This window comes from Ruegeria sp. AM4 (assembly GCF_056540665.1).
The window spans coordinates 55,222-112,140 of record NZ_JBQFXD010000009.1 but is presented as its reverse complement, the minus strand read 5'-3'; the positions used below and the strand labels follow the sequence as shown (position 1 = coordinate 112,140).

The window sequence follows — 56,919 nt, the reverse complement described above, 5'->3', positions numbered from 1 at the left end:
TACGCGATTTTCCTGATTTCGCTGGAAGACGACACCGGCACAGTGGCTACAACCCATATCCCCGACCTGAAGAACTTTGAACGGGTGGCGCTGCAATGGCAGGGCGACACCGAACTGCAATTGCACGCGTTGGAATTTGGCGCCAGCTATGGCGAGGACGGGCATGTCTGGGCCAGCCCCCAAGCGTCCGGAGCCGGTTCGGTCATACATCTGGGTGCGCAACACGCGCGTCAGGTGCAGATATATTCGGTCCCGAACCGCGCCGATGCGCAAACAGGCGACATCGCGTTGAGCGTCGAGGCCGAAGTGACCGCCGCCAATTGCGGCGCGGACCTGAGCGTGCAGGCGCTGGAAATCCGTGGCGACCGGCGTTTGCGTTCGCGTGATCTGACGGTGACATTACCGGGCTGCGACGCGGCCGAAGATTTTCTGGTGTTGAATAATCTGCTCGAAGACCTGACAATCGCCGCACGGTAAGAGCAGTCAAATCAACGGTCCCCAATGGCATTTCTTCGTGCGGCGATGGCTGCGCTGATCGGCGTGGTTGCCCCATTTGGCGCATACGCACAGGACATCACACTCACGTCACATGACGGCAGCGTCGAAGTTGTCGGGACCCTTCTGGGCTATGATGGCGAGTTTTACCGTCTGGACACGCAATTTGGCGAGCTGACAATTGACGGCTCGGGCGTGACCTGTGACGGGCCAGCCTGCCCCAACTTGATCGATTTCGTGGCCGAGATTCGGTTCTCGGGCTCATCGGTCATGGCCGACACGTTATTGCCCACGCTGATCCGCGGCTTTGCCCGGCACGAGGGGCTGATTGCCGCGCAAGAGGACGAAGCGGGCCCCGAAACCGTCTACTCGCTGTCCCAGCTGGACCGCTCGGCCCCACTTGCGCGTCTACGGCTGCACGGTACCGATACAAGCGCGGGCTTTGCCGATCTGATCTCGGACGCGACGGACATTGTTATGGCCCAGCGAGAGATTCGTCCGTCTGAACATGACGCCGCCCTAGCCGCGGGTCTGGGCAATCTGACGGATCCACGGCGTTCGCGCGTTCTGGCGCTGGACGCAATTGTGCCTTTTGTGTCCCCGGATAGCCCGATCAATCAGATTTCGCCCGCCGATCTGGTGCGGATTCTGGCAGGCGAAATGTCGAATTGGATGGAACTCGGCGGACCGGACGCGTCCATCGCGCTGCACCTGCCCGAAACCGGATCGGGTCTGGCCCAGGCGATCGAGGATCAGTTGCCGCACGCGACCGATGCCGCGCTGACCGGGCACATCACCCGGCACCAACGGGGCCACGACATGGTTTTGGCGGTCGCCCGCGACCCTTTTGCTTTGGGAATTGGCAGCCACGCGGGTCTGGGATCGGCGCAGGCCCTGCCGCTGGCCGGCGGATGCGGGCATGCCCTGACCGCCACTCGGCATTCGGTCAAGACCGAGGATTATCCGCTGACCGCGCCGATGTTTCTGTATCTGCCGCCGCACCGTCTGCCGCGGATTGCCCGTCAGTTTCTGGCCTATGCCCAAAGCCCGGACGCACAGATGGTGATCCGCGAGGCCGGGCTGGTCGATCAGGCCCTGGAAACGACGCGGATCGGGCTTCAGGGCGACCGGCTGGCCAATGCAATCTCCACCGGAGGGGTCGAGGTCGGGATCGAGGAACTGCAGCGAATGATCGAAACCTTGCGCCCGATGTCCCGCCTGTCGCTGTCCTTCAGGTTTCAGGCCGGGTCTTCGCGTCCCGATGCCCAGTCACGCGCGAATATCCTGCTGCTGGCGCAGGCGCTTGAGGGTGGTTCGTTCGACGCCCGCAAATTGGCTTTTGTGGGCTTCAGCGATGGCGAAGGTCCTGCCGCCGCGAATGCCCGCATTGCGAAACTACGCGCCAATACTGTGCGAAACGCAGTTCTGGCTGCGGTCGAAACCACGGTTCCGGACAGCGTGGAATTGACGGTCGAAGGGTTTGGCGAGGCTATGCCGATGGCCTGCGACGACTCGGAATGGGGTAAAAAGGTCAACCGCAGGGTCGAGGTTTGGGTTCAGTAAATCGGCATCAGCGCTACCCTTACAGATAGCCTTGCGCCCGAAAGCTAAGCTCGGTCGACTTTCCAATGATCAGATGATCATGCAGGGTCAGGCCCAGCGCCGTGCAGGCATCCTGAATTCGGTTGGTCATGTCGATATCCGATTGCGACGGGGTCGGATCACCCGAGGGGTGGTTGTGTACCAGTATCAGCGCCGAGGCATTCAGTTCGAGCGCCCGTTTGGCGACCTCACGCGGATAGACCGGAACGTGGTCAACGGTGCCCTTGGCCTGCTCTTCATCCGCGATCAGCACGTTCTTGCGGTCCAGAAAGAACACCCGAAATTGCTCTGTTTCACCATGCGCCATGGTGGTGTGGCAATAGTCCAGCAACGCGTCCCAGCCCGAAATCACATGCCGCTGCATCACCCGCGCCCGGGCCATGCGATGGGCACAGGCCTCAAGTATTTTCAGGTCGGTGATGACCGTATCGCCAACGCCTTTGATCTGGCGCAAGCGCTCCTCGGGCGCGGTCAGCACGCGATTGAAATCGCCGAACGTGTCCATCAGCGCCCGCGCCAGAGGTTTCACATCCTGCCGGGGGATGGATCGGAACAGCGCCAGTTCCAGCAATTCATAATCCGGCATTGCCGCCGACCCACCGGACATGAATCGTTCGCGCAGCCGCTTGCGGTGGTCCTTGATATAGGAGGGTAACCGACCACTCGGCAGCGGCTGCGCTGGGGCTTCGTCCGTTTCGAAAAGCATTGGGGCTTCGGCAAAGGCGTCCTGGGTCATACTGGCACACTGACGCAGAATCAGTTTCTGATTGGTTAACGCGTCTCGCCTGCCATGCGCGCCGTCGCCCGGCGAACGATCATGTGCAGCAGGATCGAGAACACCCCAAGTGTCAGCATCGCCGCAAACATCAGATCGGTCTTGGCACGCCCGTTTGCCAACAGCATCAGATAGCCCAGCCCCTGCGAGGATCCGACCCATTCGCCGATCACCGCTCCGATCGGCGCGTAGACAGCCGCCAGCCGCATCCCCGAGGCCAGCGACGGCAACGCGGCGGGGATCCGAATGTGCCACAACACCGCGCGCTTTCCAGCCTGCATCGTGCGGGCCAGATCCAGATACCCCGCCGGTGTCCGCATCAGCCCGTCGAAGAAGGATGAGGTGATGGGGAAATAGATAATCAGAACGGCCATCGCCACCTTGGACCAAAGACCATAGCCCAGCCATAGGGTTAACAGCGGGGCCAGCGCAAAGACCGGCAACGCCTGCGTGAACACCAGCATCGGCTGAACCAATACCCTTGCAGCGCGGGAGTTCGCCAGTTGCAAGGCGGTGATGACCCCCAGAACCGTGCCGCAGGCAAAACCGATGACGACCTCGACCGCTGTGATCCAGGTGTGCTCGGCGATCAGCCAGCGGTTCTTCCACCAGGTTTCGGCGACCAGAGCAGGGCCCGGCAGGATGAATTTGGGCAGGTCGGTCAGCGACACGATCCCTTGCCAGATCGCAACCGCGAACAGGGTAGCAGCCAGGGCTGAGAGGGCTTTCACACGGCCTCCTCTCGCAGCAGTCGCAACAATGCGCCCTGCGTTTCCAGCGTCTCAAGATCATCGACCCTGCGCGGTGCTGCGGCGTGGGGCGGTTGGCACGGGGTCAAGCCGTGCTGGGTCATCACGACAATCGATTGGCCAAGCCGGGCGGCTTCACCCGGATCATGCGTCACCAGCAGGACGGTCCGACCCTGCAACGCCTCGGCGGCCAGATCCTGCATGTCTGCCCGCGTTCGCGCATCAAGTGCCGAGAACGGTTCGTCCAGCAGGACAATCGGGCGATCCTCCATCAGCGTTCGGGCCAGAGCCACGCGCTGCCGTTGTCCACCCGATAATTCCGTCGGTTTCTTCCTCATGTGATCCTGCAGCCGCATCCGTTCGATCAGGCGGTCTCGACGCGCAAGATCAGGCTTTTCCCCCCGAAGCCGCGCACCCAGCGAGACGTTTTGGGCGACCGTAGCCCAGGGCAACAGCAAATCGTTCTGCGCCATATAGGCCACGCGTTCCGGTACTGCGGTGCCATCGCTCGCGGTGATGTCGCCGGTAAACTGCGCCCCGGTTTCAAGCCCGGCGATCAACCGCAGCACGGTGGTTTTTCCAACGCCCGATCCGCCCAGCAGACATGTCCACTGCCCCGCCCCAAGGGTCAAGGTAAGCGGCGCAAACAAGGTCGCACCGTCAATCGTGGCCGTTCCGCTGATGGTCAGATCGGGCGCTTGCGTCACGGGGTCAGCCCCATTTGCCAGAAATTGACCTCGAGCTCGGTGGCAGTGCGAAAGGTCTGGCACAGTCTCTCCCACCGGGGTGAGGCCTGAAGATCCGCCCCTATGCGCCGTGTTAGAGCCTGATCCAGCATTTCGCCCACTGCGACGCAGGCATCCTGATAATCCTGCCCCGCATAGGTGTCGATCCAGTCGCGATAGGTGTCCGAGGTCGCCTCGGGCGCCAGACGCGCGCCGATCTCGCCATAGCCCATCACGCAGGGAACAAGCGCCGCCAGAAGATCCAGCAGATCCCCGCTATACCCGGCCTCGAGGACAAAGCGGGTATAGGCGAGGTTCTCGTGCCGCTCGGGTGTTGCAAACAGCTCCTCCTGCGAAATCCCTGCGGCCTCGCAGACGCCGATATGCAGCTTCATCTCTTCGCTGATCAGCCCGTTCACGGTGCGCGACGCGGCCAGCATTTCCTCGTGCGTCTCTGACTTGACCACCGCCAGCGCCCAGGCACGGGCGAAATGGATCAGGAACACATAGTCCTGCCGCAGATAGTGCAGGAACGCCGCGCGCGGCAATGTCCCGTCCCTCAAACTTTCGACAAAGGCGTGGCGGGTGTATGCCCGCCACGGTCCCGGCGTTGCATCGCGCATCAATGCGAAGGCTTTGCCATACCCGCTCATTTCGCGGTCACATCGATGGCGATATCGCTGACAGGGTTGATGCTATCGATCATGCCGCTGTTTTTGAGGAATTCCTCGTAATGCGAGTACCGACCTGCATCAAAGGCCGCCGGGCGCAGCGCAAACCGGGGCAGGGTATCGACCCAGGCACGCGCATTCAGCTCATCCTGAAGCTCGGTCGAGGTGGCGGCAAAGATCTCCCAGCTCTTTTCGGGGTTGTTGACGATGTAATGGGTCGCCTTCTCGGTCGCGGCCAGGAATCGCGCAACTTTGTTGATGTCCATGGTTTCAGGGTTGGCAACATAGATCAGCTCATCGTAGGGGGGCACGCCCTCTTCCTCGATGTAGAAACAGGTGCCGGGTGCGCCTTCGATATCCATCTGGTTCAGTTCAAAGTTGCGATAGGCGCCAATGACTGCATCCACCTGCCCCGACATCAGCGACGGGGACAGCGAGAAGTTTACGTTGATCAGCTCGACCTCATCCAGTTTGACATCGTACTTGCCCAGAACAGTGCCCAGAACGGCCTCTTCCACACCTGCAACCGAAAAACCGATCTTCTTGCCCTTAAGGTCCGCAGGCGACTTGATCGGGCCATCCTTGAGAACCAGCAGACAGTTCAGCGGCGTTGCAACCAGCGTGCCGACACGTTTCAGCGGCAGCCCTTCGTGGATCTGCAAGTGCAGCTGAGGCTGATAGGACACCGCCAGATCGGCCTGACCGGCTGCGACCAGACGTGGTGGAGCAGACGGGTCCGCAGGCGGGACGATTTCGACCTCAAGGCCTTGCTCAGCAAAATATCCGTTTTCCTGCGCTACAATGATCGGGCCATGATCGGGGTTGATGAACCAGTCCAGCAGCACCGTCATCTTGTCTTCGGCCCAGGCTGGCGCGGCGGCCAGAAGCGCAATCGCTGTCATCAGCTTTTTCATGTCTCGCGGTTCCTTTTTTCACGAGGTTGCGGCCGCGACGAGGACAATCTCGCCGGACCAATCCGGTTGAATGCGTTCGGCTGCGCGCCAGGCCCGCAGTCCTGTTGCACAGCACAAGGCCAGTCTTTGCCCCAAGTTAGACTCTGTTTTCAGAGATTCCGGCGCGATTCGGCGCGCGCGGGGATGAATGGCTACAGGCGCTTCGTCGACGTCACGTAGCTCGACAATCATGTCGTCCGGCTTCAGCTGCGACGGCGCGATAAATCGGAAATGACCGTCGGGTTCCGGTGCATCGTCAAAGCGAAAGGTCGAACTGCGGCATGTCCGGCCGTCATATTGTGTCACCTGACCCAGTGGTGCTGGATCGAGCCCCAGAATCACGTTCAACGCCATCTGCGCCTGCATTGCGCCGACCACACCGACAACTGGCCCCAATACGCCTGCTGTCGCGCAGCTGGCCCCACTGTCCGGTGCATCCGGGAACACTGCGCGCAGCGAAGGTGCACCGCCGCAGAACCCGCCGACATACCCCGTCATCCCCAGCACCGAGGCGCTGATCAGCGGGGTGCCGGTGGCAAGACAGGTATCCGAAAGGGTGTAGCTGGCGGCATAGCTGTCCGCACAATCCAGAACCAGATCGAACTGTTCGACCATCTCCGGCGCATTTTCGGGAGTCAAAGCGCATTCGACCGCGTCGATACGCACATCGCTGTTCAATGCGCGGCACCTTTGCGCGGCAATTTCGGCCTTGGGCTGGCCGCAATCCTGTTCAGCAAACAGGGTTTGCCGATGCAAATTAGACAGCGAAACGGTATCACCATCCATGATCGCCAGCGCACCGACGCCAGCGCCCGCCAGCAAGGGAAGCGAAGGCGCAGCCAAGCCGCCCGATCCGACCACAAGAATGCGTGCGTCCGACAGGCGTGACTGACCGTGTGGCCCAACTTCGGGCAGGGTTATCTGGCGCGCGTAGCGACTCATCGTGTGGCCTCGACCCATTGGCGGACGCGCGTTTCGGGGTCGCTGTTCAGCGTAATGTCGGTGACCGCCGAGACGATGTCGGCCCCCGCTGCCAAAACGCCGGGCGCACGTTCGACGCTCATCCCGCCGATCCCGACCAATGGGATCGCGCCGACACGGCGTTTCCATTCGGTCACGCGCGGCAGACCCTGCTGGTGCCACTTCATCTTTTTCAGGATCGTCGGATAGACCGGACCAAGCGCCACATAGTCGGGATCCATCGCCAGAACCCGCTCCAGCTCATCATCGTCATGGGTCGAAACACCCAGCTTTAGACCCGCTTTTCGGATCGCTTTGAGGTCTGCATCGTCCAGATCTTCCTGTCCCAGATGAACCCAGTCGCAGCCTGCATCGATCGCCTGTTGCCAATAGTCATTGACCACCAGAACCGCACCATGTTCGCGGCACAGGTTGCGTGATTGAACGATCTGGTCTGCGACATCCTCAGCCGGTTGATCCTTGATGCGCAGCTGCACCAATTTCACGCCCAAAGGCAGCATTCGGCGCAGCCAGTCCGAGTGATCGAAAATGGGATAAAAGCGATCCAGAGTCATGACAGAAACGCCTTTCCGATCACCGGGGTCGAGGGCTCGGCCATGTCGCGCGGTTCAATCGGGTCGGCCTGGTTTGCCAGTTGCCCTGCCTCGATGGCCAACGCCATCGCGCGGGCCATCTCGACCGGGTCCCCGGCGCGTGCCACGGCGGTGTTCAGTAGCACTGCGTCGTAGCCAAGTTCCATTGCCTGCGCTGCATGGCTGGGGAGACCGATCCCGGCATCGACCACCAGCGGGATATCGGGAAACTCGGCCCGCATCGCCCGCAACGCATAGGTGTTCGACAGCCCGCGGCCAGACCCGATGGGGGCCCCCCAGGGCATCAGAACCTCGCATCCCGCGTCAAGCAACCGCTCGCCTACGATCAGGTCGTCGGTGGTGTAAGGGAACACCTGAAACCCGTCATCGGTTAGAATGCGCGCCGCCTCGACCAGTTGGAACACATCCGGTTGCAGGCTGTCGGTATGGCCGATGAGTTCCAGCTTGATCCATCGCGTGTCAAACACCTCGCGCGCCATATGCGCAGTTGTGACGGCCTCTTTGACCGTGTGGCACCCGGCGGTGTTGGGCAGGATCGTTACGCCCAAATCGCGGATCATTTGCCAAAAGGTCTGACCCGCGCCAGACTCGCGGCGCAGGGATACGGTTGCGACAGCGGCGCCGCTCTCCCGGAACGCCTGTTCCAGAATGGCCGGGCTGGGATATTGCGCGGTGCCCAGCATCAGCGGGTTGGGAAGCCGGAAGCCATAGAATTCATTCATCGTCAGCCCCCCTGCATTGGTGATAGAACCTCGATCCGGTCGCCGTCGTTCAATTGACAGGCTATGCGTAGGCTGGAGGGCACGAACTCCTCGTTCACAGCCGTAGCAACGCGGCCGGTAAGACCGCATTCGGCCAACAACTCGGCCAGCGTCGTCGCCTCAACCGTGCGCGGTTCGCCGTTAAGTATGATCTTCATCGACCAACTCCGAATGTTTGTTTTCAAGCGCCAGGTTGGCGACCCCCTGTGCAAGCGCAGGTGCCAGCAGATAACCGTGGCGATAGAGGCCATTTGCGTAAATCACCTGCCCGCGCCGCCGGATACGCGGCAGGTTGTCGGGAAAGGCCGGGCGCAGATCGACGCCAATCTCCAACACCTCGGCCTCACCAAAAGCGGGGTTCAGCGCATAGGCGGCACTGAGCATTTCCAGCATGGACCGGGCGGTGATCCGTGTCCGATCCTCGGATTCGATCATCGTCGCCCCCAGCATGTAGACGCCGTCACCCCGCGGTACGACATACAGAGGCATACGCGGATGCAGCAGCCGCACGGGGCGGGTCAGCGTCACATCGGGGCAGCGGATCACCAGCATCTCGCCCTTGACGCCGCGCAGGTCGGGCAACACGTCACGCGCAACCAGCCCGCGGCAATCGACGGTGTTGCCAAGACCGGTTGGCGCGGGCTGGCGGACGATTTCCACCCCGTGTTCACCCAGTCCTCGGCACAGATCATGCAGCGCCTTTCGCGGGTTCAGATGCGCCTCGTCCCGGAAATACAGCCCCTTGGCGAATCCGATTAGATCAGGCTCTAAATTGGCTATTTCCGCAGACTCTGTCTCGCAAAACCCCTCGGTTCTGCGGGCAAAGCGGCGCAGATCGGGGAGGTCGCGCTTGTTGGCGACAACCAACGTGCCATGATGCAAAACTTCGGTCTTGTCCGCCCACCAGGCAATGGCCTGCTGACCGAGGCGCAGAACCGGTTCTTCGGCATTCTCGAATTCGCACCACGGAGCCAACATGCCACCCGCCCACCAGGAACATCCGTGCGCGCCGGGTAAACCCTCGGTATCATACACGGTGACCGAGGCACCACGCTGAACCAGCTCGGTGGCCACAGCCAGACCGGCAACTCCGGCGCCTATGACGGTCCAGTCGCTCATGCGGACCAGACCTGATGGAAATGATGTACCGGGCCGTGTCCGCTGCCGATGTCAAGCTCATCCGCCCGTGTGATGGCCCCTTGCAGATACTCATGCGCCTGCGCGACTGCCGCCAACAGGTCCAATCCGCTGGCCAAGCCGGCCGCGATCGCCGAGGATAGCGTGCAACCTGTGCCATGGGTGTTCCTGGTGTCGCTGCGCGGCGCTTTGAAATCGCCAATTTCGCCAGAGGCGTCGATCAGCAGATCATGGCACACCGCGCCGCTTGCATGACCGCCCTTCATCAGAACAGCCTGGGCACCAAGCGCGCACAGCGCGCGCCCCTGTTCGGCCATTTCCGAAGCTGTACCCGCTGTTGGCCCACCAAGCAGGCAAGCCGCTTCGGGCAAGTTCGGGGTCAGAACCGTTGCGCGGGGCAATAGCACGTCGCGCAGGGTCTGGATGGCATCCTGTTGCAGCAGAGCGTCACCGGATTTTGCAACCATCACCGGATCAAGCACAACAGGGCCATCAAAGCCGTTCAGACTTTCCGCAACTGTCTGAATGATCTCTGGCGTCGCCAGCATACCGATCTTGATGGCGCCGACATTCAGATCCGTCAGAACCGCATCGATCTGCGCTGCAATCACCTCTGGCGGTATTCCATGTACCGCTGTCACTGCCCGCGTGTTCTGCGCGGTCACAGCCGTTATGACGCTGGCGCCAAAAACACCCAGCGCAGACATCGCCTTGAGATCGGCCTGAATACCGGCGCCGCCGCCGCTGTCGGATCCCGCAATCGTCAAGGCGATATGGGTCATCTGGTTGCTCCAACTGTTTTGAGCAACGCGGGACTGGAAAACGTTTGTGTGTCAAACACCGTTCCCTCCGCCGGAATTGCCCGGATCAGGTTCGATGGGTTAGCGCGTCCGCGCCTCTCAGCCCTTGATCTAGGCACCCCAACGGTTGCGGCGCACAATCTCAGAGGCAGCATCAGAAATCAAGAAAGAAACATGGCCAGTTAATGCCAGTCTTGGCCTCGAAATAGCGCCAGATCGCGCATGCGCTTTCTGGGCATTAGCGAGGCTCTGTCTCACGTTCAGGGGTGTTCTTAGCCAGATGAAGAGCGGATCCTCTGCTTCCTCTGGCTAGAGATATCCTGGGGGAAGTCGCCGCTTGCTGCGGGGGGGCAGTGCCCCCAGCCTGCGAGGTCAATCAGCCCTTCATGCCATCCCAGAAGGATTTGACCGAGGAGAAAAAGCTTTTTGATTCCGGATGGTTGTCCTCTCCCAGATCTTCAAACTCTTTCAACAGCTCTTTCTGACGGCTGGTCAGATTGACCGGGGTTTCCACCGCCAGTTCTATGAACATGTCCCCGATGCCACCACCGCGCAGGGCGGGCATGCCTTTGCCACGCAGACGCATCTGACGGCCGGACTGGCTGCCTGCGGGGATCTGAATGCGCCCACGGCCACCATCAATGGTTGGAACTTCGATCGATCCGCCCAGCGCCGCCTTGGCCATGCTGACCGGCACGCGGCAGTACAGGTTCACGCTGTCACGTTCGAACAGCTTGTGTTCCGAGACCTCAACAAAGATATAGAGATCGCCCGGAGGGCCACCGCGCATGCCAGCCTCGCCTTCGCCCGCCAGACGAATTCGGGTTCCGGTTTCGACGCCGGCGGGAATGTTCACCGACAGAGCGCGCTCTTTTTCGACGCGGCCCGAACCCTGGCAGGATTTGCACGGGTTCTTGATGATCTGGCCGAGGCCCGAACACGTCGGGCAGGTACGTTCGACAGTAAAGAAACCCTGCTGTGCGCGGACCTTGCCCATGCCGGAACAGGTTGGGCAGGTTGTGGGTTCAACCCCGCCTTCGGCCCCGGTGCCCTCGCAAGACGAACAAGCAACGGCAGTTGGGACGTTGATGGTTTTTTGTAACCCGCCAAAGGCTTCTTCCAGGGATACCCGCAGGTTATAGCGCAGATCCGATCCGCGCGCGGCGCGGCGTCCGCCGCCACCCCCGCGCTGACCACCCATGAAGTCGCCGAACAGGTCGTCGAACACATCCGAGAACGCGCTTGAGAAATCGCCCTGACCGCCAAAACCGCCACCGGGGCGTCCACCGCCACCCATGCCGTTTTCAAACGCGGCATGACCAAAGCGGTCATAGGCTGCCTTTTTGTCGGCATCGCGCAGGACGTCATAGGCCTCGTTGGCCTCTTTGAACTGCGCCTCGGCATCCGGATTGTCCTTGTTGCGATCGGGATGCAGTTCCTTGGCTTTCTTGCGAAAACCCTTCTTGATCTCATCCGCCGAAGCGCCCTTGGACACGCCGAGCACTTCGTAATAGTCGCGTTTTGACATCCGTATTTCCTTATGCCTCAACGTGTTCGGGCCGGCCCGGCAACCGGACCGGCCCGAATTGGCCCGGTTACCCGTTAGTTACGCTTGTCGTCGTCCAGATCTTCGAACTCGGCGTCGACGATGTCATCTTCACCCGGCGCTTCGTCCGCGGCTGCGGGCTCTTCTTCGCCCTCTTCCGCTTGCGCCTTGTAGATAGCTTCGCCCAGCTTCATGGCTGCCTCGGTCACGTTCTGGATACCCGACTTGATCTTGTCGGCATTGTCCGATTCCAGCTCATCCTTGAGCGCGGCAACGGCCAGTTCGATCGCTTCGACGGTCGACGGGTCGACCTTGTCGCCATGTTCCTCGATCGATTTCTCGGTCGCGTGGACAAGGCTTTCGGCCTGGTTTTTGGCTTCGACCAGCTCTTTGCGGGCCTTGTCTGCCTCGGCGTTTTCCTCGGCATCCTTGACCATCTTTTCGATGTCGTCATCCGACAGACCGCCAGACGCCTGGATGGTGATCTTCTGCTCTTTGCCGGTGCCCTTGTCCTTGGCCGAAACCGAGACGATGCCGTTGGCGTCGATGTCAAAAGTCACCTCGATCTGAGGCATGCCGCGCGGTGCGGGCGGGATGTCTTCGAGGTTGAACTGACCCAGGATCTTGTTGTCCGCAGCCATTTCACGTTCACCCTGGAACACGCGGATGGTTACGGCGTTCTGGTTGTCCTCGGCGGTAGAGAAGACCTGAGACTTCTTGGTCGGGATCGTGGTGTTGCGGTCGATCAAACGGGTGAACACGCCACCCAGCGTTTCGATGCCCAGCGACAGCGGCGTTACATCCAGCAGAACAACGTCTTTGACGTCGCCCTGCAGAACACCGGCCTGAATGGCGGCGCCCATGGCGACCACTTCGTCCGGGTTCACACCTTTGTGCGGCTCTTTGCCGAAGAACTTGGTGACCTCTTCGATCACTTTCGGCATCCGGGTCATACCACCGACCAGAACAACCTCGTCCACGTCGCCAGCCGACAGGCCCGCGTCTTTCAGAGCGGCCTGGCAGGGCTTCATCGACCTTTTGATCAGGTCCGCAACCAGCGATTCCAGTTTGGCACGGGTCAGTTTCATGACCATGTGCAGCGGCTGACCGTTCGAACCCATCGAGATGAACGGCTGGTTGATTTCGGTCTGCGAGGTCGAGCTGAGTTCGATCTTGGCTTTCTCGGCAGCTTCTTTTAGACGCTGCAGGGCCATCTTGTCCGCAGACAGATCGACGCCGTGTTCCTTTTTGAACTCATCCGCAAGGTAGTTGACGATGCGCATGTCAAAGTCTTCACCACCCAGGAAGGTGTCGCCGTTGGTCGATTTGACCTCGAACAATCCGTCGTCGATTTCCAGAATGGTCACGTCGAATGTACCGCCACCAAGGTCATAGACCGCGATGGTTTGGGTTTCTTCCTTGTCCAGACCATAGGCCAGCGCAGCCGCTGTCGGTTCGTTGATGATCCGCAGCACTTCCAGACCGGCGATTTTACCGGCGTCTTTGGTGGCCTGACGCTGTGCGTCGTTGAAGTATGCCGGAACGGTGATAACCGCTTGCGTGACGTCCTCACCCAGATAGCTCTCGGCGGTTTCCTTCATCTTGCCCAGAGTGAAGGCCGAGATCTGGCTTGGGGAGTATTTCTCACCGCGGGCTTCAACCCACGCGTCGCCATTGCCGCCATCGACGATGGCGTACGGCACCATTTTCTTGTCTTTTTCGACTTCGGCATCATCCACACGACGGCCGATCAGACGCTTGACGCCAAAGATCGTGTTGTCGGGGTTGGTGACCGCCTGACGTTTTGCAGGCTGACCGACCAGTCGCTCATCTTCGGTGAAGGCGACGATCGAGGGCGTGGTCCGCGCCCCTTCGGCGTTTTCGATGACCTTCGGCTGCGAGCCATCCATGATGGCCACACACGAGTTTGTGGTGCCGAGGTCAATCCCGATTACTTTTCCCATTTTTGCAATCCCTTTCTCTTCAAGGCGATGTCCCGAGGCCGGGACCCGTTATGGCATCCCTGCCCCGATCTGTTTTGCACGAATGGCTCTACACCATCGCGCGTCGAGGCGTATATAAGGGCGTGACCAGAGGCCTGCAAGCGTTCAGAAATGCAGGTTTTCAGGATTCTGAGACCTTTTTTGGCAAGGATTTGGTAAGGAATGGGGATTCCGCGATGACACGGCTGCTTTTGCGCGGTTTCGATATCCGCAAAGCCTATCTTGATGCGGATGCTCAGGCAGCTCTGATCGAGGGTCTGCGTCCGATTCTGAAATCAGCGCCCCTGTTCCACCCAACCACACCGTCGGGAAAGAAGATGTCGGTGCGCATGACCTCGGCCGGTGATTTGGGTTGGGTGTCGGACACGGCTGGGTATCGGTATCAGGTAAACCATCCAAAAGGCGGGGTCTGGCCCGCTATTCCGGGCGAGATCCTGACCATCTGGCGTGATCTGACAGGCGCTGACCGTGCGCCGGATTGCTGTTTGATCAATTATTATGGCGAAGGCACAAAAATGGGCCTGCACCAAGACAAGGATGAGGCGGATTTTTCGTGGCCTGTCGTCTCGGTCTCGCTGGGCGATGACGCGTTGTTTCGCATCGGCAACACGACACGAGGCGGCAAGACCGAGTCGATCTGGCTGAACTCGGGTGATGTGGTGATCATGGGCGGCCCGGCCCGGCTGGCCTATCATGGTGTTGACCGCATCCGGTTCGGGTCCTCGCGACTGTTGCCTAAAGGTGGACGCATCAACCTGACGCTGCGGGTTGCAACCTAGCGACGGGCGCCCCAGCTTTTCGACACCTGCTTGCGAGTATAGAACTCCGCCATCAGTCCGATCATGGTCAGGATAATGCCAACCCATAGCGCATATTCCCAACTTGTGTTGCGCGGGAAATAGTTGCGGAACACAAAGCCCCGGCATTGATCGATGATATGAAACAACGGGTTCCAGGCGAACATCGTCAACATGAAACCGCCCAACGCATTGGCAACGAACATTTTTCCGGAAAAGATCATGTTCAACCGGCGATAGACAAGGCTAAGAACCGAGGCCAGGCGCGGAAACCAGGGCTGAATCGCCAGAAACACCAACCCGACCGAGCAGCCAGTAAACCACGATAGAGCCAGCATTGCGAAAGCTCCACCTGGCTGCTGAATCACCAACGGCGACACCGTAACGCTGTAGACGAACAGGATCACGAGGATCGAAACCAGCTGGGTGTAAAAGATCCCGAAGGCAGCTGCCACCAGCATAACAATCCGGTTCATCGGCGAATGCAGCATCATCGGGTTGTTCCCGGACCCCGCGCCTGCGATGGCACCAACCGATTTGATGTGGGTCAGAAACAGAAACACGCCGGACAGCAGAAACAGTACAAACTCACCCCTGATCTTGGCGACGCGCGTGCCCATCAGGGAAAGAAGAAAGTAGAACACCGACACGATCAGGATGACCTGAATAATGTTGATGAAGATCGCGACCACCGCGTTGGTATGCTGCGACCGGATGTTTCGCACCACAGCATGAAAGATCAGTTCCGCGGTGGTGAAGGCCCCGCCCAGCAAGGTCTGATTTCGTTTATACTGGAACACGCGTTCACTCTTTCCTGCTGCATCACCGTCAATCTGACACGAAATTCTTGCCGTTCCGTATCCGGCGCAGCATAAGGCCGTCAGGAATTTGGATCAACAAACCACAAGATCGGATCATTTTTGTGACTTACGACGCGCTTATCCCTGTCCTCAGACGCCTGGCCTTGCAGGCCGGGGACACCATCATGCAAATCTACAATGCAGATGATTTTGAGGTGAAGGTCAAATCCGATGCCAGCCCGGTGACCGAAGCGGATGAAGCCGCTGACGCACTGATTTCCGAAGGACTGCGTGCGGCTTTTCCCGATATATTGCTCGTGACCGAGGAACAGGCCGCCTCGCACTCCGAAAAAGGCGATACTTTCCTGATCGTTGATCCGCTGGACGGAACCAAGGAATTCATCAACCGGCGCGGGGATTTTACGGTCAACATCGCGCTGGTCGAGAACGGCGTACCAACGCGCGGCGTGGTTTATGCGCCGGCGCGGGGACGTATGTTCTATACGCTGCCCGATGGCCAATCGGTCGAGGAGACCGGCGCGCTAGACAAAGACCAGACCGGAGACCTGACGCCGATATCAGTCTCTAAACCTGACAATTCCGCGTTAATGATTGTCGCCTCCAAGTCGCATCGGGATCAGGCGACCGAGGATTACATCGACAAATATCAACAGCGTGACAGCAAAAGCGCCGGGTCGTCATTGAAATTCTGTCTCGTCGCCACCGGCGAAGCCGATCTGTATCCGCGCGTCGGCCGCACAATGGAATGGGACACTGCCGCCGGGCACGCGGTTTTGGCTGGTGCTGGCGGCAAGGTGGTGCGTTTTGATGACCATACGCCGCTGAAATACGGCAAGGATGGCTATGCAAATCCGTTCTTTATCGCCTACGCTCCGGGTGTTGAGTTGAAGGAAGCCTGATGTCCGTACTGATCGCCATTCCAGCCCGATACGCCTCGACCCGCTATCCGGGCAAGCCGCTTGTGCCGCTGACCGGGGCAACAGGAAAAACGATGACATTGATCGAACGGTCCTGGCGCGCCGCGATGTCCGTGTCCGGCGTCGATCGCGTGGTGGTCGCAACCGATGACGACCGCATCCACGACATGTCCGAAGGGTTCGGGGCAGAGGTCGTCATGACCTCAGACACCTGCCGAAATGGCACTGAACGTTGCGCCGAAACCCACGCCGCACTGGGCGGCGGGCACGACATTGTGGTGAATCTTCAAGGCGATGCGCCGCTGACCCCGCATTGGTTTATCGAAGACCTGATCGCGGGCTTGCGCGCCGCACCTGACGCCGGTGTCGCCACACCGGTTCTGCGTTGCGACGGTGATGCGCTAAACGGGCTGCTGAACGATCGTAAACATGGCCGCGTCGGGGGGACAACGGCGGTGTTCGGCAACGATCACAGCGCGCTTTATTTCTCGAAAGAGGTGATCCCGTTCACGGCTGAAACCTATGACAGTGCCGCTCAGACACCGGTCTTTCATCATGTTGGCGTCTATGCCTATCGGCCCGACGCCCTTGCTGCCTATCCCGATTGGACCATTGGTCCGCTGGAAACCCTGGAGGGGCTGGAGCAGCTTCGGTTCATGGAGAATGGTCGCAAGGTCTTGTGCGTCGAAGTCGAAGCCAAGGGCCGCCAGTTCTGGGAGCTGAACAACCCGCAGGATGTCGACAAGATCGAAGAGATGATGGCCGCGATGGGGCTGGAATGACCACTGTACTTGTTACCGGAGGCGCAGGCTATATCGGCTCGCATGCCTGTAAGGCTCTGGCGCAGGCCGGGTACACGCCGGTTACCTATGACAATCTGGTCACCGGCTGGCGCGATGCGGTAAAATTCGGCCCGTTCGAACAGGGCGATTTGCGAGATCGGGCGCGGCTGGACGCGGTTTTTGCCAAATACACCCCTGCCGCTGTGATGCATTTCGCTGCGCTTAGCCAGGTTGGCGAGGCGATGGCCGAACCCGGCAGCTATTGGTCGAACAATGTCACCGGGTCGCTGACGCTGATAGAAGCCGCCGTCGCGGCGGGGTGTTTGAACTTTGTGTTTTCCTCGACCTGCGCAACCTATGGCGAACATGACAATGTGGTGCTGGACGAGGACACACCGCAATTGCCCCTGAATGCCTATGGCGCTTCGAAACGCGCCATCGAGGACATTTTGCGCGACTTCGACGCGGCGCATGGGTTGAAGCACGTGATCTTCCGATATTTCAACGTGGCCGGAGCCGACCCCGACAGCGAAGTGGGTGAGTTTCACCAGCCCGAGACCCATCTTGTGCCGCTGATGCTGGACGCAATCGACGGCAAACGCGACGGGCTGACGGTTTTTGGCACCGACTACGACACGCCCGATGGCACCTGCATTCGCGACTATGTCCATGTCTGCGATCTGGTGGACGCGCATCTGCTCGGCCTGAACTGGCTGGAACAGGACAAGGGTAGCCGCGTGTTCAACCTTGGCACCGGCTCGGGATTTTCGGTGATGGAGGTCATCGAGAAGTCGCGCACCGTAACCAACCGGGCGGTTCCCTACGACATCGGGCCACGCCGGGCGGGGGATTGCACCCGTCTGGTGTCCGGGTCCACACGGGCCGGGCGCGAGCTGGGTTGGGCGCCGGAAAAGTCAACGTTAGAGACTATGATCGCCGACGCCTGGCGCTGGCATCAATCTGGCGGGTATCAGAAGTGATCGCGCGGTGACGCCGCCCGGTCAAAGCCCGCCACCACTGGGTTTGACGCAGAAATACAAGCTGCGCCTCAAGCGTAAACGGCTGCTGTGGCGATCTTTCCGCAGCCGCCGCCAACTTACGTGTCTGCACGACCGCACCGATCAGATCACCACCGACGCCATTCTGGCCTTTTCGACGATGCGGAACGAAATCACCCGATTGCCGTGGTTCTTTCGCCATTACCGGCGCTTGGGCGTGTCGCATTTTCTGATCGTCGATAATGACAGCGACGACGGAACGGTCCAGTATCTGCAAGACCAACCGGATGTGTCTCTGTGGCATACCGGAGCCAGCTATCGTGCAGCACGCTTTGGACTGGATTGGATAACCTGGCTGCAAATGCGTTATGGAAGCGGGCACTGGACCTTGATGGTCGATGCAGATGAACTGTTGATCTACGCCGATCACGAAAGCCGATCACTCACCGATCTGACGCGAAAGCTGGACGCGTACGGGCAGCAGGCATTTGGTGCGCTGATGCTGGATATGTATCCGAAGGGGCCGCTGGGGTCTCAGCTCTACGATCCAGAAACAGACCCGACGGAACTGTGTTGCTGGTTCGACAGCGGACCATACCGCGCGCAAAGGCAGCAGCCTTTAGGCAACCTCTGGGTGCAGGGCGGTGTGCGAGAACGGGTCTTTTTCCAAGACAGCCCGGTCCGCTCGCCAACTCTGAACAAAATCCCGCTTGCGCGGTGGTCGGCTGGCTTTGCTTATGTGAATTCGTGCCATTCAGCGCTGCCTCGTCACCTGAACTATTGTTATGACGGACCTGGGGGCAGCGCGCTGTCAGGCGTGTTGCTGCACACAAAGTTCCTGCCCGAGGTCACCGAGAAATCCCGCGTCGAAAAGACCCGAAGGCAGCATTTTCACGACGCCGAAAGGTTCCGGTCATATTACGACGGCATCATCGACGCGCCCGATTTTTGGACACCGAGCTCGGTTCGGTTCGAAGGCTGGGCGCAACTGGTCGAATTGGGCCTGATGCAAGCGGGTGACGTTGACTCTGTCTGATGCCAAAGCGCCGCAGGGGGGAAGTATACCGGATTTAAACCCGTTGCCTCGCAAAGTGCAAAGATGTCATAAAACGTTAATTGTCCGGCACCACTCAGCTATCAGCCACTTTCCGGGCAAGCTCGCGTAAAAAGGGTAGGGCAGTCGCGTGAGCCTTTTGGATTCCTATCGCATGAGATTGCGGCGCAAGCGCCGTCTTTTGCGTTGTATCCGAAAACGGCGCGAACTGGTGTCGGTCAGAAACAATACATCTGCAATCCGCCGAAATGACGTGCTTTTGACCAGCGTCATTCGCAACGAGAAAATCCGCCTGCCCTATTTTCTGGACTATTACCGCAAGCTGGGGGTCAGGCATTTTCTGTTCGTCGACAACAACAGCGATGACGGCTCCGCCGAGTTTCTGGCGCAGCAGACGGATGTCTCGCTCTGGCGGGCCAGGGCAAGCTACAAGCGGGCCACATTCGGGGTTGATTGGGTCAACTATCTGTTGCGCAGCCATGCCCATGGTCATTGGGTTCTGACCGTCGACCCTGACGAGTTCTTTGTCTACCCGTTCTGCGACACCCGGCCCATCGGGGCTCTGACAGATTGGTTGGACGATACCGGCGTTCGCAGCTTCGGCACCATGCTGATTGATATGTACCCCCGCGGCCCGATCGAGGAGACACCTTATCACGAGGGGCAGGACCCGTTCGAGATTGCGCCGTGGTTTGATGCCGGGAACTACATGATCTCGCGCAATCCGGCCTACGGAAATCTTTGGATACAAGGCGGCCCGCGCAGTCGCGTGTTTTTCCAGGACTCTCCGAAAACCGCTCCGGCGCTCAACAAGATCCCATTGGTCAAGTGGAACCGGCGCTACACCTATGTCAGTTCGACCCACGCGCTGCTGCCGCGAGGGTTGAATCAGGTCTATGAACAGAAGGGTGGCGAAAAAACGAGCGGCGCGCTGTTACACGCCAAGCTGATCGACACCCTGGGCGACAAGGCCCGAGAAGAGATGGCGCGCGGTCAGCATTACCGCGCATCGGGTGAATATCGCGCCTATGCCCAGCAGCTTGAGACGCGGCCGGTTTTCTGGAACAAGTGGTCCGAGAAATACATCAACTGGCGACAGCTTGAAATTCTGGGGCTTATGTCCAAGGGAAACTGGGCATGAGCAGCCTGGGCATCGTCATGCTGGTTCATACGGCGCTGGACCGGGTCGAGCAGGTGGCCCGCCACTGGACCGCTTCCGGGTGCCCCGTGGTGATCCATGTGGATCGCAAGGTGCCCAAACCCGAATATACCCGCTTCGTGAACAGCTGCGCGGATGATCCACTCATCCAGTTTTCGGAACGTCATGTCTGCGATTGGGGGCGGTGGGGCATCGTCGCGGCCTCACAGTCGGCTGCTGGTCTGTTGCTGGACCGGTTTCCTGACGTGCGACATGTCTATCTGTCTTCGGGCGCGTGTCTGCCCTTGCGGCCTGTCGAGGATCTGATCCGGTACCTGGCCGATCGGGAACGCGTCGATTTCATCGAAAGCGCAACCACCCGCGACGTGACCTGGACTATCGGCGGTCTGGATCTTGAACGCTTTACCCTTCGGTTTCCATTTTCATGGCGCAAACACCGCAGGCTGTTTGACACCTATGTGCGACTGCAACGGGTGCTGGGCATCCGCCGCTCGATCCCCGAGGGGCTGGTTCCTCATATGGGCAGCCAATGGTGGTGCCTGACGCGGCAAACCCTGTCGGCAATCCTGCAAGACCCCAAGCGCAAGGTTTACGATCGCTATTTCCAGAAGGTCTGGATACCCGATGAAAGCTATTTTCAAACGCTGGCGCGGTTGTATTCCACCCATATCGAAAGCCGGTCACTGACCCTGTCGAAATTCGACTATCAGGGGCGGCCGCATATGTTCTACGACGATCACCTGCAGGTGCTGCGCCGCTCTGATTGTTTTGTCGCACGCAAGGTTTGGCCGGGTGCTGACAGGTTGTATCAGGCGTTCTTAACAACACAGGCTGGTGCCATGAAGCCAGCCGAACCCAATCCGGGCAAAATCGACCGGCTGTTCGCCAAGGCCGTCGAGCGGCGCATTCGCGGTCGGGACGGATTGTACAATCAAAGCCGGTTTCCCCATACAAACACCGGTTGCGGCCTGACGGCCCACCCCTACTCGGTTCTTCAGGGATTCTCGGAATTGTTCGAGGATTTTGAACCATGGCTGACCAACGCCACCGGTGCCCGCGTCCATGGTCACCTCTTCGCGCCGGATCGTGCGATGTTTGCCGACAATGAAACCATGCTGAACGGTGCGCTAAGCGATTGTGCCACCTTGCGCGACTATAATCCGCAAGCGTTCCTAACCAACCTGATCTGGAACACCCGGGGCGAGCGTCAGTGTTTCCAGTACGGACCGGCGGATTGTCAGAAGATCAACGCGTTTTTTGCGCGTGACAAGAACGCTCAGATCTCGGTCATTACCGGTGCCTGGGCGGTTTCGTTGTTCCGGTCGAACCTGAACTTTGCCGACATCCGCGCCGAAGCCGCGCGTTTGCAACAGATTGAAACCAAACAGTTAAAGACGCTCAGCACGCTAAGCGACAAGGCTGACATCCGTATCTGGTCAATGGCAGAATTCGTCGAAGCTCCGATGGAACCTCTGCAGACCGTGATCGACAATATCGGTACGTCACAGCCCAGCCATGTGACCGAAGCGCCGACAATGGTGGATTTGACCGGGTTCGGTAAATTTTTGCAAAACCTGAAGAACCAGGGGATGCACCCCTATCTGATGGGGGACTTTCCGGTTGATGATGTGTTTGGCGCGCAGAGCAAACCGTTCCGCAAACCCTATCTTGTGAAATAAGGCGCGATGACACCGGATTTCGACTATTTCATCGTGCTGGCGGATATGCGCACAGGTTCGAACCTTTTGGAACAGCACCTGAATGCGCTGAACGGTGTCAGCTGCTTTGGCGAGGCGTTCAATCCTTACTTCGTCGGCCTGCCAAAACTCTCTGAGATGCTGGGCTTTACCCCCGAAACCCGCGACCCCGATCCGCAGGCGCTGATCGACGCGATCCGCGACGCACCGGGTGAGTTGAACGGTTTCCGGTTCTTCAGCACCCATGATCCAAGGGTCTTGGAGCCCGCATTGGAAAACCCCCGCTGTGCCAAGATCATTCTGACGCGCAATCCGCTGGACAGCTACATTTCGTGGAAGATCGCGGTTGCAACGAAACAGTGGCGTCTGGTGAATATCAAACAGCGGCGCGATGAAAAGATCACCTTTGACGCCGATGAGTTCGCAGATGAGGTCAACCAGCGCACCGCGTTCCTTCTGCGGGTTCAGAACAATCTGCAAAAGACCGGGCAGACACCATTCTACATCGGCTATGACGACCTGAACGATCTGGATATCCTCAACGGCTTGGCCAAGTGGCTGGGGGTCAGCGCGCGACTGAAGGGGTTGGAACAACATCTGCGGCGTCAGAACCCCGCGCCTACCTTGTCCAAAGTCAGCAACCCCAAGGATGTCGAGGCCGCGGTCTCGGGGCTTGACCGGTTCAATCTGCACCGGGTCCCGAACTTCGAGCCCCGCCGAGGCCCCGCTGTCGCGCGCCATGTCTGCGCGCCCAGATCGCCGCTGATGTATCTGCCAGTTCGGGGCGGGCCAGAGGCGTCGGTTACGCAATGGCTTGCGGAGCTGGACGGGGCAAAACCCGGTGATCTGTTGACCGAACGTAGCCAGAAACAAGTGCGACGCTGGATGCAGTCCAATGCAGGGCACCGAAAGTTCACCGTGCTACGGCATCCGTTGGCACGCGCGCACAGTGTTTTCTGCACGAAGATTCTAAGCACTGGTCCCGGCGCTTACATCAAGATTCGCAACATGATGCGCAACCGGTACAAGTTGCCGATCCCTGCCGAGATCGAAGAAGGAAACTATGCGCGGGACCAGCACTATGCTGCTTTTTCGGCCTTTGTGGAGTTTCTGCAAAGCATCCTCAGCGGCCAGACCCCGATCCGGGTGGACGGGTTGTGGTGTGCGCAGGCGCAGATGCTTGAGGGGATGGCCTCTTTTGCGTTGCCCGATCTGATCCTGCGCGAGCAGGACCTTGCAACGGCCCTGCCCGATCTGGCGCGGAAGATCGGACATAGCCATCCGCCGCAACCGATACCCGAAGACCCCGATACACCTTTTACGCTGGCGCAGATCTACGACGCCAAGCTCGAAGCGCTGGCGCGAAAAACCTACCAGCGCGACTATGTTCAGTTCGGGTTTGACGATTGGGAGCCGCCTAGGGACGAAGGGTGATAACTGTGCCTTCGTTGACCATGGAATAAATCTCTTCCATCTCGTCATTCTTGACCGCAATGCACCCGGCCGTCCAATCCGAAGTCTTTTTGGCGCGCTTGCGTTCCGAACGGCGATTGGGCTGACCGTGGATAAATATATCCCCACCGGGATCGACACCCGCGGCCTTGGCATTGGCGCGGTCATCCGAATTCGGGTAGGAAATGCCCAGCGACAGGTGATACCTGCTTCGTGGGTTGCGGCGGTCGATCAGGTAAGTGCCTTCGGGAGTACGGCCATCGCCCTTGCGGGTTTTGGTGCCAGCCGGGGCAAAGCCCAGATCTACCTTGTATTCCTTCAGTATCTTCTCGTTATGCAGAAGATACATTTTGCGCGCGCCCTTGTTGATGACCAACGAGGTCACCTCGGGCCCGTTATAGCTGAGAAATCTGGGGTTTGCTGAGGCACATGCCGAAAGGCTCAGCGTGGCCATTGCCCCTAATCCAAATGCTCGACGATCCATGTTTTCACTGCCTGCTTCTTTTTTTCTGCATTATGCCAAAAATCAGAAAAACTGAAATCACTTTTTGCTGTGCTCCAGTTGGACGATGCGGCGTTCGATGCTTTCCAGCCGCTCCAGCACCTCATCACGATAGGCATCTGTCTTGACCTCATCCTCGGCATGGTGCGCGTCCTGCATCGAATTCACAATCAGACCGACCAACAAGTTAACCACAGCAAAAGTGGTTACCATGATGAACGGAACAAAGAACAACCAGGCGTAGGGGTAGACCTCCATCACCGGGCGCACGATGCCCATCGACCAGCTTTCCAGCGTCATGATCTGGAACAGCGTATAGGCCGACAGGCCCAGATCGCCGAACCAGTCGGGAAAGGAATACGAGAACAGCTTGGTCGATATCACCGCGCCGATATAGAACAGGATCGCCATCAGCAGGAACACGCTGGCCATGCCCGGCAAGGCCGAGATGAAACCTTCGACCACCCGGCGCAGCCGCGGTGCGACCGAAATGACGCGCAAAACCCGCAGGATACGCAGCGCCCGCAGAACCGACAGCCCTCCTCCACCCGGGATCAGCGCGATACCAACGATGATGAAATCAAAGACATTCCAGCCATTGGTGAAGAACCGGTGCCTGGTCGCAAACAGCTTCATCGCGATCTCGGCCACAAAGATTGCAAGACAAATGCCGTCGAGGAAAACGATGGCCGGACCGAAACGCTCCATCAGACTGGGCGCGGTTTCCATGCCTAAAAGCACGGCGTTGACCAGAATCACACCCGTGATGAAGCGTGCAAAACCCGGATGTTCCACAAATCCCTGCACCCGTTGCCTGAACCCCATTCCGGCCCCTTCCCGTTCGATCATTGTTTTTTCGCCAGCCGGAAACTGGCTGCCAGTTCCGTGTGCGACGACCACCGAAATTGGTCAACCACCTGTACCCATTCAAGGGTATAGCCTGCGTTAATCAGCATTTTCGCGTCTCGCGCGAAAGTGACCGGATTGCACGAGACATATGCGATGACTGGCGGTTTGGCCTGGGCAAGCTCTGTCACCTGCGCCTCGGCCCCGGCACGTGGCGGGTCCAACACCACCGCATCAAAGCGTTTGAGTTCATCCGGCATCAACGGACGGCGGAACAGGTCGCGGGCCTCGGTCGTCACCCGCTTCAACCCCTGCGCCATGCGCCAGCCCTGATCCAGCGCCTGCGTCATCTCGGCTTCGCCCTCAACAGCGTGTACCTCGGCGGACTGCGCCAGCGGCAGTGAGAACGTGCCGCTGCCTGCAAACAGATCAACGACCTGTTTACAACCCTGGACGATCTCCAAAACAGCCTGTGTTAGAGCCTGTTCACCGTCCTTTGTGGCCTGCAAGAACGCGCCCGGCGGCGGGGTGACTTTTGCGGGTCCGAACTGCTGTAGCGGAGCGTGACGCATGGCGATAACCTCTCGGTCCCAAGTCAGCCGCGCCAGCCCGTATTGCTCGGTGGCCTGGGCCAATGCCAGTTCCAGAGGTCCGTCCAAAGGCTTGCCGCCTTTGACCGACACATCCAGCCCGGTCTCGGACAGGGTCAATGTTACGGCCAAAACGCCCTTGCGGCTGCCGCCCAGCAGGGCCAGCGCCTCGGCCACGGGGATCGCATCAATCAAAGCAGGGTGCAGAAGATGGCAATCCGGGATCTCGGTGATCGTATCGGACGCGCGCCCGTGAAACCCGGCCAATGTGCCCTTTTTGGTGCGCCGCACCGCAATCGTGGCACGGCGGCGCGACTTGGTGGGTGAGGTGTGGATCAGACGCATGGGCGCATCAAGCCCTTGTGCCGACAGCGCGGTCCGCACCACCCCGACCTTCCAGTTCGCGACAAACTCGTCCGAGGCATGCTGCAACTGGCAGCCGCCGCAGGCCTTGTAGTGTCGGCACGGTGCTGTGACCCGATGATCCGAGGGCGTTTGAACCCGAATTTCGGTCAACAAGTTGCCGACAACCGTGCCACCGACCACTTCACCCGGCAGGGTTCGGGGCGCATAGATGGGTCCGTCGGCAATGCCGTCGCCTTGGTGGCCGAGGCGAAGAATGGTGATGTCCTGCGTCATGGCTGGCCTGATAACGGGCCGGGCGCAGTAACAAAACCCTTATTCGGCAGCCTCGGTTTGAATGAAACCACCGGACTGGCGGTGCCAGAACCGGGCATATAGCCCGTTTTGTGCCAGCAATTCGTTATGCGGGCCATTCTCGACGATCCGCCCCTGTTCCAGAACGATGATCCGGTCCATCTCACTGAGCGTCGACAATCGGTGTGCGATGGCCAGCACCGTCTTGCCTTCCATCACCCGATGCAGCGCTGTCTGAATCGCCGCCTCAACTTCGGAATCCAGCGCCGAGGTCGCCTCGTCCAGCACCAGTATCGGCGCGTCCTTGAGGATCGCGCGTGCCAAAGCTATGCGCTGCCGCTGACCGCCGCTCAGCTTGACGCCGCGCTCGCCCAGATGCGCGTCATACCCCTTGCGCCCGTGCGCGTCTTGCAAGTCGGTGATGAATTCATGCGCCTCGGCCTTGTGGGCGGCGGCGATCATTTCTTCCTCAGTCGCGTTCGGGTTTCCGTATAGGATATTGTCCCGCGCCGAGCGGTTGAACATCGCGGTTTCCTGCGTGACCATGCCGATCTGCGCGCGCAGACTGTCCTGCGAGACCGCGGCCACATCCTGACCATCAATCAAGATTGCGCCTTTTTCCCTGTCATAGAGCCGCAATAGCAGCGAAACGAGCGTCGATTTTCCCGCCCCGGACGCGCCGACAATGCCCAGCTTTTCGCCCGGTTGTATCGTCAGAGTCAGATCGGCCACGCCGCCAACATCCCGCCCGTATGCGAAGCTGACATTCTGAAACGCGATTCCTCCGTCGGGTACGGTCAGGTCTGGCGCGCCCGGCGCATCTTCGACGCGGTCGCGTCTGGTCAACGTCTTCATGCCGTTTTCGATCTCGCCCACATTGGCGTAAAGCCCCATCAGCGTGAAACTGACCCAGCCGGTCATCTGCGAGATACGAACAGCAACGGCTCCGGCGGCCACAATATCGCCCGCGGTCGCGCTCCCAGCCTGCCACAGCAACAGGGTCGCGCCCAGCAGCAGCACCGGCAGGACACCGGCCAGGGTCATCAGGATGAACCGGAAACTGGCCGACAGCTTGCCAAAGTCCAGCGACCTTTCGCGCAGCTCGACCATTGAATTCCGGGCCGCCTGATCCTCGAACGCAGAATGCGCAAACAGCTTGACCGTCTTGATATTGGTGATCGTATCCACCACCTGCCCCGTGACCATCGCCCGCGCCCCCGCGCGCGCGGCCGAGCGCAGCCTGATACGCGGCAGATACCACCGCACCAGAAGGAAATATACGACAAGCCAGGCAGCGAAAGGCAACATCACCAGAGGGTGAATAGACCCTAACAAAAGCAATGATCCGGCTAGCGAGGCCAGAGCAAAAACGATCGCGCTGATCGTCTCGGACACAACCTGCGTCATCGCGCTTGAAGTTTGCATCTGCTTTTGTGCGATCCGCCCGGCAAAATCGTCGTCGAAATATGTCACCGACTGACCCATGGTCCAGCGGTTCAACTTGGCCAACACCAGCGGCGGGATATTGGGCATGACGATATAGTTGTTCGATACCGAGGACAGCCCGAACAAGAGCGGGCGCAGCAGCATGAAAAAAGCGACCGCACCCAGAATCTTCCAAAGGTTGCTGACGGTCAGGAAATGCTCGGGCCCGCTGGCTGTGGCGATGTCGATCACGCGGCCCAAAATCCAGGCGGTGCCTGCTTCCATCGCACCGGCAATGGCTGAAAAACATGCCGCTGCAAACAGCATCGGCCACGCCCCCGACAGGCACCAGAGGATAAACGCCCCCAGCGTTTGCGGCGGGGGCGTTTCGGTGGATCTGAAAGGTTGGATCAGATCGGCAAGTCTCATTCAGCGGCCTCCGGATTCATGAAGCCACCTGATTGCCGCGCCCAGAACTGCGCGTATAGGCCGCCCTGTGCCAAAAGGTCTGCATGTGCCCCTTCCTCGACGATGCGACCGCTATCCATCACGAGGATACGATCCATCTGCGCGATGGTGCTCAGACGGTGAGCGATGGCGATAACGGTCTTGCCCTGCATCATGCCGTAGAGCGTCTCCTGAATCGAAGCTTCGACTTCGGAGTCTAGCGCAGACGTCGCCTCATCCAAGAGCAGGATCGGCGCATCCTTCAGAATGACCCGCGCCAGCGTGACCCGCTGCCGCTGACCACCGCTCAGCTTGACGCCCCGTTCACCGACATGCGCGTCGTACCCGGTGCGGCCCTGCGGGTCTTGCAGGTCAAGGATGAATTCATGCGCCTCGGCCTGTTTGGCGGCGGCGATCATCTGCTCTTCGGTGGCATCCGGACGCCCGTACAGGATGTTGTCGCGGACCGAGCGGTGCAACAACGCGCTGTCCTGCTGAACCATACCGATACAGCTGCGCAAACTGTCCTGCGTGACGCTGTCGATGTTCTGACCATCGATCAAGATCGCGCCCTGTTCGACGTCGTAGAACCGCAAAAGCAGCTTAACCAGTGTCGATTTTCCGGCCCCCGAACGCCCGATCAGGCCAATCTTTTCGCCGGGGTGAATGGTCATATCGATATGATCCAGCCCACCGGTCTTTCGCCCATAGTGATGCGACAGATCGCGAATTTCGATACGGCCCTCACCAAGTTGCAGGGGTTTGGAGGCAGGGGCATCCAGCAGGTCGATCGGTTGGGCAATCGTTTGCATCCCCTCGGCGACCACGCCAAGCTCGCGGAAGAAGCTGGTAAGCGCCCACATGATCCACCCGGTCATGGCATTCAGGCGCAGCGTCAGCGCCGTCGCAGCAGCGACCACACCGACCGAGGCGCTGCCCTGCATCCACAGAACAATCGCCCAGCCGACCACGCCGACGATCAGAAGGCCATTCAAGCTGACCAGGGCCGCATCCATGATCGTGAAAATCCGCATTTCAACCTGAAACGTGCGCCGGGTCTCCTCGATCGCCTCACGGGCATAGTCCAGCTCTTGCTCGGCGTGAGCGAACATTTTGACAGAATGAATGTTGGTATAGCTGTCCACAACCCGGCCTGTTACCGCGCTGCGCGCGTCAGAAGCCGCCTGCGAGGCTGGCCCGACACGCTGCACGGTCCACCGCACCAACAGCCCATAGAGCGCAAACCAGATCAGCAACGGCAACAGCAGACGCGGGTCCGCCGCCATCAGCAGGATCGCCGCGCCGATCATATAGGCAATCGAGAACGAGATCGCGTCAAACACCTGAAACACGGCCTCGCCCGCCGCCGGCGGTGTCTGCATGATCCGGTTGGCAATCCGCCCGGCAAAGTCGTTTTCGAACCAGCCAACCGATTGACGCAGCACATGTTTATGCGCCCGCCAGCGGATCAGCGTGCCGAAGTTCGGCAGAATTGTATTGTTCAGCAGCAGCACGTCCACGATGTGCAGCAAGGGGCGTAGCAACAGAACAAACGCGGCAACCCACAGCAACTCGGTGCCATGCGCCTGCCAAACCTCGGCCGGAGGGCCGGTCAGCAGGTCAACGACACGGCCCATATAGTAGATCAGGCCAACCTCGACAGCCGCGACCACGATGGAAATGAGCCCCGCCCAGAAGAACACCCGAAAGAACGGACGGGAGTAATCCAGCATGAATGGCCACAGTTGTGTCGGCGGCGTATCGGTTTCACGATAGGCGACAAATGGGTCAACGAGGTTTTCGAAATAGCGAAACATGGAGTTTGCTCCGATTGAGCGGAAAATAGACATGCGAAGAAGAATGGCGCCAAAACACCACCCTTTACGGGGAAAGTGCCCTGGCTTTAGCCGAACCAGATCCCGTAATACATTCGCATTCCTCCATCCATGTGACAGGCGCAGACTAGCCATAAAAAATCAGCTTTGTCATCCCCTTTTGAGACTTCGACTTATTCCGCCAGCAATTCGTCGCGCGTCAGCGAAAAATCCGACGCGATCCAACGCGCCTCAAGTTCGGCCAGTTTCCTGCCCAGCGCCGGACCGGTGAATTCGGGGATCAGATCCTGCGCCTTGATCGGAAACCGCGCAGCGGCGCCGGTTTTCAGTGACTTGGCCATCTGAGGCGACCACGGCTGTTCCAGAAAGGCACATCGCAGCAACGTCTCGTGCAATCCGCCCTCGGCCCCGTAGCGAAAGCCCAGTTCGGCGATATTCGCTGTTCCGGCAGCCTCGTCGCGCATCCGCGTAAGACGCTGCATTTGTGCCCGGCTCAGGCGTAGGGTCACGGCCACCTCGGGTGGAGCGATGGCGGCCAAGCGGCGCACCGGGTCGGGGGCGGCGCCTGCGTCACCTTCGAGCTTGACCAGGACGGCCAAAGCCCGGTCATCCGCGCCCGGCAGGATTTGCGCCAAAACCCCGGCCTGCCGCATTGCTGCGACAGCTGGCGCGGGATCGGGGGCACCCAGCAGCTTTATCAGCTCGGCCCCAACCCGTTCGCGTGACAACCCGGTCAACCCGTCCAGTTGCGATGCAATAGCTGACAGCGCATCCGCATCGAACCCCGCCTCGGCTTCGCCATACCAGGCGTGAAAACGGAAATACCTCAGCGAGCGCAGATAGTCTTCGCGAATACGGTCCTCGGCTGACCCGATAAAGCGGACCCGCCGCGCTTGCAAATCCGGCAGACCGCCCAGCGGGTCCAGAATCTCGCCGTCCGCGCGGGCATAAAGCGCGTTCATCGTGAAATCGCGGCGGGCGGCATCCTCTTCGACCCGATGGGAAAAGGCGACAACCGCTCGGCGGCCGTCGGTTTCAACATCACGGCGGAAGGTGGTGACCTCGTGCGGGATGCCATCACTGACCACTGTGATCGTCCCATGGTCGATCCCGGTTGGAATCGCCTTCAGCCCCGCATCCTCGGCCAGAGAAATGACCCGATCCGGGTGCGCATCCGTAGCGATATCGATATCTGACACAGGGGCGCCCAACAGCGCGTTGCGCACGCAACCACCGACGAACAAAGCTTGCGCGCCCGCAGTCATCAGCGCGGTGCAAACGTCCTGCGTGGCGGGTTTGCCGATCCAGTCTTCGGTGATCCGTGTCATTCCCTTACCCGTGCGGCCAGCCCCCGCAGAATTCGCGCCGTTGCGCCCCAAATGTAATAGGGACCGTACGGAACAGCATAATAGTAACGCCTTTCGCCACGCCACCGGCGCGACTCGACCACATAATTCGCCGGGTTCAGAACATGTGCAAGCGGGACGGAAAAGACCTCGTCGACTTCGCCCGGTTCTGGGACAGGATCGAAGGGGTGGTCCAACACCGCAAGAACAGGTGTCACCGAGAATGAGGTGACGGTTTCATGCGTCGGCAGATGGCCGAGAATTTGGGGCATCTCGAGAGGCAGGCCGATCTCTTCCTGCGCTTCCCTCAACGCCGTGGCGGAAACATCCGCGTCGCCCTCGTCCTGTTTGCCGCCGGGAAAGGCGATCTGGCCCGGATGGTGTTTCAAGGCCGAAGACCGTTTGGTCAGAACAAGCTGCGGCGTCGCGCCGGTCAGCTGGATCGGGACAAGAACACCGGCAGGGCGCAGCTTGCGCCCTGCGGGCAGAACCACCTTGGGGTTGAGGTCAAAATCGCTTGACCCATCGCCCGGGCGGTTCAATGCCGCCGTCAGAACCGAAACCGTATCAGGCACTGTCCGTATCTTCAGCCTCGAACCCGACGGTGCTGGGGTCCAGCACATAATGCGCGCCACAGAACTGGCAGTCTGCCGTGACAGTGCCCTCCACGGTGGTCATCTTGGCGATGTCCTGCGCGGAATAGATCGACAGGCTTTGCCGCACGCGTTCCTCGGAACAGGTGCAGCCGAACTGCACCGATTGCGCATCGTAAACGCGGGGCTGTTCCTCGTGAAACAGACGCACCAGCAGATCTGTGGGCGCGATCGAAGGCCCGATCAGTTCCAGATCATCCACCGTATCCAAAAGGATATTCACGCGACCCCAGTTTTCGCCTTCTTCGCCGTCGACCAGATCAGCGGCGGTCAGAATCTCGCCAGACCCTTCTCCCGACGCCGCAAAGGGCGAGGCTTTGGGCATGTGTTGCAGCATGACGCCACCAGCGCGCCAGTGCTCACCCACACCGGGTTCGGTCGATTTGCCGAAACTCAGCGAGAACCGGGTCGGCAATTGCTCGGACTGCGCAAAGTAGGCCTCCGCACAGGCGCTGAGCGAACCACCGGCCAGCGGCGTGATCCCCTGATATGGCTGGGTGCCCTCGCCCTGATCGATCATGATCGCAAAATACCCCTCGCCCACCTGATCAAAGGGGGCGGCGTCGGTCAGGCGGTCGCGGTCAAAGCTGGCATAGGCGCGAATCTTTGCGGGCTGCCCGTCTTCTTGCGGCGCATAGTAATCGGTCGCGATCATCCGCACCGCACCTTTGGACTGAACCTGCAGGGACAGTTTCCAGCGCAGCGAAATGGTCTGGCCGATCAATGCAGTTAGCAGAGCCATCTCGGCCACAAGCGCCTCGACCTTCTCGGGATAGTCGTGTTGCTTGAGGATGCCGTCCAGCACACCGTCCAAGCGGGCCACGCGGCCACGCATGTCCGATACATCCAGTTGAAAGGGCAGGACGGTGTCGTCCCACGCGATTTTCGTTCCAAGAGACATGGGGTTTCCTTACACGCCACAGGTTGGCATACCGCCACCATATAGGTCGAACAATCCGGGTTGAAAGGGGCCATACATGATCAGGCGTTTTGGGGAAAGCCCTGTTCCGGGACAGACATATACGCGCCGCGCCGGAGCTTACGCCCTGTTGCCGCAGGGCCATCGTCTGCTACTCACTTGTCAGATGGAACCCGGCCCTGATCTGCAATTGCCCGGCGGAGGGATTGATCCCGGGGAATCGCCGATCACCGCGCTGCATCGCGAAGTGTTCGAGGAAACCGGCTGGCTGATCGCCACACCCCGCCGTGTCGGAGCATTCCGCCGATTCGCCTATATGCCCGAATACGATCTTTGGGCCGAGAAAATCTGCCTGATTTATCAGGCCCGGCCGGTCCGTTGGCTCAGCGCCCCGTCCGAGCCGTTTCACGAAGCGCTGTGGATGGATGCCTGCGACGCCGCGCAGATGCTCGGCAATTCCGGAGACCGTCATTTCGCCATGCGGTACCTGCAAGGCTGCTAAGTGCCGTTGTATTCGAAGAATACGGCGGACACATCGTCATCCATAGCGCCTTTGGGCGACATCGCCTGAGACAGACGCCAGAACAGATCGTCCAGAAACTCGGACCCGTCCCGCGTGCCCGATGCGCAGTCCACGGCCATGTCCCGCAGGCCGTCTTCGTCAAGGAACGATCCATCGGTCAAGCGGCATTCCGTGAACCCGTCCGAATACAAAAGCAGTCGGTCCCCCGGCTCCAGATAGGTCTCGGTTTGCTGAAACTGCACGTCCGGTAACAGACCGATCGGCAGGCCGCCCTCTCCCAGAAACTCGGTGCGACCGTCCCGGCGCAACACCAGAGGGTGCGGATGTCCGGCTTGTACCATTTTCATATGGCCGTTGCGCAAATCCACGATGGCGTAGACCATGGTAAAATATTCCTCGACACCTGTGTCGGCCATCAGGCGCGAATTCAGCTGCGCGGCAACCTCGGCCGGGGGCAGCAAGGCGTAGAATTTGTTGAACCGCCGCTCCATGGCGAGGTTCTGGTCGAAATGTTTGCTGGACAGGTACCCACCCAACCGGGCCGTCATCATCGCCGAGGTGATCCCGTGGCCCGACACATCGATGCTGTAAAACCCCAGCCGGTTTACCCCGGGCGAGAACATGCCAACCAGATCGCCACCGATATGACCGCAGGGTTTCAGCAACAGGCTGACCTGCGACTTTCCGAACGTCTTTTTCAGCTCGGGCACCAGTGATTCCTGGATCTTGCGCGCCTGCATCAGATCCTTGTCGATGGCGTCATGCACCACCCGCAGCTCGGCCAGGGCGGATTCGATCATCCGATTCTTTTCGGACAACTCACGCTGCATAAGCAGGATCCGCGCGCCGGCGGCGATACGTGCACGCAGCTCGTCCGCCTCAAGCGGTTTGATCAGAAAATCATCTGCCCCGGCGTCCAGACCGCGCGCGACTTCCTGCTTTTCGCTCTTGGACGTCAACAGGATGAAATAGCTGTATTGGTCCGTGTCCAGCGCCCGAAACGCCTGGCAGAATTCAAGCCCGCTCATTCCCGGCATGACCCAGTCGCTGAGAACCAGATCGGGCGGTTCGGCCTTGCAGATTGCAATCGCATCCTCGCCGCTGTCGGCCTCAAGCACCTCGAAGCCCCATTTCTTGAGCGACGCCACCAGAATGCGACGCTGCAGGCGGCTGTCATCGACGATCAGTACCTTCTGAATTGCGCCGAAATCGGGATCAACCCTGGTTTCGGCTTGGCTGCTTTGTGACACTCTGACTATCCCGATCGGCCGCAATGCCGCCAGACTAGGTGCGGGTCGCTTAACATCGGATGAAAGCCCGATTGCATTCCGCTTAACCGGCTGTTTACGCGGGCTGGCATAACAATGACCCATCGCGCATCAAGGCGGAGGCGGGCCATGATTGACTGGCCAAGGGTCAAACAGTTGCGGCACGAAGTGGGCGCGGAAGAATTCGACGAGGTCTTGCAGATATTTCTGGATGAGGTGCAAGAGGTCCTGACCCGGTTGCCGCGGGAAACCAGCGATACCCAGATGGAACAGAACCTGCACTTTCTGAAAGGCAGCGCGTTGAGCCTGGGATTCGATCGGTTTTCCAAGCTGTGTCAGGACGGAGAACGTCGCGCCGCCGAGGGCGCTGGCAAGGAAGTTGATATCCCCGGAATCATCGCCAGCTTTGATCAGTCCAAGGCTGTCTTCGATGCCGGGCTAACGCAAAATCTGGACTGACACGGCCTAGATTACGAATTGCGCCAGCGTCTCATCTTCGGTGATGTCCGTGTAGGTGAAACCAGTCTCATCCAGATGGGCGAACAGGCGTATGAAATTCTCGGGTTTGCGGGTTTCGATCCCGATCAGGACCGAGCCGAAATTGCGCGCTGATTTCTTCATGTATTCGAACCGGGCAATGTCGTCTTCGGGGCCGAGGATATTCAGGAACTCTTTCAGCGCACCGGGGCGCTGCGGCAGGCGCAGGATGAAATACTTCTTCACGCCAGAATAGCGCTGCGCGCGTTCCTTGACTTCGGGAAGGCGCTCGAAATCAAAATTGCCGCCCGAGGTGACACAAACGACCGTCTTGCCACGGATAAAGCTCTGCACATCACCAATGGCCTCGACGGCCAGGGCGCCGGCGGGTTCAAGAACGATGCCCTCGACATTCAGCATCTCGATCATCGTGGCGCAGATGCGATCTTCGGACAGGGTCAAGACGTCCGACAGGTGGCGCGTTTTCAGCAATTCGAACGGTTTCTCACCGATCCGGCCCACGGCAGCCCCATCAACAAAGGTATCCACGTGATCCAGAGCCACCGGATGCCCAGCCGCCAAAGCGGCGCGCAGGCAGGCCCCGCCCGAAGGTTCGACAAACAGACAGTGGGTCCGGTCCCCGAACCAGGTCGCCACGCCCGAGGACATGCCACCGCCGCCAACCGGCAGCACCACATGATCCGGCACGCGGCCCAACTGTTCTTCGATCTCGGCCGCCAACGAGGCTTGCCCCTCGATCACGTCATCGTCGTCGAAAGGCGACAGGAAATACCCGCCCTGTTCAGCGCACCATTTCTGTGCGGCAGCCAGAGTGTCATCGAAATAGTCGCCGGTCAGATGAATCTCGACATTCTCGCCGCCAAAAATCCGCGTCTTCTGAATCTTCTGCTGCGGCGTCGTGACCGGCATGAAGATCACACCCTTCACATCCAGATGCTTGCACATATAGGCCACGCCCTGCGCGTGGTTGCCCGCGCTGGCGCAGACGAACAAATCCTGACCTTGCTGCTTACGCATGGCATTGAACGCGCCCCGGATCTTATACGAGCGCACCGGGCTGAGATCCTCGCGCTTGAGCCAGATATCGGCCCCGTAACGGTCGGACAAATGGGCATTCCGCTGCAACGGCGTTGCCGGAAAGACTGAGCGCATCGCCTGTTCGGCTGCGCGGGCGCGGGTCATGAAATTACTCATGACCGTGTCAGTGGCTTATCCTGAGCAAAAGGGCAAGGAATACATATGTGTACGGGTCAGCTGAGTTCGCGCTTTTCGATGAATACGCCATAGATTGTTGTCAGAATGCTGACGTTTATCAGCGGAACGATCACCATACTCGCGAACAGAACGATCAATACACCGATGATCGGGATGAAAAGCAATATGGAAGCCAGCAACTGAAGAAGAATTTGGAACATCACAGACAAGACAACCAGCAGCGCGATTGCGCCACTTGCACCCGATGTGGCCTGCCACGCCTCGGAAAGCTTTACTGACTTACCAATCGCAGCGCCAGGCAATATCGGTGATGCGCGATAAAACGCCAGGGTCAAAACGATGACCAAACCGACCCAGAAAATGCTCCCTAGTACAGCCGAGGATTGCGCCAACATACTCATGATCAGCGCTGCCGGAATCATAATGACAAAAGCCAACAGGAACAGCATCAGAAGACGCCCAAAATAGGCGAGAACCCGGTCAAATCTGAAAGGTGGGACCAGCCCGGTTGGATACTCCTCCAGCAGGACAAAGCGGTGCCAAGAGACGACGATCCAAAGCATGACTCCAAAAACAACCACCACGATGCTCAGCAGAAATCCGGTGAATGATCCGGCAGTCACACCTTCCGGGAACCCGGTGGTTTCGCTGTTGAATTCTTCAAGCGGGATACCGAACAGAAAGAACAGACCAACCACCAACGCGCCGCCAATAAACGCAGGTACGACAGATATTTGCAAAGCCTGCGTCAGATTCCTAAGAACCATCTTCACCGAATGCACGAAAATCTCCAATCCCAGCACGAAACCCGCCCTCTCAACCAATCCTTGTTCTCTATCCGCCCGTTTCACCCCAATTCCTGACCTGCGTCAATCCACACAGCTTGCCCCCACGTCCAAAACCCGTTAGGGGCCAGTCGTTCTACGCATAAAGGGAAGTCAGATGTCCGCGCCCAAGAAAGTTGTTCTGGCCTATTCCGGTGGCCTTGATACCTCGATCATTCTGAAATGGCTGCAGACCGAGTATGGTTGTGAGGTCGTGACCTTCACCGCCGATCTGGGTCAGGGCGAAGAGCTTGAGCCCGCCCGCAAGAAGGCTGAACTGCTTGGGATCAAGCCCGAGAACATCTATATCGAGGACATCCGCGAGGAATTCGTTCGCGATTTCGTTTTCCCGATGTTCCGCGCCAATGCGCAGTATGAGGGGCTGTATCTGCTGGGCACGTCCATTGCGCGCCCGCTGATCTCGAAACGTCTGGTAGAGATCGCTGAGGCGACCGGTGCCGATGCCGTGGCCCACGGCGCGACCGGCAAGGGCAACGATCAGGTCCGGTTTGAACTGGCCGCTTACGCTCTGAACCCCGACATCAAGGTGATCGCCCCATGGCGCGAGTGGGATTTGACCAGCCGCACCAAACTGTTGGAATTTGCCGAGGCGAACCAGATCCCGATTGCCAAGGACAAACGCGGTGAGGCGCCGTTCTCGGTCGATGCCAACCTGCTGCACACCTCGTCCGAGGGCAAAGTTCTGGAAGACCCTGCCGATATGGCGCCGGATTATGTCTACCAGCGCACCGTCCACCCCGAGGATGCGCCGAATGAGCCCGAGTTCATCGAAATTGGCTTTGAAAAAGGTGACGCCGTCAGCATCAATGGCGAGGCGATGAGCCCCGCGACCATCCTGACCAAGTTGAACGAATATGGCGGCAAGCACGGTATCGGTCGCCTCGATCTGGTCGAAGGCCGGTTCGTTGGCATGAAGTCGCGCGGCATCTACGAAACTCCCGGCGGTACCATCCTGCTGGAAGCACACCGTGGCATCGAATCCATCACCATGGACCGCGGCGCGATGCATCTGAAAGACCAGCTGATGCCGCAATATGCCGAGCTGATCTATAACGGCTTCTGGTACTCGCCCGAGCGGGAAATGCTGCAGGCGGCAATCGACAAGTCTCAGGAACATGTCACCGGCACGGTGCGCGTGAAGCTGTACAAAGGTCTGGCCTCGACCGTGGGCCGTTGGTCGGATCACTCGCTCTATTCTGAGGCACATGTGACGTTCGAGGAAGACGCCGGCGCCTATGACCAAACGGATGCGGCGGGCTTTATCCAGTTGAACGCGTTACGCCTGAAGCTGCTGGCGGCGCGCGACAAACGGGTCAAGTAACTCAAGGTAAAGTTGCAGTTCATTGATGCGACGCAACTTTGCCTAAATAATGCCCGGTTGATTGATCACCGATAAAGGGCCGTCCCAAGCGCGGGTCGGCCTTTTTTTGATCAATCCAATTGAGGCATCCATGCAGACAGAAGCGCAACAAGGCATCCCGACAGATTTCGAGTTCCGGGGGTCAGCCGGTGAATTTTTCGGAATCTGGATCGTCAACCTGTTGCTGTCGATCGTGACACTGGGCATTTACAGCGCCTGGGCAAAGGTCCGGACCAAGAAATACTTCTATCAGAACACCTATGTCGCTGGACGCAGCTTTGATTACCACGCAACCGGAAAACAGATTCTGATCGGCCGCCTGATCGTGGTGGCAGGGATCATCGCCTATTCGGTTCTGGCCGTCATTCCGTTGCTGAACCTGCTTATGCTGCTGGGCCTGCTGGGCTTGATCCCATATCTGCTGGTCCGGTCGCTGCGGTTCAATGCGCGGATGTCCAGCTGGTCGAACGTGCGATTTGTATTTCATGGAACAACCGGGAATGCGGCCATGAACTATTTCCTCTACCCGATCATCGCGGCCCTGACGCTTTACACCACATGGCCGTTTGTCACCCGCGCGGTTCAGCGGTTTCACGTGAATGGCCACACATTCGGAAAGACACCGATGTTTTTCGACGCGCCGGTCGGACCATTTTACAAGGCGTTGTTGGCCGCCTTTGTCTGGGTTCTTTTCGCCGCGATTCTTGCGATCAGTTTCGCTGGGAACGGCACCGGCGTGCTAGAAGCCTTTCGGGCTATTGAGGACAATCCAGAGAACATCATGGCTGTAGTCACGATATTCTCGATCTACGGAGCCATGTTTCTGATCCTGATCCCGGCCGCAATCATATATCACACTATGGTTCGGAACGTCGTCTACAACTACACGGTTCTGGGCGACAATCATCGGTTCTATTCGGATGTCTCACCGCTGCGGATGCTTTGGATTTCTGTTTCAAACTTTGTCGTCGTCGTCATGACACTTGGCCTGATGCTGCCCTGGGCACATGTGCGCCGGGTGCGCTATCTGGCCAGCCACACCACGTTCATCCCAGGCGGGCCGCTGGATGAGTTCATCGACGATGTGACTGCGAATGTCAGCGCCATTGGCGATGCTTACGGCGATATTGAGGGTTTCGATATCGGCCTCGCGGTCTGACGTGGCACCAGCGCCCAAAGACATCGGCACGTCCGTCACCGGGCGCGCCTATCCTCCGCTCAGCTCGCGCGAGGTGCCGGTGCGTTTTGCCATCGGTACCAATACGGCCTGGCTGATTGACGGAAACGAACGGGTCATGGCCCGTTCGAACCCGGACGAATTGAAGATCGAGCCTCGTGTTGGCAAAACCGAACGGCGCGTGATCTTTCCGGACGGAACCCTGTTCCTGACCAACAACCACGACGCGCTCGAGCATGTGATCGGGGATACCAGCGGCTCGATCCTGCATGGGTTCGAGCGGCTTCATCCCCGGCTGATCGTTGTAACTCTGGCTTGTATTGTCGGCATCTGGGGTGTCTGGAAATACGGACTGACCGTTTTGGTTTCGTTGGCGGTGTGGATGACACCGCCCACCCTGACAGCAGCGATAGACAGCAGCGCGTTGCAGACCATCGATACCCTTATCGCCGAGCCCAGCGCCCTGCCCACCGACAAACGGGACGAGGTTCGGGCTAGTTTCGACCAAATTCTGGCGGCGCTGGGTCCCGAGGCCGAGCGACATGTCTACAAGCTGGAGTTCCGGCACCTGCCAGGCATGGGCCCAAATGCATTGGCCCTGCCAAACGGGACGATTGTGATAACGGACGACCTGGTCAAGGTTGCCTCAAGGGATGCAGTAGCGGGTGTTATCGGGCACGAAATTGGTCATGTGGCCGAACAGCACGGGCTGCACCAGATCTACCGCTCGGTCGGTGGGTTCGTTCTGATCAGCCTGCTTGCGGGCGATACCGGACCGATTCTGGAAGACGTGTTACTGGAAGGCAATCTGATCCTGTCACTGTCCTATTCGCGCCAGCACGAACTGGCTGCCGACCGCTTTGGCGTCGCCCTTGCGGATCGCGCCGGGTTTGACCCCGATGGGTTGGGCGAGTTCTTTGACCTTATGGCCGAAGAATATGGCGATCACGAGGATGACTGGTTCAGCACCCATCCAGGTTTCAGCGATCGGCAGAACAACCTGCAAGATCTGACCCAAGGTCACTAGAAATACGCCCTTGTCCGCCTATGACGCGCTGCTTAAGGGTCCCCCGACAGGAGGACCCAAATGACACTCAGCACCATAGCCGGCGACATTCAGAAAAATCTTGTGGGCAAGACCTTCGACGGAACGCTCAAATTCGATTGTGGTGACGAGGGCGTTATCGTTTTGGCCGACAACTCCGCCACCACTGTTGACCGCGATACCGACTGCACCATCCGTATCTCGCGTGACAATCTGACCAAGCTGTTGACCGGCAAGCTGAACCCGATGACTGGCGTTGCTTTAGGCAAGCTGAAAATCTCGGGCAATATGGGGGTGGCGATGAAACTCGGGCAGCTTCTGGGATAAATTCGTTTCACCAGCCCGTGACCAACGATGACAACGGATTGCATGACCCGGAAACACACGGCAGCCTGAGTGTCGAAGGAGACTCGCCATGACCCGGACTGCCCATTTTGCCGATCTCAAACCCGCGCTGCTGTTCGCTCTGATTGCCCTTGTCGCAACCCTGCGCGCGCTGCCTGCCCCGGCGGCCGGTGCTGAAACGCTGACCGTGGCCGGTGGTTGTTTCTGGTGCGTAGAATCCGATTTTGAATCCGTTCCCGGTGTGATCGGGGCCGTTTCTGGTTACACCGGCGGCACGTCGGCCAACCCGTCTTATGATCAGGTGTCCAGCGGTGGCAGCGGACATTATGAAGCGGTCCAGATCACCTTTGACCCGGCCCGGGTTAGCCGAGAAACCCTGTTGAACATGTTTTTCCGATCCGTTGATCCCACTGATGCGGGCGGTCAGTTCTGCGACCGCGGAGAGAGCTACAGAACTGCGATTTTTGTCTCTAATTCAGGCGAAAAGGCCGCTGCGCAAGCCGCCAAAACAGATGCACAAAAAGCACTTGGGCAGAAAGTTGTTACGCCCATCCTGCAGGCAAGCACGTTCTACCCGGCCGAGTCGTACCATCAGGATTACTACAAAGGCGACAAGCTGGTTCTGACCCGGTTCGGCCCTAAGCGTCAGAAAAATGCTTATAAGGCCTATCGCAAAGCCTGCGGTCGTGACGCACGCGTCAAGCAGCTTTGGGGCACGAGCGCACCCTTCGCCGGATCCTAATCCAGCCGTGCCTCGCGCACTTCTTTCAGGTCGGGAATGACATCGGCCGTTCCGTGCCGCGTAACCATCAGGGCCGCGGCACGCATCGCTTGTGAAATCGCCTGCGCCATTGGCATCCCGTGATCCATCCCGGCCAGCACATAGCCGGTAAAGGTATCGCCTGCTCCGGTGGTGTCGACGGGATCAACTTTGTGGGCGGCAAAGTCGACCGGATCGTGGCCGCGCTGGAAGTACCGCGCGCCTTTTGCGCCAAGGGTGACGACAACATCGTCAACGGGCAAAGCATCAAGGGCAATACCTGTTGCCTGCTGCAACTGTTCCGCCTCAATCTCGTTCAGGATCAGGAAGTCCAGATGGGGAAGTACAGCCTCGACCGCCTCGGCCTGAAACGGGGCTGCGGCATAGCAGACCTTGAGGCCCAGCTTGCGACCCAACTCTGCGGCATGAACCTGAGCATTGGTTTCATTCTGCATCACCAACAGATCACCAGATGCGGCGGCTGACAAAGCCTGTCCCAATTGATCTTCGGTGATTGCGTGATTGGCGCCCTGGTACAGGATTATGTTGTTTTCGCCCTCAGCATCCACCGCGATGATGGCGTGGCCGGTGGGAACATCCACCTGCGCAATATGGCGCGTATCCACCCCGTATTCGGTTAACCTGTCGCGGGCCCAGTCACCCTCGGGGCCCACCGCACCGATATGGGCCACCTGCGCGCCAGCACGTGCCGCCGCGACAGACATATTCGCACCCTTGCCACCCAGAAACCGGTCCAACCGGCGCGCAGCCAGGGTTTCCCCCGGCCCCGGCAGGTGCGGCAAGTCATAGATCATATCCGCATTGATCGAGCCGAGGTTCCAGATGGTCATCGTTTACCCAATATCGCAAGAGGCCAATATGGCCATGTTCAGGATGTCATTTGCGGTCGCGTTGGTCGAACAGATCTGAATCGGTTTGTCGACACCGGACAGGATCGGTCCAATCACGGTGGCCCCTCCCATTTCCTGCATCAACTTGGTCGAGATCGACGCCGAGTGCCGCGCCGGTACGATCAGAATGTTTGCGGGCCCGGTCAGGCGCTGGAACGGGTATGCGGCTTGCTGATCCATGTTCAGGGCCACGTCCACGGTCATTTCACCTTCGTATTCAAAGTCAACGCCACGCTGATCCAGAACCGCCGGTGCGCGGTGCATTTTCTCTGCCCGTTCGGATACCGGGTAACCAAAGGTCGAGAAACTGACAAATGCTACGCGAGGTTCAAGCCCCATGTGACGCGCCACGGCTGCCGAACGTTCGGCGATATTGGCCAGATCGTTCTCATCCGGCCATTCATGGACCAGAGTATCTCCGATCAGCACAATCCGACCTTTATGCAGCAGCGCGGTCACACCTGCAGCGCCATGCGTCGCATCTGCGTCAAACACGTGGTTGATCCGGTCCAGAACATGCGCCGATTTGCGGGTCGCCCCTGTCACCAGACCATCGCCATGCCCGTGCGCCAACATCAGGGACGAGAATACGTGCCGATCCCGCGCCGCCAGACGGTGGATGTCCTTGCGATCAAAGCCTTTACGCTGCAGCCGCTGATAGAGGAAATCCTTGTAAGCATCCAAATGCATTGTGTTGGCAGCGTTCACCACATCCAGTTCGCGCACCGCATCGCCAAGCCCGGCCTCCTCCAGCTTTTGTTTGACCTCATCAGGACGCCCGACAACCAGAGCTTTGCCAAAGCCCGAACGCTGATACATCACCGCCGCGCGCAATACCCGGGGGTCATCACCTTCGGCAAAGATCATGCGGCTTTGAGCCTGGCGCGCGCGGGCGTTCAACCCCCGCAGAATGCTGGCGGTCGGGTCCATGCGGGATTTCAGGCTCAGCTCATAGGCGTCCATATCGATGATCGGACGGCGGGCTGCACCTGTATCCATGCCAGCCTTGGCGACCGCAGGCGGAATCCGGTGGATCAGGCGCGGGTCAAACGGTGTGGGAATGATGTAGTCACGACCAAAGGTCAGTGACTTGCCATAGGCCATGGCGACTTCATCCGGCACATCCTCGCGCGCCAGACGGGCCAGCGCATGGGCGCAGGCGATCTTCATCTCGTCATTGATGGCGCGGGCGTGGATGTCCAAAGCGCCTCGGAACAGATAGGGGAAACCCAGTACGTTGTTGACCTGATTGGGATAATCGCTTCGCCCGGTTGCAACGATGGCATCAACGCGCACCTCATGCGCCTCTTCTGGGGTAATCTCGGGGTCAGGGTTCGCCATCGCAAAGATCACCGGATTGTCGGCCATGCTGGCGACCATGTCCTGGGTGACCGCGCCCTTGACCGACACGCCCAGGAACACATCCGCGCCTTTCATGGCGTCTTCCAACGTGCGCAGGTCTGTGGTGATGGCGTGGGCCGATTTCCACTGGTTCATCCCGTCAGTCCGGCCCTGATAGATCACACCCTTGGTGTCGCAGACGATGCAATTTTCATGCTTTGCACCCATCGCCTTGAGCAGTTCAATGCAAGCGATGCCCGCAGCTCCGGCACCATTCAGGACGATCTTCACATCCTCGATCTTCTTGCCTGAAATGTGCAGCGCATTGATCAGTCCTGCTGCGCAGATCACCGCCGTCCCATGCTGGTCGTCGTGGAAGACGGGGATATCCATTTCTTCCTTCAGGCGCTGTTCGATGATGAAACACTCGGGCGCCTTGATGTCTTCGAGGTTGATGCCGCCAAATGTCGGCCCCATCAGCCGCACGGCACGACAGAATTCATCCGGGTCTTCGGTGTCCAGTTCGATATCGATCGAGTTCACATCGGCAAAGCGCTTGAACAGGACTGATTTCCCCTCCATCACCGGTTTCGAGCCCAGAGCACCAAGATTTCCAAGACCCAGAACGGCGGTCCCGTTCGAGATCACCGCCACCAGATTGCCCTTGTTGGTATAATCATACGCCGTCTCGGGCGCTTCGGCGATGGCTTCACATGGAACAGCAACACCAGGGCTATAGGCCAGCGACAGATCGCGCTGGGTGGTCATGGGAACGGTGGCCTGCACCTCCCACTTGCCGGGGGTGGGGTCGAGGTGAAAGGCCAGCGCCTCTTCTTTGGTGATCTTCGCTTTGGGCATCTTAAATGTCGTTTCCATGACTTTGGGGCTCTCGCCTCATAGCGCAGGCGGCGCCGCGCCTCAACGAGAATGAGTTTTCGCCTTTTACAGAAGATGCGGGATTTGTAAGGTCGCGCCCGGAACACGCCAGAAGGGGGCCGGTTTTGTCCACAGTCACGCCGATGATGGCACAATATCTCGAGATCAAAGAGGCCCATGCCGACGCACTGCTGTTTTATCGCATGGGTGACTTCTACGAGATGTTTTTCGAGGATGCCGTCAACGCAGCCGAAGCGTTGGACATCGCCCTAACAAAACGCGGCAAGCACAATGGCACCGACATCCCAATGTGCGGCGTGCCTGTTCATTCAGCCGAAGGCTACCTGCTGACCCTGATCCGCAAGGGCTTCCGCGTGGCTGTCTGCGAACAAATGGAAAGCCCGGCGGAAGCGAAGAAAAGAGGCTCTAAATCGGTGGTACGGCGCGATGTCGTCCGCCTTGTGACGCCCGGCACGCTGACCGAAGACGCGCTTCTGGAAGCCCGAAGCCACAACTTTCTGGCCACCTATTCCGAGGTTCGGGACGAGGCCGCCCTGGCTTGGGCCGATATCTCGACCGGTGCGTTCCACGTGATGCCACTTACCTCGGTTCGGCTCAGCCCCGAGTTGGCACGGCTGGCTCCGTCCGAACTGATCGTGGCAGACGGACTGGAACAAAACCTGCAGGACACGGTGCGCGATCTCGGCATCTCGCTGACCCCGATCGGTCGCGCCAGTTTCGACAGCACGGCGGCGGAAAAGCGTATTTGCGCGCTGTTTCACGTCGGCGCGCTGGATGCCTTCGGGAATTTCGGGCGCGCCGAGGTGTCGGCGATGGGTGCGCTGATCGACTATCTTGAGATTACCCAGAAGGGCAAACTGCCTCTGCTGCAAACACCTTTGAAAGAATCCGAGGACCGCGTGGTCCAGATCGACGCCGCCACACGCCGCAATCTGGAACTGACCCGTTCGCTCTCGGGTGGGCGCGCCGGATCATTGCTGTCGGTGGTGGACCGAACCGTGACACCAGGCGGGGCGCGGTTGCTGGAACAGCGACTCTCGAGCCCGTCGCGCAATCTGGATGTGATCCATGCCCGTCTTGACGCAGTAGGTTTCGCGACTGAGGACGGCCTGACCGCCTCGGATCTGCGCGAAGCATTGCGCAAAACACCCGACCTTGACCGCGCGCTGTCGCGGCTGTCGCTCGACCGCGGTGGGCCCCGCGATCTCGCCGCGATCCGCAATGGATTGGCGCAGGCGGGCACGATCGCCGGAATTTGCGAAGGTCAGGACCTCCCGATACTGCTGGCGACTGCGCTACAGAACCTTGTCGGCTTCGATGATCTGCTGACCCTGCTGGACGAGGCTCTGGTTGCAGAGCCACCCCTGCTGGCCCGCGACGGAGGGTTCATCACGCCGGGTTTTGACAGCGAACTGGATGAGGTGCGGACGCTGCGGGACGAAGGTCGCTCGGTCATAGCCGGGTTTCAGCAGAAATATGCGGAACATACCGGCATCGCTTCGCTGAAAATAAAACACAACAATGTGTTGGGCTATTTTATCGAGACCACAGCGACGCATGCCGAGAAAATGCTGAACACGCCCTTTAGCGAAACCTATATCCACCGCCAGACCACCGCCAATCAGGTGCGGTTCACCACGGTCGAACTGTCCGAAATCGAGACCCGTATTCTAAACGCGGGCAATCTGGCGCTTGAGATCGAAAAGCGGCTCTATCAAAGGCTTTCGAGCGAAATTCTAGCCCTCGCCGCGCGCCTCAACCAAGCCGCCCGAGGGCTGGCAGAGCTCGACCTGACCACAGCGCTCGCCGATCTGGCGCGTGGTGAAAACTGGTGTCGCCCGCAGGTCGACACATCTCGAACTTTCTGTGTGCAAGGTGGCCGCCACCCCGTAGTTGAACACGCGCTACGCCAACAAAGCGGCGATGCCTTCATCGCCAATGATTGCGATCTCAGCGCCGACCAAGGTGCGGCAATCTGGCTGCTGACCGGCCCGAACATGGCCGGTAAATCAACCTTTCTGCGCCAGAACGCCCTGATTGCGCTCCTAGCACAAATGGGCAGCTATGTCCCTGCGGAACAAGCTCAGATCGGCGTGATCAGCCAGCTTTTCAGCCGCGTCGGTGCCTCTGACGATCTGGCCCGGGGTCGCTCGACATTCATGGTCGAAATGGTCGAAACTGCCGCCATTCTCAATCAGGCTGACGACCACGCGCTGGTCATTCTTGACGAGATTGGCCGCGGCACCGCCACTTATGACGGTCTCTCGATCGCCTGGGCCACACTGGAACACCTGCACGCATCGAACAAATGCCGGGCCCTGTTTGCCACACATTACCACGAACTCACGGCGCTGGCAGGCAAACTGGAGGGCGTCGACAACGCCACCGTAGCGGTCAAGGAATGGGAAGGCGAGGTCATCTTCCTGCACGAAGTTCACAAAGGTGCCGCCGACCGCTCCTACGGCGTACAGGTCGCGCAACTTGCGGGCCTACCCGCTTCGGTTGTCGACCGCGCGCGCGTCGTCCTGGATCAACTGGAAAAAACCGAGAGGGAGGGAGGCAAACAAAAAGCGCTGATCGACGATCTTCCGCTGTTTTCAGCCTCTCCACCACCACCGCCCGCACCTAAAACCTCCCCCGTCACCGAGATGCTGAACGACATCCTTCCCGACGAACTCAGCCCCCGCGAAGCGCTCGATCTGATCTACAAACTGAAAGAGGCGGCCAAATCCTGACTGCCCCTTCATCTTTTCAAAAATACTCTCGCCGAAGGCTTGGCCTCGCAGAGGCCAATCAACTTGCTGGTGTCGATGAAACGCCTACCTGCGCCGGGCGCAGCAACCGGTCGTGCAACATGAAGCCTTCTGCCGAGACCTGAATAATGTCCCCCGCACGGGTGCCGGGCACCGGGGCTTCAAACATTGCTTCATGCACATTCGGGTCAAACCGATCACCGACTTCAGGCGTGATGACCTCGATCCCGTGTTTCTGGAACACGTCCTTTAGCGCCCGCATGGTCAGTTCGACACCTTCGATCAGACCTGCCGCCACCTCTTTCTGCTCATCGGTCGCAGCCTCAAGCGCGCGTTTCATGTTGTCGTAGACCGGCAACATGTCGCGGGCCAGCTTCGAGCCACCATATTGTTCCGCATCGCGACGCGCCTTGTCACCACGTTTGCGCGCATTCTCGGCATCCGCCAGTGCGCGCATAAAGCGGTCTTTGTATTCGTCCCGCTGCGCCCGCAGTTCGTCCAGCTCCAGCGCTTCTTCACTGATCTCGGCAATTTCCTCGGCCAGTTCTTCCGCTTCGGCGGACATGATATCGTCCAGAAATTCTTCGTTCTTGGGCTCTGCCATTTCTTACCCTCTAGCTCCGGTCGGATATCAGCTTGCCGACCAGTTGCGCCGTATAATCCACGATCGGCACGATCCGTCCATAATTCAGACGTGTGGGTCCAATGACCCCAACCGCACCAATTATCTTACGATCAGCGTTCATATATGGAGACACCACCAAAGAGGAACCCGAAAGTGAGAAAAGTTTGTTCTCAGAGCCAATAAAAATGCGCACACCCTCGCCTTCTTCGGTCAATTCCAGGAATTCGGCGATATCACGTTTGCGTTCAAGATCATCAAACAGGCTTCGAATGCGCTCCAGCTCTTCTGCCGCGCCCGGTTCACCCAGAAGATTCGCACGCCCGCGCACGATCAACCGGGCCGAGTCGGCACTGTCCCCATCCCACGCGGCGATGCCACTTTCCACCATCTCTCGCGCCAGTACATCGATCTCCTGACGCCGTGCCGCGATCTGGCTTTGCATCTGGCGGCGCACCTGGCTCAGGGTTCGCCCCTCGATCAGCGCGTTCAGGAAATTCGCCGCTTCGCGCATTGAGCTCGGTGTCTGGCCGGGTGGTGGAGTGAACAGGCGATTTTCGACATGTCCATCTGCAAAGACCAGCACGACCAGCGCGCGGTCATGCGCCAGTGATACGAACTCGATATGCTTGATCTCGGATTCGCGCTTGGGCGTCAGAACCAGCGAAGCGCCATGCGTAACGTGAGACAGCGCCGACCCGACGCGGTCCAGCATTCCGCCCACATCGCCCGCGTTAGAGCCTAATGTCTCGTCCAGTTTCTGCCGATCATCCGCACCTAGATCGCCAACTTCAAGCAGCCCATCGACGAACATCCGCAGCCCCTGCTGCGTCGGAATCCGGCCGGCGCTGACATGAGGGCTGTCGAGCAGGCCCAAAAACTCCAGATGCTGCATCACATTGCGCACGGTTGCCGCGCTGACCTTTTCCGACAAGGTGCGGGTCAGCGTGCGGCTGCCAACGGGCTCGCCACTGTCCAAGTAGCTTTCGACGATCAGACGGAACACTTCGCGTGACCGGTCATTCATCTCGTCCAGAATTTTGCTCGCTTCGCTCATCTGTGATCCCTTGCTGGATCGTCATTAAATAGCAGGCACAAGAAAGGTCAATCGGGGTTGCATCGTAACGCTGCGGGGCGGTATCCCCAAGCCAGCAAACAAAGGAATACCCATGCGACCCTCAGGACGTGATCTAAACGAAATGCGCGCCGTTTCTATCGAAACAGGTTTCACCAAACATGCCGAAGGTTCCTGCCTGATCAAGATGGGCGACACCCATGTGCTGTGCACCGCCACGATCGAGGATCGCGTGCCGCCGTTCATCAAAGGCTCGGGCCTGGGTTGGGTCACCGCCGAATACGGCATGTTGCCCCGCGCCACCAACACAAGGATGCGGCGTGAGGCGGCCAGCGGCAAGCAAGGTGGCCGCACCGTGGAAATCCAACGCCTGATCGGCCGCGCCCTGCGCGCCGGTGTGGATCGCGTGGCATTGGGAGAACGCCAGATCACCGTCGACTGCGATGTGATCCAGGCCGATGGCGGCACCCGTTGCGCCTCGATCACCGGGGGCTGGGTCGCGCTGCGTCTGGCGGTGAACAAGCTGATGAAAGCGGGCGACGTGATTTCGGACCCGCTTGTCGATCCGGTCGCCGCCGTGTCCTGTGGCATCTATGCGGGTCAACCAGTGCTGGATCTGGACTATCCCGAAGACAGTGAGGCCGGAGTTGACGGCAACTTTATCATGACTGGATCGGGCAAACTGATCGAAGTTCAGATGAGCGCCGAAGGATCGGTCTTTAGCCGCGCGCAAATGGATCAACTGATGGATCTGGCGGAAAAAGGCGTGGGCGAGCTGGCGGAAGCGCAGAAAGCCGCAACCGCATGACCCGCAAATTCGACGGGGACAGGCTGCTGATCGCCACACACAACAAAGGCAAACTTGAGGAGATGGCGCATCTTCTCAAACCCTTTGGTGTAACTGTCTTGGGCGCTGGTGAAATGGACCTGCCGGAACCGGAAGAAACCGAGGATACTTTCGTCGGCAATGCCCGGATCAAGGCCCATGCCGCCGCGCAAGCCACCGGCCTGCCCGCCCTGTCGGACGATTCCGGGATCACCATTGACGCGCTGGACGGTGCGCCGGGCGTCTACACGGCGGACTGGGCTGAAACCGGCAATGGCCGTGATTTCCTGATGGCCATGACCCGCGCGCATAATGAACTGGAAGCCAAGAACGCAGCGCACCCGCGCAAAGCACAGTTTCGCTGCACATTGGTTCTGGCCTGGCCCGATGGGCACGACGAAGTGTTCGAAGGCATCGCGCCTGGCCATTTGGTTTGGCCAATCCGTGGCAAAGATGGCTTCGGCTATGATCCGATGTTTGTCCCCGAAGGCCACGACATTACCTTTGCGGAAATGGATCGCTGGGAAAAGAACAAGATCAGCCATCGCGGCCGCGCGGTGGAGATGTTCGTGAAAGGCTGCTTTGGCGGATGATTGGCGCAACGGGGGCTTTGGCCTGTACGTGCACTGGCCGTTTTGCGAGGCCAAATGCCCCTATTGCGACTTCAACAGCCATGTTTCAAAAAACATTAACCAAAAACAATGGCTTACTGCCTATCTAAACGAAATAAAACGCAGCGCCCAAGAAACCCCTGATCGGGTTCTGAATACGATCTTCTTTGGTGGCGGTACCCCGTCGCTGATGGACCCCGATACTGTTGTGGCAGTGATAGATGCCGCGCGCGCGCTCTGGCATCCGGCAAATGACATGGAAATCACGCTCGAGGCCAATCCCGGTTCCGTCGAAGCCGGACGGTTCTCGGCCTACCGCGAAGCGGGCGTCAACCGCATCTCAATGGGCGTGCAAGCACTGAACGACGAAGACCTGCGCCGATTGGGTCGTATCCACACGGTCGCCGAAGCCCGCACCGCCTTTGATATTGCACGCAATTGCTTTGACCGGGTCAGCTTTGACCTGATCTATGCCCGACAGCATCAAACCGTTGATGCGTGGCGCACGGAACTGACCGAAGCGTTGTCGATGGCGATTGACCACCTGTCTCTTTATCAACTTACGATCGAAGACGGCACCGCCTTTGGCGACCGCTATGCCGTCGGAAAACTACGCGGGCTGCCCGAAGATGACAGCGCCGCCGACATGTACCTGATCACCCAAGAGATTTGCCAGGCACACGGCCTACCCGCTTACGAGGTGTCCAACCATGCCCGCGCGGGTGCGGAATCCCGGCATAACTTGATCTATTGGCGCTATGGCGATTATGTCGGCATTGGCCCTGGTGCCCATGGGCGGATCACCCAGGATGGCCGGAAATATGCGACCGAGACCTATCTGAATCCACAACGCTGGCTGGACGCGGCCCTAAGTGATGGCGGGAAAAAGTCAAAGACCCTTCTGACACGCGAAGATCAGAGCAATGAATACCTTATGATGGGTATGAGGATCAAAGAGGGGCTAGATATTGAGCGTTTTACAGCTTTGTCAGGACGTAAGCTGTCTGAGAGCGTGATCGATCACTTATCCCAGATTGGCATGGTTAAAGTTCAGGACAACAGGTTGATTGCCTCAGAGCAGGGTCGCGCCGTCCTGAATGCGGTGGTCCGGGAATTGTTGGAGTAAATGATGCGATATCTCTGGGCCGGGTTGGGTCTGCTCTGCGTCGCGGTGGCAATTATCGGAGTTGTCCTGCCGTTGCTGCCAACCGTTCCCTTCCTGTTGCTGGCAGCGTTTTTCTTTGCCCGTTCGTCCTCGAGATTGCACACATGGCTGATCACGCACCGGACGTTTGGGCCGATGATCCTTGATTGGCAACGATCCGGTGCCATCCGTCCCGCAGCAAAAAAAGCGGCCACCATATCGGTCGCCGCCGTATTTGCGCTCTCGGTGATATTCGGCGCGCCCTCACATGTCCTGATTATTCAGGCCGTCGTGCTGAGCGGTGTGATGATCTTTATCTGGACCCGCCCTAACGGCTGAGTTTGGCGCAAAGATCGTCCAACTGGTCGAGATTCTCATAGGTCAGAACAACTTGCCCGGTCTCGCTGCCCGGTTTGTGGTTGATCGAAACTTTCATCGCCAGAATCGCCGACAGATCCTTTTCCAGCGCGCGTGTATCCGCATCCTTGCCCGCATTCAGGTTCCTGGACTTCGGGGCGGGTTTTTCAGCGTCGGGCTGGTTCTGTTTCTTCACCAGATTCTCGGTCGCACGTACCGATAACCCATCGCGGACGACCTGCTTGGCCAGTTCCGAAGGGTTTTCCGCCGTGATCAGCGCACGCGCATGTCCTGCGGATATTTTCCCTTCTATTACAAGGGTTTGTACGTCAATTGGTAATGACAACAACCGCATGAGATTGGCGATATGGCTGCGGCTTTTGCCCAAAGCCTCTGACAGTTTCTCCTGAGTATGGCCGAATTTGTCCATCAACTGCTTATACCCAGCCGCCTCTTCCACTGCATTCAGGTCAGCACGCTGGATGTTTTCGATGATCGCAACTTCCAGAACTTCGGTATCGTCAAAGTCCCGCACAACAACCGGGATGTCATGCAGTTGCGCCATCTGTGCCGCGCGCCAGCGGCGTTCTCCGGCGACGATCTCATAGTCTCCGCCAGCGATGCTGCGAACGATCAAAGGCTGGATAATGCCCTTTTCCTTGACCGAGGCTGCAAGCTCATCCAGTTGATCCTGCGAGAATGTCCGGCGCGGCTGGTTTGGGTTGGCGCGCAGCTTCTCAATCGGCACTTTCAGATCCGGGCGGCGCGGCTCGGATGTGATCCGGCCCTCTGCTTCGGACGTGACATCCGCCATCAACGCGGACAATCCCCGCCCCAGACCTCGTGATTTACTGTTCTTCACGCTCATGATCGCCCTCCTGACGGCCGCTTAGGCGGCTACTTTGTTCTTATGAATGACCTCGCGGGCCAAATGCCGATAAGCCATCGCCCCCAGGGATCCGGAGTCGTACTGCAACACCGGCAACGCATAAGACGGCGCTTCGCTGACCCGCACATTCCTAGGTATCTTGGTTTTAAATACCATCTCACCCAGATTGTCACGTGCGTCCTTTTCAACCTGACGGGACAAGTTGTTGCGGTTGTCATACATGGTCAACACAACACCTTCGATCCGTAAGTCCGGATTAGCAGTCTGACGAACCTCACGAATGGTCAGCATCAACTGCGAAAGCCCCTCAAGCGCAAAGAACTCGCTTTGAAGCGGAACCAGGACCGAATGTGCCGCCACCATGGCATTGACCGTAAGTAAATTAAGTGACGGAGGGCAATCTATCAGCACGTAATCCAACTCGAAGGAATCGATAGCGGTCTGGCGCAATGCATCATGAAGAAGATAGCTGCGTTTCTCGTTTGAGATCAGTTCGATATCGGCTGAACTCAGATCAACGGTCGCGGGTACAACCAAAAGATTTTCAATTTCGGAATCCTGAACAACAGCTTCAAGCGGCGCATCATCCAGCAACAGATCATAGGTTGTCCAGTCCCGATCCTCGACCCCTAGACCCGTAGAAGCATTTCCCTGCGGGTCGAGATCAACAACCAGCACTTTGCACCCTGCCTCGGCCAGCCCTGCCGCCAGATTGATCGCCGTTGTGGTCTTGCCAACCCCGCCCTTTTGGTTGGCAACTGCGATTATCCGGGGCCCGGCAGGACGAGATAAATCAACCAAAAGAGACTCCTTTGACTTTCAGGATAACGGCTTTGGGTTCCGTTAGACTTGTAATTGGCTCAGCCTGAAAATTCCATTCTTCGTGCGCGTCCGCCAGTTCTTTTTTCCAGCTTTCGCCTTTGGGCAACAATGCCGTGCCAGATTTACTTAAATGCCTGTCACAAAACGAAATAAGCGTTCTTAGATCTGCCAGGGCACGTGCTGAAAGAACATCTGCCATCAACGGTTCAATTGCCTCGATCCGCTTTGAAATCACTCGGCAGTTGGCCTTGGTTTCTCGGGCCACCGTCCTCAGAAACGCCGATTTGCGTTGGTCGCTTTCGACCAGGGTAAATTTTGTCCCCGGCGATTCCTCAATCGCCAATATCGCGCAGACCATGCCGGGAAACCCCCCACCGCTTCCTAGATCCACCCAGTGGTCGGCAGCCTCGGCACAGCGGAATACTTGCACCGAATCCAATATGTGGCGCGTCCAAAGCTCACTCAAACTGTTTCGGGACACCAGATTTATCTTAGGATTCCAGCGCTTAACCAGTTCAGCGTAGTTCGAGAGCCTTTGGAGTGTTTCACGTGAAACATTGAGATCAGAGAGCGCTCCGAACTGATCTGACGTCATGCCTGTCGCGCTTTCTCGTTGCGTCTCAGCTTGGCTAGAACAAGGGTAAGCGCAGCCGGCGTTACCCCTTCGACGCGGCCTGCTTGCGCAATGTTCTCTGGCTGAGCTTTCGATAGCTTTTGCTTCATTTCGGTCGAGAGCCCATCTAGCGCAAAATAGTCAAAGTCCCGCGGTATCTGATGGGATTCATCCCGCTTCATCGCGTCCACATCGCGTTTTTGACGGTCAATGTAGTTTGCGTAAAGCGCGTCTCGTTCGACCTGTTGGCGTATTTCTGGATCGGTTTCTTCCAGGCCTGGATACAATGGAATCAGATTTTCGAATGTCACATCCGGAAACGCCAGAACACTCATCCCGGTCCGGCGATTACCGTCCTGATTGACATTAATCCCAGTCGCCCGGATCTCTTTCGGGGTGAAATCCTCGTTGGTAAGACGACTTTTGACCGTATTCAGCTTCTCCAGCTTTTTTTCGAACACAGTGCTCCGCGTCGCGCCAACACAACCCAACGCCATACCGGCTGGTGTTAATCGTTGATCCGCATTGTCAGCCCGAAGGGACAGCCGAAATTCGGCGCGCGAGGTGAACATGCGATAGGGTTCCGCAACGCCTCGCGTCGTCAAGTCGTCAACCATGACACCGATATAGCTGTCCGAACGCGTAAAGACATGCGGATCACGGTCTTGAACACAAAGCGCAGCATTCAACCCAGCAACGAGGCCTTGCGCAGCTGCCTCTTCATACCCCGTGGTTCCATTGATTTGACCCGCAAGAAACAGGCCCGGAACATCAGGGAGCGACAGGGTGGCAGACAGGGCCCGCGGATCGACATAATCGTATTCGATGGCGTAGCCAGGCTGCAGGATTTCTGCGCCCTCAAGCCCTTTTATCGATCGAACATAGTCCCATTGAACCTCTTCCGGCAAAGAGGTTGAGATTCCGTTGGGATAAACAGTGTGATCATTCGCACCTTCGGGTTCCAAAAAGATTTGGTGCGAATCTTTGTCCGCGAACCTGACGATCTTGTCCTCGATCGACGGGCAATATCTGGGGCCGATCCCGTCGATATGGCCACCATACATGGCTGATCTTGATAGATTTTTCTCGATAATCTCGTGGGTTCTAGCGTTGGTATGGGTGATACCACATGCGATTTGCGGGGCGTAAACACCATTTGAAAGAAATGAAAACAAAGTCGGCTCGTCATCGCCATCCTGCCGTTCCAAGCTATCCCAGTCGATCGTACGACCGTCCAGGCGTGGCGGTGTGCCGGTTTTCAGTCTGGCCATGGGTAGTCCGAAACCATCCATTCGTTCTGCCAGTTTGATCGAAGGGCGATCTCCCATTCGTCCACCCGGGCGCGATACATCGCCGATATGTATGACTCCACGAAGAAATGTTCCAGAAGTCAGGATAACGGCCTTGGATGGAATCTCGGACCCATCTGCAAGAAGAACACCAGATACCCGATCTCCATTCATAAGGAAATCGACAACTTCGCCTTCGATAACCGACAGGTTAGGTTGATTGTGAGTTTCGGCCAACATGGCCGTCCGGTACAAGGCACGGTCCGCTTGCGCTCTCGGTCCTTGAACGGCAGGTCCTTTGCGTCGGTTCAAAAGTCGGAACTGGATACCCGCCCGATCCGCGACCCGACCCATGACACCGTCCATCGCGTCGATTTCGCGGACCAAGTGCCCTTTTCCCAAACCTCCAATGGCCGGGTTACAGGACATCACTCCGATATCGCGCTCGGAAAGCGTAACCAGCGCGGTTGATACACCCATACGGGCGGCTGCGTGCGCTGCTTCCGCCCCGGAATGACCGGCCCCAACGACAAGAACATCAAATTTCGAATGTTTCACGTGAAACACTCCTTACTTTCCCAAACAGAAACTGGAGAATATTTCGTCCAGTAACGTTTCGACATCTATTCGCCCAACTAAAGATTCAAGCGCCCGAATGGCGGTGCGCAGCTCTTCTGCTGCAATATCATACATGTCCGGACCCGAATCCAGAACGTCAACGGCAGCCAACAACGCGTCACTTGCTTTCACCATCGCAGTTCGGTGACGCTCACGCGTCGCAATACCATGGCTTGCGGTTCTTTTGTTCAAGACACACGATATATTGTTAATCAACTGATCAACACCCTGCCCCGTTTTACCCGATATTCCGTCACTGCCCGCGTCGCGTAGGTCAGCTTTTGGCAAAACGTGGATGTCTTCAGTTTGAAATTCAACTCCCAGTTCCGCGGGGGTGTCAGACAGAAAGACACGAATATCCGCACGCTCGGCGCGCTTGCGGGCCAATTCGATACCCAGTGTTTCGACATGGTCGTCGGTTTCTCTT

56 protein-coding genes and 1 riboswitch (2 of these 57 cut by a window edge) are annotated in these 56,919 nt (G+C 58.8%); of the genes, 22 read left to right on the top strand and 34 right to left on the bottom strand.

Annotated features, from left to right (window positions below; genetic code table 11):
* A protein-coding gene (locus ACR0JA_RS16555) for a hypothetical protein (protein ID WP_480577244.1) crosses the window boundary here: on the top strand, positions 1–477 show its 3' portion. Its footprint begins 429 nt before the window's first position; the window shows 477 of its 906 coding nt (coding positions 430–906); the start codon falls outside the window, past its left edge; it ends in the stop codon at positions 475–477.
* 24 nt (positions 478–501) lie between these two features.
* Complete coding sequence (locus ACR0JA_RS16550; RefSeq protein ID WP_480577241.1) at positions 502–2,058, top strand: phosphate ABC transporter substrate-binding/OmpA family protein; 1,557 nt, start codon at positions 502–504, stop codon at positions 2,056–2,058.
* Between the two features lie 19 nt (positions 2,059–2,077).
* Here the strand turns inward: ACR0JA_RS16550 and radC are convergent, their stop codons facing one another.
* The 13 genes from radC to dnaK form a co-directional block, all read right to left on the bottom strand.
* A complete protein-coding gene (gene radC / locus ACR0JA_RS16545; RefSeq protein ID WP_480577238.1) occupies positions 2,078–2,833 on the bottom strand; it encodes a RadC family protein in 756 nt (251 codons plus the stop codon).
* A 35-nt stretch (positions 2,834–2,868) separates the two neighbouring features.
* Positions 2,869–3,603, bottom strand: a complete 735-nt coding sequence (locus ACR0JA_RS16540; protein WP_480577235.1) for an ABC transporter permease — start codon at positions 3,601–3,603, stop codon at positions 2,869–2,871.
* Positions 3,600–4,328, bottom strand: coding sequence for an ABC transporter ATP-binding protein (locus ACR0JA_RS16535; protein ID WP_480577232.1), 729 nt, complete (start codon positions 4,326–4,328; stop codon positions 3,600–3,602). Before ACR0JA_RS16535 ends, ACR0JA_RS16540 begins: the two co-directional genes overlap by 4 nt.
* Entirely contained in the window at positions 4,325–4,999 is a 675-nt protein-coding gene (gene tenA, locus ACR0JA_RS16530) for a thiaminase II (protein WP_480577229.1), read from the bottom strand. Before tenA ends, ACR0JA_RS16535 begins: the two co-directional genes overlap by 4 nt.
* Positions 4,996–5,931, bottom strand: coding sequence for an ABC transporter substrate-binding protein (locus tag ACR0JA_RS16525; RefSeq protein ID WP_480577226.1), 936 nt, complete (start codon positions 5,929–5,931; stop codon positions 4,996–4,998). Before ACR0JA_RS16525 ends, tenA begins: the two co-directional genes overlap by 4 nt.
* 18 nt (positions 5,932–5,949) lie before the next feature.
* Positions 5,950–6,912: a HesA/MoeB/ThiF family protein gene (locus ACR0JA_RS16520; protein ID WP_480577223.1), complete on the bottom strand. Its 963-nt coding sequence runs from the start codon at positions 6,910–6,912 to the stop codon at positions 5,950–5,952.
* Positions 6,909–7,505, bottom strand: coding sequence for a thiamine phosphate synthase (locus ACR0JA_RS16515; RefSeq protein ID WP_480577220.1), 597 nt, complete (start codon positions 7,503–7,505; stop codon positions 6,909–6,911). Before ACR0JA_RS16515 ends, ACR0JA_RS16520 begins: the two co-directional genes overlap by 4 nt.
* Positions 7,502–8,266: a thiazole synthase gene (locus tag ACR0JA_RS16510; RefSeq protein ID WP_480577217.1), complete on the bottom strand. Its 765-nt coding sequence runs from the start codon at positions 8,264–8,266 to the stop codon at positions 7,502–7,504. The genes ACR0JA_RS16515 and ACR0JA_RS16510 overlap by 4 nt, the downstream gene beginning before the upstream one ends.
* Positions 8,267–8,268: 2 nt before the next feature.
* Positions 8,269–8,463: a sulfur carrier protein ThiS gene (gene thiS, locus ACR0JA_RS16505; protein ID WP_480577214.1), complete on the bottom strand. Its 195-nt coding sequence runs from the start codon at positions 8,461–8,463 to the stop codon at positions 8,269–8,271.
* A complete protein-coding gene (locus ACR0JA_RS16500) occupies positions 8,447–9,424 on the bottom strand; it encodes an FAD-dependent oxidoreductase (protein ID WP_480577212.1) in 978 nt (325 codons plus the stop codon). Before ACR0JA_RS16500 ends, thiS begins: the two co-directional genes overlap by 17 nt.
* Complete coding sequence (gene thiD / locus ACR0JA_RS16495; protein ID WP_480577209.1) at positions 9,421–10,224, bottom strand: bifunctional hydroxymethylpyrimidine kinase/phosphomethylpyrimidine kinase; 804 nt, start codon at positions 10,222–10,224, stop codon at positions 9,421–9,423. The genes ACR0JA_RS16500 and thiD overlap by 4 nt, the downstream gene beginning before the upstream one ends.
* Positions 10,225–10,269: 45 nt before the next feature.
* A riboswitch (TPP riboswitch) is annotated at positions 10,270–10,375 on the bottom strand.
* 243 nt (positions 10,376–10,618) lie between these two features.
* Positions 10,619–11,770, bottom strand: coding sequence for a molecular chaperone DnaJ (dnaJ, locus tag ACR0JA_RS16490; protein ID WP_480577206.1), 1,152 nt, complete (start codon positions 11,768–11,770; stop codon positions 10,619–10,621).
* Between the two features lie 74 nt (positions 11,771–11,844).
* The gene (gene dnaK / locus ACR0JA_RS16485; protein WP_480577203.1) at positions 11,845–13,752 is read right to left on the bottom strand and encodes a molecular chaperone DnaK; all 1,908 of its coding nucleotides are present in this window, start codon (positions 13,750–13,752) and stop codon (positions 11,845–11,847) included.
* Positions 13,753–13,967: 215 nt separating this feature from the next.
* On the opposite strand from dnaK, the gene ACR0JA_RS16480 reads away from it, so the two are divergent.
* Positions 13,968–14,570, top strand: coding sequence for an alpha-ketoglutarate-dependent dioxygenase AlkB family protein (locus ACR0JA_RS16480; RefSeq protein WP_480577200.1), 603 nt, complete (start codon positions 13,968–13,970; stop codon positions 14,568–14,570).
* On the opposite strand, the gene ACR0JA_RS16475 is transcribed toward ACR0JA_RS16480, so the two are convergent.
* The gene (locus tag ACR0JA_RS16475) at positions 14,567–15,388 is read right to left on the bottom strand and encodes an ABC transporter permease (protein WP_480577197.1); all 822 of its coding nucleotides are present in this window, start codon (positions 15,386–15,388) and stop codon (positions 14,567–14,569) included. The genes ACR0JA_RS16480 and ACR0JA_RS16475 overlap by 4 nt on opposite strands.
* Before the next feature lie 122 nt (positions 15,389–15,510).
* Here ACR0JA_RS16475 and cysQ point away from each other — a divergent pair, with 122 nt between their 5' ends.
* The 7 genes from cysQ to ACR0JA_RS16440 all read left to right on the top strand — a co-directional run bounded on the left by cysQ (position 15,511) and on the right by ACR0JA_RS16440 (position 23,450).
* A complete protein-coding gene (gene cysQ, locus ACR0JA_RS16470; RefSeq protein WP_480577194.1) occupies positions 15,511–16,308 on the top strand; it encodes a 3'(2'),5'-bisphosphate nucleotidase CysQ in 798 nt (265 codons plus the stop codon).
* Positions 16,308–17,108: a 3-deoxy-manno-octulosonate cytidylyltransferase family protein gene (locus tag ACR0JA_RS16465; protein WP_480577191.1), complete on the top strand. Its 801-nt coding sequence runs from the start codon at positions 16,308–16,310 to the stop codon at positions 17,106–17,108. Before cysQ ends, ACR0JA_RS16465 begins: the two co-directional genes overlap by 1 nt.
* Positions 17,105–18,088 (top strand): UDP-glucose 4-epimerase GalE, encoded by a 984-nt coding sequence (gene galE / locus ACR0JA_RS16460; RefSeq protein WP_480577188.1) that lies wholly within the window; start codon positions 17,105–17,107, stop codon positions 18,086–18,088. The genes ACR0JA_RS16465 and galE overlap by 4 nt, the downstream gene beginning before the upstream one ends.
* Positions 18,089–18,095: 7 nt before the next feature.
* The gene (locus tag ACR0JA_RS16455) at positions 18,096–19,142 is read left to right on the top strand and encodes a glycosyltransferase family 2 protein (RefSeq protein ID WP_480577185.1); all 1,047 of its coding nucleotides are present in this window, start codon (positions 18,096–18,098) and stop codon (positions 19,140–19,142) included.
* Between the two features lie 172 nt (positions 19,143–19,314).
* Positions 19,315–20,301 (top strand): glycosyltransferase family 2 protein, encoded by a 987-nt coding sequence (locus ACR0JA_RS16450; RefSeq protein ID WP_480577427.1) that lies wholly within the window; start codon positions 19,315–19,317, stop codon positions 20,299–20,301.
* Positions 20,298–21,998 (top strand): DUF5927 domain-containing protein, encoded by a 1,701-nt coding sequence (locus ACR0JA_RS16445; protein WP_480577182.1) that lies wholly within the window; start codon positions 20,298–20,300, stop codon positions 21,996–21,998. Before ACR0JA_RS16450 ends, ACR0JA_RS16445 begins: the two co-directional genes overlap by 4 nt.
* 6 nt (positions 21,999–22,004) lie before the next feature.
* Entirely contained in the window at positions 22,005–23,450 is a 1,446-nt protein-coding gene (locus ACR0JA_RS16440) for a nodulation protein NodH (protein ID WP_480577179.1), read from the top strand.
* Here the strand turns inward: ACR0JA_RS16440 and ACR0JA_RS16435 are convergent.
* From ACR0JA_RS16435 to hslO, 8 genes are all read right to left on the bottom strand, one after another.
* Positions 23,434–23,952, bottom strand: a complete 519-nt coding sequence (locus ACR0JA_RS16435; protein ID WP_480577176.1) for a L,D-transpeptidase family protein — start codon at positions 23,950–23,952, stop codon at positions 23,434–23,436. The genes ACR0JA_RS16440 and ACR0JA_RS16435 overlap by 17 nt on opposite strands.
* A 57-nt stretch (positions 23,953–24,009) precedes the next feature.
* Positions 24,010–24,795 carry an ion transporter gene (locus ACR0JA_RS16430; RefSeq protein WP_480577425.1) on the bottom strand — a complete coding sequence of 262 codons (786 nt, stop codon included), beginning with the start codon at positions 24,793–24,795 and terminating at the stop codon, positions 24,010–24,012.
* A gap of 20 nt (positions 24,796–24,815) precedes the next feature.
* Positions 24,816–26,045 (bottom strand): class I SAM-dependent RNA methyltransferase, encoded by a 1,230-nt coding sequence (locus ACR0JA_RS16425; RefSeq protein WP_480577173.1) that lies wholly within the window; start codon positions 26,043–26,045, stop codon positions 24,816–24,818.
* Positions 26,046–26,084: 39 nt separating this feature from the next.
* Positions 26,085–27,917 (bottom strand): ABC transporter ATP-binding protein, encoded by a 1,833-nt coding sequence (locus tag ACR0JA_RS16420; protein WP_480577170.1) that lies wholly within the window; start codon positions 27,915–27,917, stop codon positions 26,085–26,087.
* Positions 27,914–29,752, bottom strand: a complete 1,839-nt coding sequence (locus ACR0JA_RS16415) for an ABC transporter ATP-binding protein (RefSeq protein WP_480577167.1) — start codon at positions 29,750–29,752, stop codon at positions 27,914–27,916. Before ACR0JA_RS16415 ends, ACR0JA_RS16420 begins: the two co-directional genes overlap by 4 nt.
* Before the next feature lie 191 nt (positions 29,753–29,943).
* Complete coding sequence (locus tag ACR0JA_RS16410; protein ID WP_480577163.1) at positions 29,944–31,098, bottom strand: CCA tRNA nucleotidyltransferase; 1,155 nt, start codon at positions 31,096–31,098, stop codon at positions 29,944–29,946.
* Positions 31,095–31,739 (bottom strand): CoA pyrophosphatase, encoded by a 645-nt coding sequence (locus ACR0JA_RS16405; RefSeq protein ID WP_480577160.1) that lies wholly within the window; start codon positions 31,737–31,739, stop codon positions 31,095–31,097. The genes ACR0JA_RS16410 and ACR0JA_RS16405 overlap by 4 nt, the downstream gene beginning before the upstream one ends.
* The gene (gene hslO / locus ACR0JA_RS16400; protein ID WP_480577157.1) at positions 31,684–32,670 is read right to left on the bottom strand and encodes an Hsp33 family molecular chaperone HslO; all 987 of its coding nucleotides are present in this window, start codon (positions 32,668–32,670) and stop codon (positions 31,684–31,686) included. Before hslO ends, ACR0JA_RS16405 begins: the two co-directional genes overlap by 56 nt.
* A gap of 76 nt (positions 32,671–32,746) precedes the next feature.
* Between hslO and ACR0JA_RS16395 the strand changes: the two genes are divergently transcribed.
* Positions 32,747–33,190: an NUDIX hydrolase gene (locus ACR0JA_RS16395; protein ID WP_480577154.1), complete on the top strand. Its 444-nt coding sequence runs from the start codon at positions 32,747–32,749 to the stop codon at positions 33,188–33,190.
* Here ACR0JA_RS16395 and ACR0JA_RS16390 read toward each other — a convergent pair.
* Positions 33,187–34,461: a PP2C family protein-serine/threonine phosphatase gene (locus ACR0JA_RS16390; protein ID WP_480577151.1), complete on the bottom strand. Its 1,275-nt coding sequence runs from the start codon at positions 34,459–34,461 to the stop codon at positions 33,187–33,189. The genes ACR0JA_RS16395 and ACR0JA_RS16390 overlap by 4 nt on opposite strands.
* 147 nt (positions 34,462–34,608) lie before the next feature.
* Between ACR0JA_RS16390 and ACR0JA_RS16385 the strand changes: the two genes are divergently transcribed.
* The gene (locus ACR0JA_RS16385; protein ID WP_480577148.1) at positions 34,609–34,938 is read left to right on the top strand and encodes an Hpt domain-containing protein; all 330 of its coding nucleotides are present in this window, start codon (positions 34,609–34,611) and stop codon (positions 34,936–34,938) included.
* Positions 34,939–34,944: 6 nt separating this feature from the next.
* Here ACR0JA_RS16385 and ilvA read toward each other — a convergent pair whose 3' ends face one another.
* Positions 34,945–36,171 carry a threonine ammonia-lyase IlvA gene (gene ilvA / locus ACR0JA_RS16380; protein WP_480577145.1) on the bottom strand — a complete coding sequence of 409 codons (1,227 nt, stop codon included), beginning with the start codon at positions 36,169–36,171 and terminating at the stop codon, positions 34,945–34,947.
* Between the two features lie 56 nt (positions 36,172–36,227).
* Positions 36,228–36,974, bottom strand: coding sequence for a hypothetical protein (locus tag ACR0JA_RS16375; RefSeq protein ID WP_480577142.1), 747 nt, complete (start codon positions 36,972–36,974; stop codon positions 36,228–36,230).
* A 160-nt stretch (positions 36,975–37,134) separates the two neighbouring features.
* On the opposite strand from ACR0JA_RS16375, the gene ACR0JA_RS16370 reads away from it, so the two are divergent.
* The 5 genes from ACR0JA_RS16370 (at position 37,135) to msrA (ending at position 41,706) form a co-directional block, all read left to right on the top strand.
* A complete protein-coding gene (locus ACR0JA_RS16370) occupies positions 37,135–38,358 on the top strand; it encodes an argininosuccinate synthase (RefSeq protein WP_480577139.1) in 1,224 nt (407 codons plus the stop codon).
* Positions 38,359–38,488: 130 nt separating this feature from the next.
* On the top strand, positions 38,489–39,556 hold the full coding sequence (locus tag ACR0JA_RS16365; RefSeq protein WP_480577136.1) for a YjgN family protein: 1,068 nt from the start codon (positions 38,489–38,491) through the stop codon (positions 39,554–39,556).
* The gene (locus tag ACR0JA_RS16360; RefSeq protein WP_480577134.1) at positions 39,492–40,601 is read left to right on the top strand and encodes a M48 family metallopeptidase; all 1,110 of its coding nucleotides are present in this window, start codon (positions 39,492–39,494) and stop codon (positions 40,599–40,601) included. Before ACR0JA_RS16365 ends, ACR0JA_RS16360 begins: the two co-directional genes overlap by 65 nt.
* 60 nt (positions 40,602–40,661) lie before the next feature.
* On the top strand, positions 40,662–40,946 hold the full coding sequence (locus ACR0JA_RS16355) for an SCP2 sterol-binding domain-containing protein (RefSeq protein ID WP_480577130.1): 285 nt from the start codon (positions 40,662–40,664) through the stop codon (positions 40,944–40,946).
* 88 nt (positions 40,947–41,034) lie between these two features.
* Positions 41,035–41,706, top strand: a complete 672-nt coding sequence (gene msrA, locus ACR0JA_RS16350) for a peptide-methionine (S)-S-oxide reductase MsrA (RefSeq protein ID WP_480577127.1) — start codon at positions 41,035–41,037, stop codon at positions 41,704–41,706.
* Here the strand turns inward: msrA and ACR0JA_RS16345 are convergent.
* Positions 41,703–42,575, bottom strand: a complete 873-nt coding sequence (locus ACR0JA_RS16345; protein ID WP_480577124.1) for a ribokinase — start codon at positions 42,573–42,575, stop codon at positions 41,703–41,705. The two genes, msrA and ACR0JA_RS16345, sit on opposite strands and share 4 nt — an antisense overlap.
* 3 nt (positions 42,576–42,578) lie before the next feature.
* On the bottom strand, positions 42,579–44,834 hold the full coding sequence (locus ACR0JA_RS16340) for an NADP-dependent malic enzyme (protein WP_480577121.1): 2,256 nt from the start codon (positions 44,832–44,834) through the stop codon (positions 42,579–42,581).
* 161 nt (positions 44,835–44,995) lie between these two features.
* Between ACR0JA_RS16340 and mutS the strand changes: the two genes are divergently transcribed.
* Positions 44,996–47,608: a DNA mismatch repair protein MutS gene (gene mutS, locus ACR0JA_RS16335; protein WP_480577423.1), complete on the top strand. Its 2,613-nt coding sequence runs from the start codon at positions 44,996–44,998 to the stop codon at positions 47,606–47,608.
* 58 nt (positions 47,609–47,666) lie between these two features.
* Here mutS and ACR0JA_RS16330 read toward each other — a convergent pair whose 3' ends face one another.
* On the bottom strand, positions 47,667–48,230 hold the full coding sequence (locus tag ACR0JA_RS16330) for a nucleotide exchange factor GrpE (protein ID WP_480577118.1): 564 nt from the start codon (positions 48,228–48,230) through the stop codon (positions 47,667–47,669).
* A gap of 10 nt (positions 48,231–48,240) precedes the next feature.
* Positions 48,241–49,305 (bottom strand): heat-inducible transcriptional repressor HrcA, encoded by a 1,065-nt coding sequence (gene hrcA, locus ACR0JA_RS16325; protein WP_480577115.1) that lies wholly within the window; start codon positions 49,303–49,305, stop codon positions 48,241–48,243.
* Positions 49,306–49,417: 112 nt separating this feature from the next.
* On the opposite strand from hrcA, the gene rph reads away from it, so the two are divergent.
* From rph to ACR0JA_RS16305, 4 genes are read left to right on the top strand one after another with little or no spacing between them, the layout of a single operon-like run.
* Complete coding sequence (gene rph, locus ACR0JA_RS16320; protein ID WP_480577112.1) at positions 49,418–50,131, top strand: ribonuclease PH; 714 nt, start codon at positions 49,418–49,420, stop codon at positions 50,129–50,131.
* On the top strand, positions 50,128–50,742 hold the full coding sequence (gene rdgB, locus ACR0JA_RS16315) for an RdgB/HAM1 family non-canonical purine NTP pyrophosphatase (protein ID WP_480577109.1): 615 nt from the start codon (positions 50,128–50,130) through the stop codon (positions 50,740–50,742). Before rph ends, rdgB begins: the two co-directional genes overlap by 4 nt.
* Positions 50,732–51,886, top strand: coding sequence for a radical SAM family heme chaperone HemW (gene hemW / locus ACR0JA_RS16310; RefSeq protein WP_480577107.1), 1,155 nt, complete (start codon positions 50,732–50,734; stop codon positions 51,884–51,886). Before rdgB ends, hemW begins: the two co-directional genes overlap by 11 nt.
* Positions 51,887–51,889: 3 nt before the next feature.
* Positions 51,890–52,243: a YbaN family protein gene (locus tag ACR0JA_RS16305; protein WP_480577104.1), complete on the top strand. Its 354-nt coding sequence runs from the start codon at positions 51,890–51,892 to the stop codon at positions 52,241–52,243.
* Here ACR0JA_RS16305 and ACR0JA_RS16300 read toward each other — a convergent pair.
* The 5 genes in view from ACR0JA_RS16300 to mnmE are tightly spaced (at most 21 nt apart) and all read right to left on the bottom strand, a layout consistent with a single transcriptional unit that may run on beyond the window.
* Entirely contained in the window at positions 52,233–53,129 is an 897-nt protein-coding gene (locus ACR0JA_RS16300) for a ParB/RepB/Spo0J family partition protein (protein WP_480577101.1), read from the bottom strand. The genes ACR0JA_RS16305 and ACR0JA_RS16300 overlap by 11 nt on opposite strands.
* A 21-nt stretch (positions 53,130–53,150) precedes the next feature.
* Positions 53,151–53,951, bottom strand: coding sequence for a ParA family protein (locus tag ACR0JA_RS16295; RefSeq protein WP_480577098.1), 801 nt, complete (start codon positions 53,949–53,951; stop codon positions 53,151–53,153).
* Positions 53,944–54,567 (bottom strand): 16S rRNA (guanine(527)-N(7))-methyltransferase RsmG, encoded by a 624-nt coding sequence (rsmG, locus tag ACR0JA_RS16290; RefSeq protein ID WP_480577095.1) that lies wholly within the window; start codon positions 54,565–54,567, stop codon positions 53,944–53,946. The genes ACR0JA_RS16295 and rsmG overlap by 8 nt, the downstream gene beginning before the upstream one ends.
* Positions 54,564–56,432 carry a tRNA uridine-5-carboxymethylaminomethyl(34) synthesis enzyme MnmG gene (gene mnmG / locus ACR0JA_RS16285; RefSeq protein WP_480577092.1) on the bottom strand — a complete coding sequence of 623 codons (1,869 nt, stop codon included), beginning with the start codon at positions 56,430–56,432 and terminating at the stop codon, positions 54,564–54,566. The genes rsmG and mnmG overlap by 4 nt, the downstream gene beginning before the upstream one ends.
* A gap of 12 nt (positions 56,433–56,444) precedes the next feature.
* A protein-coding gene (gene mnmE / locus ACR0JA_RS16280) for a tRNA uridine-5-carboxymethylaminomethyl(34) synthesis GTPase MnmE (protein WP_480577090.1) crosses the window boundary here: on the bottom strand, positions 56,445–56,919 show its 3' end. 812 nt of this gene lie beyond the right edge of the window; only the last 475 of its 1,287 coding nucleotides appear in the window; its start codon lies off the right edge, out of view; the stop codon is at positions 56,445–56,447.

Coding starts and splice junctions, on each gene's coding strand:
- ACR0JA_RS16330 (WP_480577118.1), bottom strand. CDS start 48,230: ATGGCAGAGCCCAAGAACGAAGAATTTCTGGACGATATCATGTCCGCC.
- ACR0JA_RS16355 (WP_480577130.1), top strand. CDS start 40,662: ATGACACTCAGCACCATAGCCGGCGACATTCAGAAAAATCTTGTGGGC.
- ACR0JA_RS16385 (WP_480577148.1), top strand. CDS start 34,609: ATGATTGACTGGCCAAGGGTCAAACAGTTGCGGCACGAAGTGGGCGCG.
- hslO (WP_480577157.1), bottom strand. CDS start 32,670: ATGTCTCTTGGAACGAAAATCGCGTGGGACGACACCGTCCTGCCCTTT.
- ACR0JA_RS16345 (WP_480577124.1), bottom strand. CDS start 42,575: ATGACCATCTGGAACCTCGGCTCGATCAATGCGGATATGATCTATGAC.
- ACR0JA_RS16415 (WP_480577167.1), bottom strand. CDS start 29,752: ATGTTTCGCTATTTCGAAAACCTCGTTGACCCATTTGTCGCCTATCGT.
- ACR0JA_RS16515 (WP_480577220.1), bottom strand. CDS start 7,505: ATGACTCTGGATCGCTTTTATCCCATTTTCGATCACTCGGACTGGCTG.
- dnaJ (WP_480577206.1), bottom strand. CDS start 11,770: ATGTCAAAACGCGACTATTACGAAGTGCTCGGCGTGTCCAAGGGCGCT.
- ACR0JA_RS16420 (WP_480577170.1), bottom strand. CDS start 27,917: ATGAGACTTGCCGATCTGATCCAACCTTTCAGATCCACCGAAACGCCC.
- ACR0JA_RS16360 (WP_480577134.1), top strand. CDS start 39,492: ATGTCAGCGCCATTGGCGATGCTTACGGCGATATTGAGGGTTTCGATA.
- ACR0JA_RS16440 (WP_480577179.1), top strand. CDS start 22,005: ATGACACCGGATTTCGACTATTTCATCGTGCTGGCGGATATGCGCACA.
- galE (WP_480577188.1), top strand. CDS start 17,105: ATGACCACTGTACTTGTTACCGGAGGCGCAGGCTATATCGGCTCGCAT.
- ACR0JA_RS16445 (WP_480577182.1), top strand. CDS start 20,298: ATGAGCAGCCTGGGCATCGTCATGCTGGTTCATACGGCGCTGGACCGG.
- thiS (WP_480577214.1), bottom strand. CDS start 8,463: ATGAAGATCATACTTAACGGCGAACCGCGCACGGTTGAGGCGACGACG.
- ACR0JA_RS16500 (WP_480577212.1), bottom strand. CDS start 9,424: ATGAGCGACTGGACCGTCATAGGCGCCGGAGTTGCCGGTCTGGCTGTG.
- ACR0JA_RS16340 (WP_480577121.1), bottom strand. CDS start 44,834: ATGCCCAAAGCGAAGATCACCAAAGAAGAGGCGCTGGCCTTTCACCTC.
- ACR0JA_RS16430 (WP_480577425.1), bottom strand. CDS start 24,795: ATGGGGTTCAGGCAACGGGTGCAGGGATTTGTGGAACATCCGGGTTTT.
- ilvA (WP_480577145.1), bottom strand. CDS start 36,171: ATGAGTAATTTCATGACCCGCGCCCGCGCAGCCGAACAGGCGATGCGC.
- mutS (WP_480577423.1), top strand. CDS start 44,996: ATGATGGCACAATATCTCGAGATCAAAGAGGCCCATGCCGACGCACTG.
- tenA (WP_480577229.1), bottom strand. CDS start 4,999: ATGAGCGGGTATGGCAAAGCCTTCGCATTGATGCGCGATGCAACGCCG.
- ACR0JA_RS16510 (WP_480577217.1), bottom strand. CDS start 8,266: ATGAATGAATTCTATGGCTTCCGGCTTCCCAACCCGCTGATGCTGGGC.
- msrA (WP_480577127.1), top strand. CDS start 41,035: ATGACCCGGACTGCCCATTTTGCCGATCTCAAACCCGCGCTGCTGTTC.
- ACR0JA_RS16550 (WP_480577241.1), top strand. CDS start 502: ATGGCATTTCTTCGTGCGGCGATGGCTGCGCTGATCGGCGTGGTTGCC.
- ACR0JA_RS16480 (WP_480577200.1), top strand. CDS start 13,968: ATGACACGGCTGCTTTTGCGCGGTTTCGATATCCGCAAAGCCTATCTT.
- ACR0JA_RS16435 (WP_480577176.1), bottom strand. CDS start 23,952: ATGGATCGTCGAGCATTTGGATTAGGGGCAATGGCCACGCTGAGCCTT.
- ACR0JA_RS16370 (WP_480577139.1), top strand. CDS start 37,135: ATGTCCGCGCCCAAGAAAGTTGTTCTGGCCTATTCCGGTGGCCTTGAT.
- radC (WP_480577238.1), bottom strand. CDS start 2,833: ATGACCCAGGACGCCTTTGCCGAAGCCCCAATGCTTTTCGAAACGGAC.
- ACR0JA_RS16425 (WP_480577173.1), bottom strand. CDS start 26,045: ATGACGCAGGACATCACCATTCTTCGCCTCGGCCACCAAGGCGACGGC.
- ACR0JA_RS16405 (WP_480577160.1), bottom strand. CDS start 31,739: ATGTGCTGGACCCCAGCACCGTCGGGTTCGAGGCTGAAGATACGGACA.
- rsmG (WP_480577095.1), bottom strand. CDS start 54,567: ATGACGTCAGATCAGTTCGGAGCGCTCTCTGATCTCAATGTTTCACGT.
- ACR0JA_RS16365 (WP_480577136.1), top strand. CDS start 38,489: ATGCAGACAGAAGCGCAACAAGGCATCCCGACAGATTTCGAGTTCCGG.
- ACR0JA_RS16520 (WP_480577223.1), bottom strand. CDS start 6,912: ATGAGTCGCTACGCGCGCCAGATAACCCTGCCCGAAGTTGGGCCACAC.
- rdgB (WP_480577109.1), top strand. CDS start 50,128: ATGACCCGCAAATTCGACGGGGACAGGCTGCTGATCGCCACACACAAC.
- rph (WP_480577112.1), top strand. CDS start 49,418: ATGCGACCCTCAGGACGTGATCTAAACGAAATGCGCGCCGTTTCTATC.
- ACR0JA_RS16300 (WP_480577101.1), bottom strand. CDS start 53,129: ATGAGCGTGAAGAACAGTAAATCACGAGGTCTGGGGCGGGGATTGTCC.
- hrcA (WP_480577115.1), bottom strand. CDS start 49,305: ATGAGCGAAGCGAGCAAAATTCTGGACGAGATGAATGACCGGTCACGC.
- ACR0JA_RS16525 (WP_480577226.1), bottom strand. CDS start 5,931: ATGAAAAAGCTGATGACAGCGATTGCGCTTCTGGCCGCCGCGCCAGCC.
- ACR0JA_RS16395 (WP_480577154.1), top strand. CDS start 32,747: ATGATCAGGCGTTTTGGGGAAAGCCCTGTTCCGGGACAGACATATACG.
- ACR0JA_RS16410 (WP_480577163.1), bottom strand. CDS start 31,098: ATGACACGGATCACCGAAGACTGGATCGGCAAACCCGCCACGCAGGAC.
- ACR0JA_RS16465 (WP_480577191.1), top strand. CDS start 16,308: ATGTCCGTACTGATCGCCATTCCAGCCCGATACGCCTCGACCCGCTAT.
- ACR0JA_RS16305 (WP_480577104.1), top strand. CDS start 51,890: ATGCGATATCTCTGGGCCGGGTTGGGTCTGCTCTGCGTCGCGGTGGCA.
- dnaK (WP_480577203.1), bottom strand. CDS start 13,752: ATGGGAAAAGTAATCGGGATTGACCTCGGCACCACAAACTCGTGTGTG.
- thiD (WP_480577209.1), bottom strand. CDS start 10,224: ATGACCCATATCGCCTTGACGATTGCGGGATCCGACAGCGGCGGCGGC.
- ACR0JA_RS16450 (WP_480577427.1), top strand. CDS start 19,315: ATGAGATTGCGGCGCAAGCGCCGTCTTTTGCGTTGTATCCGAAAACGG.